At 55.8% G+C, this 55971-nt stretch carries 55 protein-coding genes (2 of these 55 cut by a window edge); 27 read left to right on the plus strand and 28 right to left on the minus strand.

Annotation, left to right across the window (positions count from 1 at the left end; genetic code table 11):
- Positions 1-724, minus strand: the 5' portion of a protein-coding gene (gene frsA / locus P9J57_RS16120) for an esterase FrsA (protein ID WP_014593013.1). It extends 530 nt beyond the left edge of the window; 724 of the gene's 1254 nt are visible here — the first part of the coding sequence; it begins with the start codon at positions 722-724; the stop codon falls past the left edge of the window.
- A gap of 115 nt (positions 725-839) precedes the next feature.
- Complete coding sequence (gene gpt, locus P9J57_RS16125; protein ID WP_014606498.1) at positions 840-1298, minus strand: xanthine phosphoribosyltransferase; 459 nt, start codon at positions 1296-1298, stop codon at positions 840-842.
- 252 nt (positions 1299-1550) lie between these two features.
- Between gpt and pepD the strand changes: the two genes are divergently transcribed.
- The 6 genes from pepD (at position 1551) to P9J57_RS16155 (ending at position 9188) form a co-directional block, all read left to right on the plus strand.
- The gene (gene pepD / locus P9J57_RS16130) at positions 1551-3008 is read left to right on the plus strand and encodes a beta-Ala-His dipeptidase (RefSeq protein ID WP_483279292.1); all 1458 of its coding nucleotides are present in this window, start codon (positions 1551-1553) and stop codon (positions 3006-3008) included.
- Between the two features lie 273 nt (positions 3009-3281).
- Positions 3282-4274, plus strand: coding sequence for an ornithine cyclodeaminase family protein (locus tag P9J57_RS16135; protein WP_014606500.1), 993 nt, complete (start codon positions 3282-3284; stop codon positions 4272-4274).
- 27 nt (positions 4275-4301) lie between these two features.
- Positions 4302-5273, plus strand: a complete 972-nt coding sequence (locus P9J57_RS16140) for a threonine ammonia-lyase (RefSeq protein ID WP_483279293.1) — start codon at positions 4302-4304, stop codon at positions 5271-5273.
- A gap of 313 nt (positions 5274-5586) precedes the next feature.
- The gene (locus tag P9J57_RS16145; RefSeq protein WP_015700891.1) at positions 5587-7092 is read left to right on the plus strand and encodes a sugar ABC transporter ATP-binding protein; all 1506 of its coding nucleotides are present in this window, start codon (positions 5587-5589) and stop codon (positions 7090-7092) included.
- On the plus strand, positions 7089-8090 hold the full coding sequence (locus P9J57_RS16150; RefSeq protein ID WP_028714852.1) for an ABC transporter permease: 1002 nt from the start codon (positions 7089-7091) through the stop codon (positions 8088-8090). The genes P9J57_RS16145 and P9J57_RS16150 overlap by 4 nt, the downstream gene beginning before the upstream one ends.
- Positions 8091-8120: 30 nt before the next feature.
- On the plus strand, positions 8121-9188 hold the full coding sequence (locus P9J57_RS16155) for a sugar ABC transporter substrate-binding protein (RefSeq protein ID WP_014593006.1): 1068 nt from the start codon (positions 8121-8123) through the stop codon (positions 9186-9188).
- A gap of 1497 nt (positions 9189-10685) precedes the next feature.
- Here P9J57_RS16155 and dinB read toward each other — a convergent pair.
- The gene (gene dinB / locus P9J57_RS16160; protein WP_014593005.1) at positions 10686-11741 is read right to left on the minus strand and encodes a DNA polymerase IV; all 1056 of its coding nucleotides are present in this window, start codon (positions 11739-11741) and stop codon (positions 10686-10688) included.
- A gap of 246 nt (positions 11742-11987) precedes the next feature.
- Here dinB and dpaA point away from each other — a divergent pair, with 246 nt between their 5' ends.
- The gene (gene dpaA / locus P9J57_RS16165; RefSeq protein ID WP_014606503.1) at positions 11988-12728 is read left to right on the plus strand and encodes a peptidoglycan meso-diaminopimelic acid protein amidase; all 741 of its coding nucleotides are present in this window, start codon (positions 11988-11990) and stop codon (positions 12726-12728) included.
- Here the strand turns inward: dpaA and P9J57_RS16170 are convergent.
- Together P9J57_RS16170 and lpcA are read right to left on the minus strand one after the other, a co-directional pair.
- The gene (locus P9J57_RS16170) at positions 12693-13466 is read right to left on the minus strand and encodes a class II glutamine amidotransferase (protein WP_013024770.1); all 774 of its coding nucleotides are present in this window, start codon (positions 13464-13466) and stop codon (positions 12693-12695) included. The genes dpaA and P9J57_RS16170 overlap by 36 nt on opposite strands.
- Positions 13467-13520: 54 nt before the next feature.
- Complete coding sequence (gene lpcA / locus P9J57_RS16175) at positions 13521-14099, minus strand: D-sedoheptulose 7-phosphate isomerase (RefSeq protein WP_014593004.1); 579 nt, start codon at positions 14097-14099, stop codon at positions 13521-13523.
- Between the two features lie 256 nt (positions 14100-14355).
- On the opposite strand from lpcA, the gene fadE reads away from it, so the two are divergent.
- Complete coding sequence (gene fadE / locus P9J57_RS16180; protein WP_072137832.1) at positions 14356-16803, plus strand: acyl-CoA dehydrogenase FadE; 2448 nt, start codon at positions 14356-14358, stop codon at positions 16801-16803.
- Positions 16804-16834: 31 nt separating this feature from the next.
- Here fadE and mtnK read toward each other — a convergent pair whose 3' ends face one another.
- Complete coding sequence (gene mtnK, locus P9J57_RS16185) at positions 16835-18034, minus strand: S-methyl-5-thioribose kinase (RefSeq protein WP_014606506.1); 1200 nt, start codon at positions 18032-18034, stop codon at positions 16835-16837.
- A 137-nt stretch (positions 18035-18171) separates the two neighbouring features.
- Between mtnK and mtnA the strand changes: the two genes are divergently transcribed.
- Positions 18172-19194: an S-methyl-5-thioribose-1-phosphate isomerase gene (gene mtnA / locus P9J57_RS16190; protein ID WP_019106335.1), complete on the plus strand. Its 1023-nt coding sequence runs from the start codon at positions 18172-18174 to the stop codon at positions 19192-19194.
- A 47-nt stretch (positions 19195-19241) separates the two neighbouring features.
- Here the strand turns inward: mtnA and P9J57_RS16195 are convergent, their stop codons facing one another.
- Genes P9J57_RS16195 through P9J57_RS16205 form a run of 3 tightly spaced genes read right to left on the minus strand, consistent with a single transcriptional unit; the run spans position 19242 to position 21080 of the window.
- A complete protein-coding gene (locus P9J57_RS16195; RefSeq protein ID WP_014606507.1) occupies positions 19242-19784 on the minus strand; it encodes a 1,2-dihydroxy-3-keto-5-methylthiopentene dioxygenase in 543 nt (180 codons plus the stop codon).
- A 1-nt stretch (position 19785) separates the two neighbouring features.
- Positions 19786-20469: an acireductone synthase gene (mtnC, locus tag P9J57_RS16200; protein WP_041930710.1), complete on the minus strand. Its 684-nt coding sequence runs from the start codon at positions 20467-20469 to the stop codon at positions 19786-19788.
- Positions 20466-21080, minus strand: a complete 615-nt coding sequence (locus P9J57_RS16205) for a methylthioribulose 1-phosphate dehydratase (RefSeq protein WP_014606509.1) — start codon at positions 21078-21080, stop codon at positions 20466-20468. Before P9J57_RS16205 ends, mtnC begins: the two co-directional genes overlap by 4 nt.
- 115 nt (positions 21081-21195) lie before the next feature.
- Between P9J57_RS16205 and P9J57_RS16210 the strand changes: the two genes are divergently transcribed.
- Entirely contained in the window at positions 21196-22356 is a 1161-nt protein-coding gene (locus tag P9J57_RS16210) for a pyridoxal phosphate-dependent aminotransferase (protein ID WP_014593000.1), read from the plus strand.
- Complete coding sequence (locus tag P9J57_RS16215; RefSeq protein WP_022622713.1) at positions 22344-23117, plus strand: amidohydrolase; 774 nt, start codon at positions 22344-22346, stop codon at positions 23115-23117. Before P9J57_RS16210 ends, P9J57_RS16215 begins: the two co-directional genes overlap by 13 nt.
- A gap of 36 nt (positions 23118-23153) precedes the next feature.
- Here P9J57_RS16215 and katG read toward each other — a convergent pair whose 3' ends face one another.
- From katG to hpxU, 10 genes are all read right to left on the minus strand, one after another.
- A complete protein-coding gene (gene katG, locus P9J57_RS16220; RefSeq protein WP_014592998.1) occupies positions 23154-25352 on the minus strand; it encodes a catalase/peroxidase HPI in 2199 nt (732 codons plus the stop codon).
- A gap of 136 nt (positions 25353-25488) precedes the next feature.
- Positions 25489-25824, minus strand: a complete 336-nt coding sequence (gene uraH / locus P9J57_RS16225; protein WP_013024759.1) for a hydroxyisourate hydrolase — start codon at positions 25822-25824, stop codon at positions 25489-25491.
- Complete coding sequence (gene uraD / locus P9J57_RS16230) at positions 25821-26315, minus strand: 2-oxo-4-hydroxy-4-carboxy-5-ureidoimidazoline decarboxylase (protein WP_483279294.1); 495 nt, start codon at positions 26313-26315, stop codon at positions 25821-25823. Before uraD ends, uraH begins: the two co-directional genes overlap by 4 nt.
- A gap of 1 nt (position 26316) precedes the next feature.
- Positions 26317-27570 carry an allantoate amidohydrolase gene (gene hpxK, locus P9J57_RS16235; RefSeq protein WP_483279295.1) on the minus strand — a complete coding sequence of 418 codons (1254 nt, stop codon included), beginning with the start codon at positions 27568-27570 and terminating at the stop codon, positions 26317-26319.
- Entirely contained in the window at positions 27567-28802 is a 1236-nt protein-coding gene (locus P9J57_RS16240) for a pyridoxal-phosphate-dependent aminotransferase family protein (protein WP_014592995.1), read from the minus strand. The genes hpxK and P9J57_RS16240 overlap by 4 nt, the downstream gene beginning before the upstream one ends.
- A gap of 21 nt (positions 28803-28823) precedes the next feature.
- Entirely contained in the window at positions 28824-29555 is a 732-nt protein-coding gene (locus P9J57_RS16245) for an amino acid ABC transporter ATP-binding protein (RefSeq protein WP_014592994.1), read from the minus strand.
- The gene (locus P9J57_RS16250) at positions 29536-30192 is read right to left on the minus strand and encodes an amino acid ABC transporter permease (RefSeq protein WP_024471625.1); all 657 of its coding nucleotides are present in this window, start codon (positions 30190-30192) and stop codon (positions 29536-29538) included. The genes P9J57_RS16245 and P9J57_RS16250 overlap by 20 nt, the downstream gene beginning before the upstream one ends.
- Positions 30192-30857, minus strand: a complete 666-nt coding sequence (locus P9J57_RS16255) for an amino acid ABC transporter permease (protein ID WP_013024753.1) — start codon at positions 30855-30857, stop codon at positions 30192-30194. Before P9J57_RS16255 ends, P9J57_RS16250 begins: the two co-directional genes overlap by 1 nt.
- 10 nt (positions 30858-30867) lie before the next feature.
- On the minus strand, positions 30868-31653 hold the full coding sequence (locus tag P9J57_RS16260; protein WP_015700899.1) for a transporter substrate-binding domain-containing protein: 786 nt from the start codon (positions 31651-31653) through the stop codon (positions 30868-30870).
- A gap of 192 nt (positions 31654-31845) precedes the next feature.
- A complete protein-coding gene (gene hpxU, locus P9J57_RS16265; RefSeq protein ID WP_013024751.1) occupies positions 31846-32685 on the minus strand; it encodes a MurR/RpiR family transcriptional regulator HpxU in 840 nt (279 codons plus the stop codon).
- Positions 32686-32841: 156 nt separating this feature from the next.
- Between hpxU and P9J57_RS16270 the strand changes: the two genes are divergently transcribed.
- The 4 genes from P9J57_RS16270 to hpxZ are packed head-to-tail and all read left to right on the plus strand — an operon-like array spanning position 32842 to position 36400.
- Complete coding sequence (locus tag P9J57_RS16270; protein WP_014592991.1) at positions 32842-34428, plus strand: gamma-glutamyltransferase family protein; 1587 nt, start codon at positions 32842-32844, stop codon at positions 34426-34428.
- A gap of 12 nt (positions 34429-34440) precedes the next feature.
- On the plus strand, positions 34441-34623 hold the full coding sequence (gene hpxX, locus P9J57_RS16275) for an oxalurate catabolism protein HpxX (RefSeq protein ID WP_015700900.1): 183 nt from the start codon (positions 34441-34443) through the stop codon (positions 34621-34623).
- Positions 34620-36017, plus strand: coding sequence for an AtzE family amidohydrolase (locus P9J57_RS16280; protein WP_015700901.1), 1398 nt, complete (start codon positions 34620-34622; stop codon positions 36015-36017). The genes hpxX and P9J57_RS16280 overlap by 4 nt, the downstream gene beginning before the upstream one ends.
- Complete coding sequence (hpxZ, locus tag P9J57_RS16285; RefSeq protein ID WP_015700902.1) at positions 36017-36400, plus strand: oxalurate catabolism protein HpxZ; 384 nt, start codon at positions 36017-36019, stop codon at positions 36398-36400. The genes P9J57_RS16280 and hpxZ overlap by 1 nt, the downstream gene beginning before the upstream one ends.
- A 79-nt stretch (positions 36401-36479) precedes the next feature.
- On the opposite strand, the gene P9J57_RS16290 is transcribed toward hpxZ, so the two are convergent.
- Positions 36480-37427 carry a LysR substrate-binding domain-containing protein gene (locus tag P9J57_RS16290; protein WP_015700903.1) on the minus strand — a complete coding sequence of 316 codons (948 nt, stop codon included), beginning with the start codon at positions 37425-37427 and terminating at the stop codon, positions 36480-36482.
- Positions 37428-37525: 98 nt separating this feature from the next.
- Between P9J57_RS16290 and P9J57_RS16295 the strand changes: the two genes are divergently transcribed.
- Complete coding sequence (locus tag P9J57_RS16295; protein WP_015700904.1) at positions 37526-38299, plus strand: 2OG-Fe(II) oxygenase family protein; 774 nt, start codon at positions 37526-37528, stop codon at positions 38297-38299.
- A 56-nt stretch (positions 38300-38355) separates the two neighbouring features.
- Here P9J57_RS16295 and argE read toward each other — a convergent pair whose 3' ends face one another.
- From argE to P9J57_RS16320, 5 genes are all read right to left on the minus strand, one after another.
- Positions 38356-39525 (minus strand): acetylornithine deacetylase, encoded by a 1170-nt coding sequence (argE, locus tag P9J57_RS16300; protein WP_483279296.1) that lies wholly within the window; start codon positions 39523-39525, stop codon positions 38356-38358.
- Positions 39503-40177, minus strand: a complete 675-nt coding sequence (locus P9J57_RS16305; RefSeq protein WP_014606524.1) for a DUF1028 domain-containing protein — start codon at positions 40175-40177, stop codon at positions 39503-39505. Before P9J57_RS16305 ends, argE begins: the two co-directional genes overlap by 23 nt.
- Positions 40174-40608 carry a RidA family protein gene (locus P9J57_RS16310; protein WP_013024742.1) on the minus strand — a complete coding sequence of 145 codons (435 nt, stop codon included), beginning with the start codon at positions 40606-40608 and terminating at the stop codon, positions 40174-40176. The genes P9J57_RS16305 and P9J57_RS16310 overlap by 4 nt, the downstream gene beginning before the upstream one ends.
- 17 nt (positions 40609-40625) lie before the next feature.
- On the minus strand, positions 40626-41891 hold the full coding sequence (locus P9J57_RS16315) for a flavin-containing monooxygenase (RefSeq protein ID WP_072136448.1): 1266 nt from the start codon (positions 41889-41891) through the stop codon (positions 40626-40628).
- Between the two features lie 246 nt (positions 41892-42137).
- Positions 42138-43049 carry a LysR substrate-binding domain-containing protein gene (locus P9J57_RS16320; RefSeq protein WP_013024740.1) on the minus strand — a complete coding sequence of 304 codons (912 nt, stop codon included), beginning with the start codon at positions 43047-43049 and terminating at the stop codon, positions 42138-42140.
- A 424-nt stretch (positions 43050-43473) separates the two neighbouring features.
- Here P9J57_RS16320 and P9J57_RS16325 point away from each other — a divergent pair, with 424 nt between their 5' ends.
- From P9J57_RS16325 to P9J57_RS16340, 4 genes are read left to right on the plus strand one after another with little or no spacing between them, the layout of a single operon-like run.
- Positions 43474-44997 carry an amino acid ABC transporter permease/ATP-binding protein gene (locus P9J57_RS16325; RefSeq protein ID WP_019106323.1) on the plus strand — a complete coding sequence of 508 codons (1524 nt, stop codon included), beginning with the start codon at positions 43474-43476 and terminating at the stop codon, positions 44995-44997.
- 27 nt (positions 44998-45024) lie between these two features.
- Entirely contained in the window at positions 45025-45897 is an 873-nt protein-coding gene (locus P9J57_RS16330) for a phytanoyl-CoA dioxygenase family protein (RefSeq protein WP_210508017.1), read from the plus strand.
- A gap of 23 nt (positions 45898-45920) precedes the next feature.
- Positions 45921-46736: an ABC transporter substrate-binding protein gene (locus P9J57_RS16335; RefSeq protein ID WP_013024736.1), complete on the plus strand. Its 816-nt coding sequence runs from the start codon at positions 45921-45923 to the stop codon at positions 46734-46736.
- Positions 46737-46779: 43 nt separating this feature from the next.
- Positions 46780-47511, plus strand: a complete 732-nt coding sequence (locus P9J57_RS16340) for a class II aldolase and adducin N-terminal domain-containing protein (protein WP_483279297.1) — start codon at positions 46780-46782, stop codon at positions 47509-47511.
- Positions 47512-47605: 94 nt separating this feature from the next.
- On the opposite strand, the gene puuE is transcribed toward P9J57_RS16340, so the two are convergent.
- Genes puuE through P9J57_RS16355 form a run of 3 tightly spaced genes read right to left on the minus strand, consistent with a single transcriptional unit; the run spans position 47606 to position 50050 of the window.
- Positions 47606-48565 carry an allantoinase PuuE gene (puuE, locus tag P9J57_RS16345; RefSeq protein WP_014606528.1) on the minus strand — a complete coding sequence of 320 codons (960 nt, stop codon included), beginning with the start codon at positions 48563-48565 and terminating at the stop codon, positions 47606-47608.
- A gap of 34 nt (positions 48566-48599) precedes the next feature.
- Positions 48600-49331, minus strand: coding sequence for an allantoin racemase (hpxA, locus tag P9J57_RS16350; protein ID WP_014606529.1), 732 nt, complete (start codon positions 49329-49331; stop codon positions 48600-48602).
- On the minus strand, positions 49328-50050 hold the full coding sequence (locus P9J57_RS16355) for a GntR family transcriptional regulator (RefSeq protein ID WP_014592984.1): 723 nt from the start codon (positions 50048-50050) through the stop codon (positions 49328-49330). The genes hpxA and P9J57_RS16355 overlap by 4 nt, the downstream gene beginning before the upstream one ends.
- 142 nt (positions 50051-50192) lie before the next feature.
- On the opposite strand from P9J57_RS16355, the gene P9J57_RS16360 reads away from it, so the two are divergent.
- The 7 genes from P9J57_RS16360 to srlR form a co-directional block, all read left to right on the plus strand.
- Complete coding sequence (locus P9J57_RS16360; protein ID WP_015700909.1) at positions 50193-51692, plus strand: NCS1 family nucleobase:cation symporter-1; 1500 nt, start codon at positions 50193-50195, stop codon at positions 51690-51692.
- A gap of 498 nt (positions 51693-52190) precedes the next feature.
- Positions 52191-52739 (plus strand): PTS glucitol/sorbitol transporter subunit IIC, encoded by a 549-nt coding sequence (gene srlA, locus P9J57_RS16365; RefSeq protein ID WP_013024730.1) that lies wholly within the window; start codon positions 52191-52193, stop codon positions 52737-52739.
- A gap of 17 nt (positions 52740-52756) precedes the next feature.
- Positions 52757-53773 (plus strand): PTS glucitol/sorbitol transporter subunit IIB, encoded by a 1017-nt coding sequence (gene srlE, locus P9J57_RS16370; RefSeq protein ID WP_015700910.1) that lies wholly within the window; start codon positions 52757-52759, stop codon positions 53771-53773.
- A 23-nt stretch (positions 53774-53796) separates the two neighbouring features.
- Positions 53797-54156, plus strand: a complete 360-nt coding sequence (locus P9J57_RS16375) for a PTS glucitol/sorbitol transporter subunit IIA (protein ID WP_014606533.1) — start codon at positions 53797-53799, stop codon at positions 54154-54156.
- A gap of 9 nt (positions 54157-54165) precedes the next feature.
- Positions 54166-54945, plus strand: a complete 780-nt coding sequence (srlD, locus tag P9J57_RS16380; RefSeq protein WP_014606534.1) for a sorbitol-6-phosphate dehydrogenase — start codon at positions 54166-54168, stop codon at positions 54943-54945.
- Between the two features lie 54 nt (positions 54946-54999).
- A complete protein-coding gene (locus P9J57_RS16385) occupies positions 55000-55365 on the plus strand; it encodes a transcriptional regulator GutM (protein ID WP_015700912.1) in 366 nt (121 codons plus the stop codon).
- A 79-nt stretch (positions 55366-55444) separates the two neighbouring features.
- Positions 55445-55971, plus strand: partial view of a glucitol operon DNA-binding transcriptional repressor SrlR gene (gene srlR, locus P9J57_RS16390; RefSeq protein WP_014606536.1) — the 5' portion only. It continues 250 nt past the right edge of the window; only the first 527 of its 777 coding nucleotides appear in the window; it begins with the start codon at positions 55445-55447; the stop codon falls past the right edge of the window.

The following is a 55971-nucleotide window of genomic DNA, read 5'->3' on the forward strand; positions in this document are numbered from 1 at the left end:
TCCACTTCATCGAATTGCCCACGGAAGGCATATCCAGCGTGAGCATGGCAATGCCACGCGGTGCCAGATAGTCATGGAACAGACGATAATGATCGGTTTGTAGCGAATCCAGCGCGCCGCAAAACATGACGGTGGGATAAGGCGCGTCCACGCCGGACGGCATATGCAAAAAGCCGCTTACCGGGCTGCCGCCCTGAATCGGAAAGGTGAGCGTTTTAAGCTCTCCGGGTAGCCGTTGGGTTGCCTCTTCATAAGCGCGGCTGGCCAGCGTCTGCGCCTGATCGGCCAGCTCATCGCCTTTTATATAAGGATACGCCGCCACGCTGTAGAGATGCGACGCATGTAACCAGTCGTGACCAGCCCGATCGTGTTCGTCTGTGTTCGCGTCAAGTGCCCGCTGCTGCCAGATGCCCGCCTGCCTGCTCCACTCGTAGTTCCAGTTACCGTTACGGTAACCGATGACCGTATCCAGCAGCGCCGAATTGGTGTGCTCAACATCGCTGATGGCGATTCGCGCCAGCACCTCGCTAATCTCCTGGGAGGGCAAACCACGCCAGGCCCACATCAGCTTATTAAGCATCCGGTACCAGCCACGCTGGCTGTCCCCATCCAGCGCAGAATGCACCTCATGTGTGGCGTGACGACGCAGTCGCACCAGGGTCGAGGTTTCAGGGTGTTTAAAACGAGGCTTGAACAGCTCAACGCTCAGGTTTTTGCCAGGCATATTACCTCTCTGACAGCATTAACAGCGGTAAGTAAGTGTACTGTACCGCAAAACAACTCGCGAGGCGCAGAAAGCACAACGCCCGGAAAACCGGGCGTTGTTTGTGTTACATCAATCAGCTTTTAACAATCGGCGGAATATAGACCACGCCCATGTCCCATGGCTGCTCAATCCAGGTGTTCTGAGGGATATCAACGATATAATCGTCTACCAGCTCACGACCCGCAGGCTTAGCAAAAATGGTGCAGAAACGGGCTTTTGGGTACATTTCGCGAATGGCCTGTGCGGTGCCGCCGGTATCAACCAGGTCGTCAATCACGATAAAGCCTTCGCCATCGCCTTCTGCGCGCTTTAACACTTTCATTTCGCGCTGGTGATCGTGATCGTAGCTGGAAATACAAACGGTATCGACATAGCGAATACCCAGTTCACGTGCCAGCAGCGAAGCCGGTACCAGACCGCCGCGGCTGACTGCAATGATGCCTTTCCACTGTTCAACAGGAAGCAGGCGTTGAGCCAGTTTACGGGCATGAATCTGCAGCATGTCCCAGGTAACGACGTATTTTTCGCTCATAAATAGGTATCCCAGCCAGTCAGTGTGGCTTAAAAAATGTGCAACGGGGAAAAGGTTGCGCGAGATTATAAGGACATGACGCGCTAAAAACCAGCACCTGGCTTCTGGTTGCGGCTTTTTAACGCGTTGAATATCACACCGGGTGAGAAACAGTGATATTCTCGCCCTATCTCGTCGGTATACTGACGGCGATCTTTCACTGGAACTTCGCAATGTCCGGCCTGGCCGGCGCACTGACACAGGAGACTTGTCGTGTCTGAATTGTCTCAACTCTCTCCACAGCCACTGTGGGATTTTTTCACTAAGATCTGCTCTATTCCGCATCCTTCTTTTCATGAAGAAGCACTGGCAAGCTATATCGTTGGCTGGGCTAAAGAACAAGGTTTCTGGTGTGAGCGCGATCAGGTAGGCAATATTCTGATCCGTAAACCAGCCACCCCGGGGATGGAAAAGCGCACCCCGGTGGTGCTGCAGGCTCACCTTGATATGGTGCCGCAGAAAAACAACGATACCGTTCACGACTTCGCCAAAGATCCTATCCAGCCTTATGTTGATGGCGAATGGGTGAAAGCGCGCGGCACGACGCTGGGTGCCGATAACGGCATTGGCATGGCGTCTGCGCTGGCCGTCCTGGCGGACAGCAGCCTGACTCACGGCCCGCTGGAAGTCTTGTTGACCATGACCGAAGAAACCGGCATGGATGGCGCGTTTGGCTTACAGCCAGGCTGGTTGCAGGCCGATATTCTGATCAACACCGATTCGGAAGAAGAAGGTGAGATCTACATGGGTTGCGCAGGCGGTATCGACTTTATCACCACGCTCCCCCTGACTCGTGAAGCCGTTCCGGCGGGTAGCGAAACCCTGAAGCTTACGCTGAAAGGTTTGCGTGGCGGCCACTCCGGCGCAGATATTCATATGGGCCTGGGGAATGCCAACAAGTTACTGGCTCGTTTCCTTGCCGCCCATGCCGCAGAGCTGGATTTACGTCTGGTGACGTTCACCGGGGGAACGCTGCGTAACGCGATTCCACGTGAAGCCTTTGCGACCGTGTCTGTTGACAGCAGCAAAGTGGACAACCTGAAATCGGCAGCCGCCAGCTTCCTGGCCGCGTTGCAAAATGAACACGGCGTGAAAGAGAAAAACATCGCCTTTGTCACCGAGCCGGTTGCCCATCAGGGTGATGCGCTGACGACAGAGAGCCGCGATCGCTTCCTGAATTTGCTGAACAGCACGCCAAACGGCGTGATCCGTAACTCTGACGTTGCCAAAGGCGTGGTTGAAACCTCACTGAACGTCGGCGTGGTCACGATGGAGGCCGATAAAGCAGAAATTAACTGCCTGATTCGTTCGCTGATCGATACCGGCCGCGATTACGTTGTGCAGATGTTAACCTCACTGGGCCAGCTGGCAGGCGCGCAAACGAAGCCGAAAGGCGGCTACCCTGGCTGGCAGCCAGATGCAGATTCGCCCATTATGGCACTGACCCGTGAAACCTACATGGCACTGTTCAACAAGACGCCTAACATTCAGGTTATTCACGCAGGCCTGGAATGTGGTCTGTTCAAAAAGCCTTATCCAGATATGGATATGGTTTCAATTGGCCCAACGATCACCGGTCCCCACTCACCCGATGAGCAGGTGCACATCGAGAGCGTCGGTCTTTACTGGAAACTGCTGACGACGCTGCTGAACGTGGTGCCCGAAAAGTAATTCCAGCGCGATAACGTCTCTGAGGGTTTATGTTCATCATAAACCCTTTTTTATTGCCCCTTTTGGCCCCCTCCCTCGCTACCCGGCACTGACTTAGCATGCGCTTTCGCTATCGCTCGCTAAAACAGCTAAATGCGTTTATTCCACCCGCAAATTGACATTTTCTGTTGTACCGCCGATGCAATAATGCGCATTAGCCAAACTGCCTCCGGCCACGGCATCATGCCTTTTGTGTGACGGAGAGGCCTTCTTCACTGCGCAATGAGAGGGTGCATGAATACGTTATTGCTTACCAAACAGGAAGTCCGTCAGCTCATCAGCACCGACGACGTCATTGAGGCCGTAGAAGAAGCCTATAAAGCGTTCAACAGCAACCTGGTGGAACAGCCGGATTATATTGGCCTGCATCTCCCCGAAGCGGGAGGGGAAATCGACTTTAAAACCAGTTATTACAAAACCAGTGAACTGATTTCGATGAAGGCTTCCTCCGGTCCTTTTCCCCAGAATCCGGTGGAATATGGCCTGCCGGGCGGCATGGGTACGGTAATTTTATTTGATGCCCGTAGCTGTGCGCTGTGCTGCGTCATGGACGGCAGCCTGATTACCGGCCTGCGAACCGGCGCCTCGGGTGCCGTTTCTGTGAAGGCGCTGGCGCGCGCCGGGGCAAAAAAAATTGCGATGATAGGCACCGGCAATCAGGCCAGGATGCAGATCAGCGCCATTGTCAGGGTAATGCAAATTGAGGAGATTCATGCGTGGAGCCGAACGCCAGCAACCCGTATTGCCTTTAAAAAGGATATTGAAAGCGCGTTTGGCATTCCGGTGATTGTGGCTGAGAGCTGTCAGGCCGCGGTGGAGCAAGCCGATATTGTCATTACCACCACCCGAGGCAAAGGGCCGCTGGTCGAAGCCAGCTGGATCAAGCCCGGCACCCATATCATCGCCATCGGCACCGACCAGCGCGGCAAGCAGGAGTTCGATCCGCAGATTTTCAGCCGGGCAAAAATCGTTGTCGATTCCCTGACCCAGTGCACGCAGAAAGGGGAAACCTGGCACGCGCTGGACAGAAACATCATCAGTGAAAACGCGATTCATGCTGAGATAGGTGAAATCTTGCTGGGCAATAAACCGGGCAGAGAGAACGAGGCGGAAATTACCTTTTTTGACTCCACCGGACTGTCCATCCAGGACAACACGACCGCCGGTAAAATTTACCGCAAAGCGATTGAAAAAGGCGTCGGAACCCGTTTTGCGTTTTTTGAATAATTTTTCGTCCAGACGAAGGTAACCGCTATGACGCGTCAGTATCCTACCCTGCAAGATATTCACGAAGCGCAACAGCGCATTGCCGCCCATATTCGCCACACACCCTTGCTGCGCGCTGAGAAAATTGAAAAACAGGTGGGCTGCCAGCTCTATCTCAAACCGGAAACGCTGCAAATTACCGGCGCGTTTAAAATTCGCGGTGCGTTAAATAAAGTGCTTTCCCTGCCCGTTGAAGCCTTTGCCCACGGCATTATTTCAAGTTCATCAGGCAATCATGCGCAGGGCCTGTCGTATGCGGCCAGCATGCTGGGCGTGAAAGTGGTTCTGGTGTTGCCGGTAACGACGCCGAAAATCAAAATCGAGAACACCCGGGCCCTGGGTGCGGAGATTATTCTCTTCGATGGCGACAACGCCTCGCGCTGGAAAAAAGTCTATGAGATTGCCGAGCTAAACAACTATGCGGTGGTGCATGGCTTTGAAGATCCGATGGTTATGGCCGGTCAGGGCACGATCGGCTGCGAAATACTGAATGATTTACCGGATGTGGATACCGTGATCGTGCCGCTGGGCGGTGGCGGGCTTCTTTCCGGTGTCGCCACGGCCATCAAAGAATCTCGCCCCGCTGTCAGGGTCATTGGGGCTGAGCCAGCCCTGACGCCGAAATATTATCAAAGCCGGATCAACCAGCAGCCCACCTCCCTTCCGCTGCTCAACACCATCGCTGACGGCTTAAGAATCAGCGTACCGGGACGTAATCCCTACCCCATTATTGAGAGGTACGCCGACGAGATTATTGTGGTGGATGAAGAACATATTATTCAGGGCATGCGCGTGCTTGCGAGGGATGCAAAATTGATTGCGGAACCGGCCGCCGCAATCGGTCTCGGTGCGCTACTGGCGGGATCGGTTAGCCTGCAACCCGACGAGAAAGTGTGTGTGCTGCTCACTGGGGGAAACTGGGATCTGGCCGACTTAGCCGAGGTTTACGCATTCAAATAACCTGCCCTGCCCCCGTATTAAAGATTAACCGGGTCACGTTGGCCTTCAGCATCCCAGCGCGCGCGCATTCTTTCCTGATGAGTGAAAGCGCGTCACAGCGTTCCTGGTGCCTGCGCAGCATAATCCGCTGGAGTAAGCCCACTTCCTGCCGCTAAATCACCAACTTACTGCGCTTCCCCAGCTTTAGCCGCCATTATGTCCAGATGTCTGGATGGCTAATAAGTTTCTGTGCTAACTTATGCGCTTTCGGCTGTTGCCGTGCCTGATGCTTCAGGAAAAAATGTGGTCAGTGACTTTAATGGAGATCCCTGCAATGCGTGCTTTAAATCGCCTTGAGATGCGTAACATCTCCATCGATTTTGGCGGATTTGCCGCGTTAACGTCGGTGGATTTTCAGAGTGAAGGCCACTCGGTTCATGCTCTGACCGGGGCCAATGGTGCCGGTAAGTCTACGCTGATGGCGGTGCTCTCGGGCGCCCACAGTCACTACAGCGGCGAGATTCTGCTGGACGGTAAACCGGTGTCGATTCGCAGCCCGCGAGACGCAAAGCAGTTGGGCATTCACCTTGTACAGCAGGAGGTGGATGTGGCGCTGGTGCCGCAATTAAGCGTCGCCGAAAATATTCTGCTGGATCAGTTGGCCGAGCCCGGCCACGGCTTTCGCTGGGGCGATATTCGTCGCCAGGCGCGCCAACTGCTGGCCCAACTGGATGCCAGCATAGATGTTAAACGCCCGGTAGAGCGCTGCTCGCTGGCGGAGAAGCAGCAAATTCTGCTGGCGAGAGCCCTGTCGCATCACTGCCGCTTTCTGATCCTCGATGAACCCACTGCGCCGCTAGACCAGCACGAGAGCGAACGCCTGTTCGCCGTGGTCCGTCGCCTCCAGACCAGCGGCATTGGCGTGGTGTTTATTTCTCACCGCATCCACGAGCTGAAAGCCATTTGCGATCGCCTGACGGTGCTGCGCGATGGACGGCTGATCGAAAGCGCCCCGATGGCTTCGCTGAGCGGTGAGCAGATTGTTGAAAAAATGCTGGGGCATCCGTTAACCGATATTTATCCCCCGCGTCGCCCCTTTCAGCCGCAGTCCGTGCTCATGGCGGTGGAGGGCTTGCATGATGAACACCTGCTACAGGATATCTCGCTGCGCCTGCACAAAGGCGAGATTCTGGGCATTGCCGGTCTGGCCGGTGCAGGGAAAACCGAACTCTGCAAGGCGCTGTTCGGTGCCAGTAAGAGCCGTGTTTCAGGCGGTGAACTGCACGGCAAACGCTGGAAACCGCGATCGCCACACGACTCGGTGCAACAGCGCATGGCGCTGGTGCCAGAAGAGCGTCGCAAAGAAGGCATTTTCATTGATGAATCGGTGGCGATGAACCTGAGTATCAGCGCAGACGACAGTTTTTCCCGCTGGAGCCTGTTTGGTCATCGTCAGGCCTGGCGCTGGGCAGAGGAGGTTATCCGTCGTCTCAGCGTACGTACGACAGGCCCGGCGCAGCAGTTGCGTCGTCTCTCAGGCGGTAATCAGCAAAAAGTGGCGATAGGCAAGTGGTTACGCAACAACGCCGACGTACTGATTTTTGATGAACCCACGAAAGGCGTGGACGTTAAAGCCAAAACCGAGCTGTTCACGCTGATCAGCAACCTTGCCCAAGAAGGCAAAGGCATAATTTACGCCTCTGGCGAATTTTCTGAACTGGTCGGCTTATGCGACCGTATTTGTGTGCTCTGGGATGGACGTATTGTGGCGGAGTTAGAGGGACGGCAAGCCACAGAAGAGACACTTTTGCTCTATTCCACCGGAGGAACCCCTGCGTGAGCAGTAAAGACTTATCCCTGAATGCAGCGTCTTCCTCGCTGCGCCATCAACTGTTCGATTTCCTGTACAAGTGGGGCATGCTGCTGACGGTAGTGATATTGATCGCAGCCTTTGGTCTGGCATCCGACAGTTTTCTGGAGCCGAACAATATCATTAATATCCTGCGATCCATCGCCATCGTGACCGTCATTGCGGTGGGCGTTTCCGTGTCGCTCACCGTGGGCGGCTTCGATCTTTCCGTTGGTTCGACCGCCTCACTGGCAAACGCCCTGGTGATTTCGTTATTCGTCTGGTACGGCTTTGATACGACGGCGGCTATCGCAATTACGCTGGCCCTTTGTACGCTGGTCGGCCTGTTCAACGCCTTCCTGATCGTGGTGCTGCGTATTCCCGACATGCTGGCAACACTCGCCACCCTGTTTGTGATTCAGGGCGTGGCAATGACCTACAGCTTTGGTGGCTCGATTACGGAAAATATGGTGTTGCCCAGCGGCGACATGGCTGAGGGCACAATTCCGGCAACCTTTAACCTGCTGGGCCAGGTGCCCACCATCGTCATTATCATGTTGGTTGTCACGGTCGTTGCACAGCTGGCGCTATCCCTGACAAAGCACGGTCGCCGCATGTACGCGTTGGGCGGTAATCCCGAAGCCGCCAGACTTTCGGGTATTCGTACCACGCGTTATCGCGTACTGGCCTATGTTATCGCCTCATTGTTAGCGGGGCTGGGCGGTATTCTGCTGGCCTCACGCATTGGATCGTCGCAGGTGAATGCGGGCAGCGGTTATCTGATGGATGCCGTCGCTGCGGCCTGGATCGGCTTATCCCTTGCCGGTTCAGGTAAACCGAATGCGCTGGGTACGCTACTTGGTGCCGTTATTCTTGGCGTGCTGCAAAACGGTCTGGTTATGTTATCCGTGCCCTATTACGCCATGGACATTATTAAAGGGCTGGTGCTGGCTTTAGCACTGGCTATCACGTACGTTCAGCGCCGCTGAGGCGCGTTCCCCTTACTGGAGTTAAGAATAATGAAAAAGATAACACTCTCGCTGCTGGCATTAAGCCTGCTAAACGCCAGCGCAGCATTTGCCGACACCGTTACGCCCGTTCCTGCCGCTATCGCTAACCATGAAGGGCCGATCCGTATTGCGGTTATCCGTAACCTTGGCTCAGACGACAACACCACGCAGTTTGTTGCGGGGGCGATTCAACAAGGCCGCCAGTTGGGCTTTAAAGTCAGTACGTTTCTCAGCAACGGCGACGATGCGCGCTTTCAGGATTTCGTGAATCAGGCCATCAGCCAGAAATACGACGGTATTGTTCTGTCACATGGCAAAGCGCCATACGCCAGCGCGCTGGTAAAACGCATTGCGGACGCTGGTATTAAAGTCTCGGTATTTGATACACCGGTGGATACTCCGATTCCAGGCGTTACGGTGACAGCTCAGGATGATGCTTCTCTGGCTCAACTGTCTCTGGGACAGTTAATCAAAGATTTCAACGGTAAAGCCAACATCGTTAAATTATGGGTAGCGGGTTTCCCACCGATGGAACGTCGTCAGGTGGTTTATGAAAAATTGCTGAAAGAGAACCCGGGCATTCATCAACTTGAGTCGATTGGCGCGGTATCAACGGATGTTCAGGGCGACACCGCCAATAAAGTGGGCGCTATTCTGGCGAAATACCCCAAAGGCAAGATCGATGCCATCTGGGGCGCGTGGGATGCGTTCAGCCAGGGCGCTTATAAAGCGCTGCAGGAGAATGGCCGTACAGAGATCAAACTGTACAGCATTGATGTCTCCAATCAGGATTTGCAGCTGATGCGTCAGAAAGGCAGCCCGTGGGTACAGACCGTCGCCGTCGACCCTAAAACCATCGGGGCCGTAAATATGCGCCTGGTGGCGAACAAGATTGCCGGTGAAACCACCCCAGCGACGTATGAATTCAAAGCCGCATCGATTTCTCAGCAGGCGCTCAACAGCCATCCTGGTGCGGTGAACGTAGCATCGCTGAACAAGATTATTCCAGGCTGGGGCAGTAATGAGGATTTCGTCCAGCCGTGGTTTGCGACGCTGGAAGCGAAATATAAGAAGTAGGTGTTCGTCGCCGAACAGGGGTGGTTAAGGCTTGCCGCCTGAGCGGCGTCCAGTCACAAAGCGCCGAGAAGGTTTCGCTCGCCAGGCGGCAGGCAGTTTCAGCTCGCCCCGTGCGGGCGACCGACAAGGGGCCGCCAGTCGCCGCGGCCCCTTGACCCCGGGCTCCCGTCCTGCCCACCCGCCGCTGCGCGGTCCCTTCGCTGCTTCAGGATTTCTGCCGGACCGCCAGGACGCGCCATCCCTGGCGCGGCCTGACTTTCGCCGACGTCCTGTCGGCTCATCCGGAAATCCTGCATCCGCTCAGCGAGTGGGAAGGCCGGCCCACTCCACCGCTTTGATACCTGTGCCAAAACTACTTTCCGCGTCGCTTCAGATGCCAGAAAAGCATCACAGCTTATTGCTGTTCATTTTTTCATTTTCGTCAGGCCTTCCTGTCTTCAGTTCTGATTGCGCATGTTAATAACAGGCAAAGCAGGCCTTTGGGAAAAATACACGCCCTCACAGGCGAGGGTTTGCTCGAGGCATCCGCCGCGCTGAGGAGAGAACGAAGGCCAGGACGGCGCGGCACGGAAGGCGCGACGAGGACGGCTGCGCCAGGGACGGCGCATCCGGACGGTCCGTCAGGCCGCAGTGAATGACGAAGGAACAGCGGCGGCTGCCGGACGCCGGGATTGTTAAGGGGCTGGCGCAAGCCCCTTAACCCGGCCGCCTGCACAGACAGGCTGAAACTCCCCGACGCCTGGCGGGCGGAATATTCTCGGAGCAAAACCGTGGATTTACCACCTGGCAGGCCCCAGGCAAAACCACACCAAACAAAGAACAAAATCCCACAGGCGGGGGTTTTCCTGAGGCATCCGCCGCGCTGAGGAGAGAACGAAGGCCAGGACGGCGCGGCACGGAAGCCGCGACGAGGACGGCTGCGCCAGGGATGGCGCATCCGGACGGTCCGTCAGGCCGCAGTGAATGACGAAGGAACAGCGGCGGCTGCCGGACGCCGGGATTGTTAAGGGGCTGGCGCAAGCCCCTTAACCCGACCGCCTGCCTGGACAGGCTGAAACTCCCCACCGCCTGGCGGGCGGAATCTGCACGGAGCAAAACCGTAAATACCCGCAGGCAGGCAAAGTATGCGCCAGCCTTAAGGGCAAACTCATTAAAGAAAAACCCTCCAGGCAAAGCCGCACCAAAAAAAGAACAAAATCCCACAGGCGGGGGTTTTCCGGAGGCATCCGCCGCGCTGAGGAGAGAGCGAAGGCCAGGACGGCGCGGCAGGGAAGCCGCGACGAGGACGGCTGCGCCAGGGAGGGCGCATCCGGACGGTCCGTCAGGCCGCAGCAAACGACGAAGGAACAGCGGCGGCTGCCGGACGCCGGGATTGTTAAGGGGCTGGCGCGAGCCCCTTAACCCGACCGCCTGCACGGGCAGGCTGAAACTCCCTGCCGCCTGGCGGGCGGAACATACTCAGAGCAAACCCCATCCCCGCCAACGGCGGAACTCCCCCTATATGCCCAGCAACAGCTGCCGCTCCAGCTGCGGATCCACCAGCGTCACATGCAATCCCACCAGCCGCACACCGCGACCCGCCCGGCGCTCATCCCAGGTTTTACGCGCCACGGCAATCATGTCTTCTTTATTTAGCACCGGCCAGACATGCTCCTGAGTCGTCTGCTGGAAATCACTGAACTTCAGCTTCACGCCCTGGCGCGCAATATGCTTATCGGGGCGAATCTGCGTCAGGCGCCGATCAAGCTCGGCATAGAGGTAATCAATGATTTCCAGGCAGCGCTCCCAGCTGTCGATATCGTCAGCCAGCGTACGCTCAACGCCTAATGATTTCCGTTCGCGTTCCACCACCACACCGCGTTCATCAATACCGTGGCTGCGCTCCCATAATATCCGGCCAAACTTACCAAAACGTTTTAGCAGCAGTGCCAAATCGGCATTTTGCACGTCGGCGCAGGTGTGCAGGCCCATCTCTTCCAACTTTTTTGCCGAGACTTTCCCCACGCCGGGGATTTTTGCCAAGGGTAACGCCAGCAAAAAGTCAGACATCTGCGCAGGCGTGATGACGTACTGACCATCCGGCTTATTTAAATCAGAGGCGATCTTGGCAAGGAACTTGATCGGTGCGATGCCCGCCGAGGCGGTGAGCTGCGTTTCGCGAAAAATAGTGGCGCGGATCTCCTGGGCGATCAACGTGGCAGAGCCCTGGCAGTGCGTACTGTCGGTAACGTCCAGATAGGCTTCATCCAGCGACAGCGGCTCAATAAGGGAGGTAAAACGGGAAAAGATGGCGCGAATCTGGCTGGAGGCTTCTTTATAGACTTCATAGCGCCCGGGCAATAAACGCAGATGGGGGCAAAGCTTTAATGCCATACCGGTCGGCATCGCACTGCGCACGCCATATTTACGTGCCGGATAGTTAGCGGTACTGATCACGCCGCGGCGATCGCGGCTGCCGCCAATGGCCATGGGAATATCACGTAATGAAGGGTCATCACGCATTTCCACTGCTGCAAAAAAGCAGTCCATATCGACATGAATGATCTTACGCATCGCCCCTCCAGCACTGGATAAGTATACAGTCAGAAGAGACTTGTGCAATATTTCTTGCAGTTGCTAACAAACTTTACAAATTTTCAGCGCTATTCCATCAAAGAAATGGACATTTTGCTCTGCGCTGTATTGCTAAAAAAACACACAATGTTTAATGTTGCGCTGCGGTAGCGGAAAGTTCCGATAATGCAAACAGAGGCGCACTTACCGCGCCATTGTTCTTCTTCACTTCAAGGTATACACAGCATGGGCAAAATCGCACTTCTGTTTGCGATGATTTTACTGCCAGCCCTCAGCATGGCAATGACTCCTGAGCCGGTTCAGCAACTGGCCCCGGTCAGTAAAGAATTAAAGAAACAGCTAATTGGTACACCGGTTTATATTCAGATCTTTAAGGAAGAGCGTACGCTTGAGCTATACGGCAAAATTGGTAATGAGTACCGTTTGCTGGATACCTACCGCATCTGCAACTTTTCTGGCGGCCTTGGCCCTAAACGTCGTGAAGGCGATTTTAAAAGCCCGGAAGGTTTTTACAGCGTAAAAATGAATCAGCTGAAGCCAGACAGCCGTTTTTACCGCGCGATTAATATTGGCTTTCCCAACCAATATGACCGCGATCAGGGCTACAGCGGTAACTACCTGATGATTCATGGCGACTGCAAGTCTATCGGCTGCTATGCCATGACCAATGCTTACATGGATCAGATTTTCACTTATGTGAATGCCGCATTACGCAATGGCCAGCAGGAAGTGAATATTGCCATTTATCCGTTTCGCATGACGGAGAGCAATATGCAGCGTCATCGCTATTCCACCTATGCGGATTTCTGGAAGCAGCTTCAGCCCGGCTATGCCTATTTTGCGCAATATCATCAGCCGCCAACGGTGAATGTTGCCAGCGGCAGATATGTGATGAACAGCAGCCCGGTCATCACACAACCCGAAGCGGCCTCACAGTCGTTCCTGGCGCTCTCCAAGGTAAAATAAAGCCCATTCGCCTGGCACTATCCGGTGCCAGGTTTCATTCCCCGTTAACGGCTGTGTCGCAATGACAGTGACCACATCGTTCGCGCCGGTATGTTTCTGGAAATCAATTTCCACATCCTGATCAAGTAGCTGCGCCCGGCCAAAAGGGGCTCGGCGGGTAATCCAGAACAGATTGGTGGAGCAGAACGCCATTAAGTAGCGACCATCCGACAGCAGCATGTTAAACACGCCCTTCTGCCGCAGTTCACCCGCCAGTTCGCCGATATAGCGAAAGACCGCAGGCCAGTTACCTGGCGTACGCGGATAGCGCGTGGCCAGCTTGTGCAGGATCCAGCAGAATGCCTTTTCACTGTCGGTTTCACCAACCGGACGAAAGGTTCCGGTCTCCAGTTGCCTGTAGCCTTTAAGCTGCCCGTTATGCGCATAGGTCCAGTTTCGTCCCCACAGTTCCCGCGTAAACGGATGGGTGTTTTCCAGAGAGACCGGCCCACGATTCGCCTGGCGAATATGCGCCACGACGGAATGGGACTTGATCGGGTATTCCTGCACCAGACGCGCAATGGGGGAATTAAAACTCGGCAAGGGATCTTTAAAGGTGCGGCAACCTTTATCTTCGTAAAACGTAATACCCCAGCCGTCTTTATGCGGCCCTGTTCCGCCGCCGCGCTGCACTAATCCGGTAAAACTGAAACAAATGTCGGTGGGAACATTGGCGCTCATCCCGAGCAATTCGCACATAGCAACCGCCTTATGTCAAAACGCCTCCTGCCGCTCAGGAGGCCAGTCGTGCTGTTACCTGACCATCTCTTTTTCAATCAGCAGCATCAGGATATGAATCACTTTAATATGGATCTCCTGAATGCGATCGGCATAGCCAAAATGCGGCACACGGATTTCAATGTCCGCGCTGCCAGCCATCTTACCGCCATCTTTACCCGTCAGAGTGATCACTTTCATCCCCTGCGCACGCGCAGCCTCAACGGCCTTGATGATGTTGGCCGAGTTTCCTGACGTCGAGATCCCGAGCAGCACGTCGCCTGAACGCCCTACCGCTTCAACGTAACGGGAAAAGACGTGGTCATAGCCGAAGTCATTGCTCACGCAGGAAAGGTGGCTGACGTCTGAAATGGCAATAGCCGGATATCCAGGACGATTTTCACGGTAGCGGCCCGTGAGTTCTTCAGCAAAGTGCATCGCATCACAGTGAGAACCACCGTTGCCGCAGGAAAGCACTTTGCCGCCCGCTTTGAAGCTGTCAGCCAACATCACCGCCGCCCGTTGGATGGTGTGAATGTTCGCGTCGTCACTCAGAAAGTGATTCAACGTCTCTGCCGCTTCATTGAGCTCTGAACGAATAATGTCCTGATACATAGACTTGTCCTTTGTAGGGGAGGTTAATCGCAGCAAGTTTAACGGAATGGTTGACCTGCGCAAAGCACCACAGGGTCAGATAGCCGTGTGCCCGCCGTTTTTTTCACGTTCGTTATTTTCATTACGGGCGCTGTTTCGCTGATTTTGTGAGTCAGGTTGTAATTGCGATGTAAACAAATTGATAAATGCCAGCAGGTGATTTAAACCTCTCTTTATAACAGGTCAGACCTCTTACTACTTAACGGAGCACTTCATTATGATGGTTGTCTCGATTCTTGCGACAGTGGTGCTAATTGGCGCCCTGTTTTATCACCGCATCTCTCTGTCACTCAGTAGCGCAATCCTGCTGCTGTGGACCGCTGCGATGGCGGTGGCCCACCTGTGGACGCCGTGGCTGCTGTTGCCGCTGGCGATCATCCTGCTGCCGCTGAACCTGACCAGCCTGCGCCGCAAACTGTTTTCCAAACCGGTGCTGCAGCGCTTTCAGCAGGTCATGCCGCCGATGTCTCGTACGGAAAAAGAGGCGATTGACGCGGGCACAACCTGGTGGGAAGGCGATCTGTTTCAGGGCAAACCTGACTGGCAGAAACTGCACAATTACCCGCAACCGCGCCTGACGCCGGAAGAACAGGCCTTTATTGATGGCCCGGTGGAAGAAGCCTGCCGCATGGCGAATGATTTCCAGATCACCCATGAACTGGCGGATATGCCGCCAGAGTTGTGGGCCTATCTGAAAGAGCACCGCTTCTTCGCCATGATCATTAAAAAAGAGTACGGCGGACTGGCATTCTCCGCCTATGCCCAGGCACGCGTGTTGCAAAAACTGTCGGGCGTATCGGGTATTCTGGCGATTACCGTGGGGGTGCCTAACTCACTGGGTCCGGGCGAACTGCTGCAACATTACGGAACGGAAAAACAGAAAGACCATTATTTGCCGCGTCTGGCGCGGGGCGACGAGATTCCCTGTTTCGCCCTTACCAGCCCGGAAGCGGGTTCCGATGCCGGGGCAATCCCCGATACCGGCGTCGTTTGCATGGGCGAATGGCAGGGCCAGCAGGTGCTGGGCATGCGACTGACCTGGAACAAGCGCTATATCACGTTAGCCCCAATCGCCACCGTACTGGGTCTGGCCTTTAAGCTTTCCGACCCCGAGCACCTGCTGGGCGAGAAAGAGGAACTGGGCATTACCTGTGCCCTGATCCCAACCAGCACGCCGGGCGTGGAAATCGGTCATCGCCACTTCCCGCTCAACGTACCGTTCCAGAATGGTCCAACCCGTGGGAAAGACATTTTTGTCCCCATTGATTTCATCATTGGCGGCCCGGAAATGGCCGGTCAGGGCTGGCGGATGCTGGTGGAATGTCTGTCCGTCGGCCGTGGCATCACGCTGCCGTCAAACTCAACCGGTAGCCTGAAAACGGTGGCACTGGCGACCGGCGCCTATGCGCACATCCGTCGTCAGTTCAAGCTGTCTATCGGTAAAATGGAAGGTATTGAAGAGCCGCTGGCGCGCATCGCAGGTAATGCCTATGTAATGGACGCGGCCGCTACGCTAATCACCACCGGGATTATGCAGGGTGAAAAACCCGCGGTGCTGTCAGCCATCGTCAAATATCACTGTACCCATCGCGCTCAACAGTCAATCATCGATGCGATGGATATCGCGGGTGGTAAGGGCATCATGCTGGGTGACAGCAACTTCCTGGCGCGTGCCTATCAGGGTGCGCCCATCGCTATCACCGTGGAAGGCGCGAACATTCTGACCCGCAGCATGATTATCTTTGGTCAGGGGGCAATTCGTTGCCATCCTTATGTCCTGCAGGAAATGGCCGCCGCCGCCAGCAACGATGTTGCCGCCTTCGATAAGGCGCTGTTTAGCCATATTGGTCACGTTGGCAGCAACGCGACGCGCAGCCTGTGGCTGGGCCTGCTGGGCGGTCGCACCAGCGCCGCGCCAACCCGCGATGTAACGCGTCGATATTATCAGCACATGAACCGCATTAGTGCCAACCTGGCCTTGCTGTCAGATGTCTCTATGGCGGTCTTAGGCGGCAGCCTGAAACGTCGCGAACGGATGTCTGCTCGCCTGGGTGATGTGCTGAGTCAGCTCTACCTGGCGTCTGCCACTCTGAAACGCTATGACGATGAAGGACGCCACGAAGCCGATTTACCGCTGGTGCACTGGGGCGTGCAGGATGCACTGAATAAAGCAGAGAAAGCCATGGACGATCTGCTGAGTAACTTCCCGAACCGCCTGGTGGCTGGCGTTATTCGACTGATGGTGTTTGCCGGTGGTCAGCACTGCCCTGCACCGTCCGATCGTCTTGATCACAAACTGGCAAAAATGCTGCAGGTGCCTTCGGCGACGCGTACGCGTTTAGGTCGTGGTCAGTATCTTGCGCCGAGCCAGCATAATCCTGCAGGTCAGTTAGAGCAGGCATTGCAGGACGTGATGGCGGCGGAAGTGATTCACGACCGCCTGTGCAAGCAGCATAAAAAACACTTCTCATTCACCCGACTGGATGCGCTGGCTAAACAGGCGTTGGAACAGGGCTGGATTGACGACAAAGAAGCTGAAGTGCTGAAACGCGCCGAGCAGAGCCGTCTGCGTTCCATTAACGTGGATGAGTTTGAGGCTGATGCGCTGGCCGTGCCGGCAAAGCAGGATGTCTCAAAACCCGCCCGCCCCAGTGAGGCGGCATAAACAATCAGGCCGACATCATGTCGGCCTTTTTTTATCCTGCCTGACGAATGCGGGCAATCAATGCCTCGACATCGTCCACGTGCCCGGCGGCCAGAATCAGGGTGCGGCCTAAGGTAATCGCATTGCGAATACAATCGGTGCGCATTTCATCATCTCGAATCAGCTTCATGTCCGCCACGTGCGACATGCCCACCGTTCGACGGATCAACTCCGTTCCACAAAAGCCAATTGTATCCGCCCAGACTTTGCGCAGAAACGCCTGTGCATAACCCGGATACGCCATGGCCACATCCTGGGTGTGACTTTCTGCCAGCGCCAGGAAGCGCGTCGCAAAGGTATTCCAGACATCACGCACGTCGCTAAGGCGCTGCTCACGGGCATCAACGGCTTCGCGGGGAGGCAACAGGCCCGGTAAACCACAGTAGTTGATCAGCAGGTTACCCAGCGCGGTGCCCACGTCAAAGCCGATGGGTCCAAAATAACCAAACTCGGCATCAATCGCTTTTAAGCTGCCGTCAGCCACAAAAATCGAGCCGCTGTGGATATCCCCATGCAGTAACGCCTCGGCATGGCTGAAGAAAACGTGTTTGAGCCCGGCCACAGCAATACGCAACGCGTCGTCAGTGCGGAGGGATGCGACCAGCGGCTCCAGCGCGTCAGGATAGCTATTGCGCTCGTGGTCAGTGTAGGGATCGTTAAAGAACAGATCTTCGGTGATCTCGCACAGCTCAGGGTTGATAAAGCGCGCCACCTCGGCTTTCTTGTGATGCGGGTGCAGAATAAAGTCTGAGGTGTGAAACAGCGTTTGCGCCAGATATTCGCCGAGCTGACGCGGCGCTTCAGGGTAGTAGGCGCCTTTCACCAGCTCACTGCGCCAGATGCGGTGGCTGGAAAGATCTTCCATCACCATCACCGCCAGATCCGCATCGTAATGCGTAACCTTAACCGTGTGCTGGGGGCAATATTTGTAGTGCTCAACCAGCGTTTGCGCTTCGATACGCGCACGATCCAGGGTTAACGGCCACGATTCGCCGACGCAGCGAACATAGGGCAGCGCCTGTTTGACTACCACGCGGCTTTTACCCTGGTTGTCGTAAATTTTAAAGACCAGATTGAGGTTACCATCGCCAATCTCTTCCGCGCTGCTTAGAACAGAAGGATCATCCATGCCGCCAAACGTTTTGGCATATTCCACAGCATCGGCTGCAGTGAACGTACGGTATTGCGACATTGACCTTTCCTCATCAACAAACGCCGGTGCAAGCCGGACCTGATTAATCTTTCGTAATAAGCCGTTCAGACGTCTATACATCCGTTAAGCATGTTGGCACAATATCCGCTATTAACGCAACATGGATTTCACCAACAATGCAGACATTCCAAACTACCAGCTTACAGGTTCGTAACAACCAGCTCTGGATACTGGATCAGCAGGCCCTGCCCCAGCAAAAGAACTGGCTGCCTGCCCATTCGGTCGCGCAGTTGGTTGAACATATTCATGCGCTGCGGGTGCGCGGTGCGCCGTTAATTGGCCTGTCTGCATCCCTGCTGCTGGCACTGCTGGCGGAACAGGGTGAAACGCGCGAGCAGCTGGCACAGTCGCTGGAAATATTGCGGGCCGCCCGCCCGACCGCGGTCAACCTGATGAATAACCTCGATCGTATGAAACAGGCGCTGGAGCAGCCAGACAGGGTGACGAGCCTGGCAGAAGAAGCCTTGCGGCTGGTGCAGGAGGATAAACAGCTCTGCGATCGCATCGCCGAAGCCGGAAACTCGCTGGTCAAACCCGGCAGCCAGCTGTTAACCCACTGCAATACGGGCGGCCTGGCGACCGCAGGCGTCGGCACAGCCCTGGGCGTTATCGCGCGCGCGCATCAAGAGGGCAAGGTCCGAAATGTTTGGGTCGATGAAACTCGTCCCCTGTTGCAGGGCGGGCGCTTAACCGCCTGGGAACTCGGCGAACTCGGCGTACCTTACCAGTTGATCACCGATTCGATGGCCGCCAGCCTGATGGCTGCGGGCAACGTGGACGCTATCTGGGTGGGTGCGGACCGCATCGCGGCCAATGGTGACGTAGCGAACAAAATCGGCACCTACAGCCTGGCGGTGTTAGCGCACTATCACGGTATTCCGTTCTACGTTGCGGCCCCGCATACCACGCTGGATCGGCTCTGCCCGACGGGCGCGGCCATTCCTATTGAACAGCGTGCCGCCAGTGAAGTCACCGGTGTGTCCGGAAGCTTCGGCAGCGTGCAGTGGGCTCCTGAAGAAGCGCAGGTCTACAATCCCGCCTTTGATGTTACGCCTGCCGCGCTGATCAGCGGTTGGGTGCTGGATACCGGCGTGATCGCACCAGCTCAGGTTGCCGCTGGCATCTTCCAGCCACAGTAAGCGGACGGGCGGCTTACGGAATCAGCCGCCCGCAGAATGCGCCGTGATTACGCAAGGCGCGGATAGGCATCGGCAATCTTGTCGCCGGTGAAATTGGCGATCCAGCCTTCCTGATTATCAAAAATGCGAATCGCGGTGAAGTGCGGGGACGATCCCATATCAAACCAGTGCGGCGTGCCGGCGGGCACCGAGATCAGATCGTTCTTTTCGCACAGGATCTGCAAAATTTCACCGTCCAGATGCAGACAAAACAGCCCCGCACCCTCGACAAAGAAGCGCACTTCATCTTCGCCGTGCGTGTGTTCCGACAGAAACTTCTGGCGCAGAACGTCCTTCTGCGGGTTATCGGCACGCATGCTAATCACGTCCCAGCTCTGATAGCCTTTTTCGGCCACCAGCCGGTCGATGGCATGCTGATAGGCGTTGATGACCGTTTCCGCATCCGGGTTTTCGCCCAGATCGCGGTCGGCCTGCCAGCGTTCAAAACGGACGTCTTTGGCATTCAGCCGCGCGCGAATCGCCTCAGCATCGGTGCTGTGCCATATCGGCTGGCTGGGATCGCTATCGCTAAAAATGGTCAGTGCACTCATCTCAAATCGACTCCGGGTTAATCTGGGAAAAATCGGCGACCTGACGATGATGGCTGTCATCATCTGCCGCGTCACGAATCAGCTGCAGCGTGTGCCAGCCGGCCTGCTCTGCTGCGTCCAGCTCCTGATGAATATCAGAAAGAAACAGCAGTTGTTCGGCGGGCAAGCCCGTTTGCGCAGCGATGTTCTGATACGACGTCTTCTCACGCTTGGCGCCCACGTGGGTATCAAAATAGCCGCTGAACAAACCAGTAATATCACCTTCGTCGCTGTAGCCAAATAACAATTTCTGCGCGGCAACCGAGCCAGAGGAATATATATATAATTTAATGCCTTGCACGTGCCAGGCCGTAAGCGCGGGCAGCACATCAGGATAAAGGTGCCCGGTAAAGCGACCGCTCAGGTAGCCCTCGCGCCAAATCATTCCCTGCAGCGCCTTCAGGCCGGTCGATTTGCGATCCGCATCCATGTAAGAAAACAGAATAGCGATGACCTCGTTTGTATCGGCATCGGGTTGCCCCGCTTCGGTACGCACGGCGTTTAGCGCCTGTTGCACCTCAGTCTGCGTCTGATTCTTGCGAACATAATCAGCCAGATGCGCTCGGGCATAGGGAAACAGAACGTTATGTACAAAGCGGATATCGCTGGTGGTCCCTTCAATATCGGTAACAATGGCCTTTATCATGCTTTCTCCAGCAGGCGACGTTGGCGCTCGCATTCAAATAAAAATTCCAGACCTTCAAGATGACGACGGGCTTCAGCGACATCTTTGCCCCAGCAGGTCAGGCCGTGTCCGCGCAGCAGAAAGCCATAGCGCAGGGGAAAACGGGCGGCATAATCCTCGATCTCTGACGCCAGCGCCGCCACATCCTGACTGTTGTCGAACAGGGGAATCGCCACGGTAGCATCGTGGGTCGTTTGCCCGCTCAGCGACTTTTGCATCTCATAGCCGTAGAGCAGCACGGCGGCGCCCTGCTCGACCCGCGACAGCACCGTGGAATTGACCGTGTGCGTGTGCAGTACCGCGCCCGCCTCCGGGAACAGACGGTAAATCAGCGTGTGCAGCGCGGTTTCTGCCGAAGGCTTGCGGCCCGAGGGGGCCAGATTAGTGGCAATGTGGACCTGAATAAAATCATCCCGCGTCAGGCTGCCTTTGTCTTTGCCCGACTCACTCAGCAGGCAAACATGTGCATCCTGGCGCACCGACATATTGCCACCGGTGGCCGGTGCCCAGCCCTTCGCGCCTATCCAGTGACAGGCTTGCACCAGCTGATCTACTGCAGAAGAATCGGACATCATCGTTCCTTTTAGCCGTCTAAGCGTCTTGATTGCCAAATACTAGCATCCTGTTTATAGTGGCATCAACTAAGGGTTTTTCCGCTACCGTTTTTGCGCGTAAGGCTACCTAATCATGACGCAGTCCAACCTGACGCCCGAGAGCAAACTGCCTGCACTCGGCACCACCATATTCACGCAAATGAGCACGCTGGCACAGCAGCATAATGCGATTAATCTTTCTCAGGGATTTCCGGATTTTGATGGTCCGTCTTACCTGCAGGAAAGGCTGGCTTACCACGTCAGTCAGGGCGCGAATCAGTACGCACCCATGACCGGCGCACAGCCGCTTCGCGAAGCCATTGCGGATAAAACCGCCGCGATCTATGGCTATCGGCCCGATGTGAACAGCGATATCACCGTGACGGCAGGGGCTACTGAAGCCCTGTATGCCGCCATCACCGCCCTGGTGCGGCCCGGTGACGAGGTCATCTGTTTCGATCCCAGTTACGACAGCTATGCGCCTGCGGTACAGCTGGCGGGCGGCACACTGAAACGCCTCACCTTGCAGCCACCGTTGTTCACGGTTGACTGGCCTGCGTTCTCCGCGCTGCTAAGCGACAAAACCCGCCTGGTCATCTTAAACACGCCGCATAATCCCTCGGCCAGCGTCTGGCATCACGCGGACTATGCCGCGTTATGGCAGGCTGTCGCCGACCGGGAAATCTACGTGCTGAGCGATGAAGTCTATGAACACATCTGCTTTGCACAGGACGGTCATGCCAGCGTGCTGGCGCACCCTGAGCTGCGTCAACGTGCGGTGGCGGTGTCATCCTTTGGCAAAACCTTTCATATGACGGGCTGGAAAGTCGGTTACTGCGTAGCACCGGCGGCCATTAGCGCCGAGATCCGTAAGATCCATCAGTACCTGACGTTTTCAGTCAACACGCCTGCGCAACTGGCGATTGCCGATATGCTGCGCCAGCATCCCGAACACTATCGTGAACTGCCCGAGTTTTATCGCGCGCGCCGTGACCGACTGATACAGGCCTTGCGCAGCAGTCGTTTTCACCTGTTGCCCTGTGAAGGCACCTACTTCCTGCTGGCGGACTACAGTGCCATTTCGGACCTGGACGATGTCAGTTTTTGCCAGTGGCTGACGCGTGAAGTTGGCGTAGCCGCCATTCCGCTGTCGGTATTCTGCGAGGCGCCTTTCCCGCACAAACTGATTCGGCTGTGCTTTGCAAAACAGGAAGCCACACTTGATGCGGCAGCGGAGCGGTTATGTCGACTTTAGCGATAACGCTGCTACAGGAGCCACTGACGTGGATGGATGGTGAGGCCAACCTGCGCCATTTCGATCGGATCTTAGCCGACCTCACGCAACGGGATGTCATTATTCTGCCCGAAATGTTCACCACCGGTTTTGCCATGGAGGCCGCCCAGTCGGCGCTACCGCAGGCGCAGGTCGTGGAATGGTTACAGCACCATGCTAAGCGCACCAATGCGCTGGTGGGCGGGAGCGCCGCCGTTCATACCGCTGAGGGCGCCATGAACCGTTTTCTGCTGGTTGAGCCGGACGGCACGCTGCACCAGTATGACAAACGTCATCTGTTTCGCATGGCCGATGAACAGCAGCATTATGTTGCGGGCAAGGCGCGTACGGTGATTCCGTGGCGCGGCTGGCGTATTCTGCCGCAAATCTGTTACGACCTGCGCTTTCCGGTGTTCTCACGCAATCAAAATGACTACGATCTGGCGCTGTATGTCGCCAACTGGCCTGCAGCGCGCGCCCTTCACTGGCAGGCCCTGCTGCTGGCTCGCGCTATCGAAAATCAGGCATATGTAGCAGGCTGCAACCGTGTGGGCAGCGATGGTAATCAGCATCAGTACAGTGGGGACAGTCGAATTATTTCTCCGCAGGGGGAGATTCTGGCGGCGGGCGAGCCGTTCAAAGCCGGTCAGGTTGAGGCGTCGCTGTCGCTAGCCGAGTTGCAGGCTTATCGCGAGCGGTTTCCGGCATGGCGCGATGCGGATGGCTTTACGTTGGCAGAATAAAATCGCCCCTGGCCAGGCCGGGGGCGATTCAGGCGTTTACTGCAGGTCGAAACGGTCCAGGTTCATCACTTTCGTCCAGGCCGCCACGAAGTCGGTAACAAACTTCTGTTTTGCATCGCTGCTGGCATAAACTTCGGCCAGAGCGCGCAGGATGGCGTTGGAACCGAACACCAGATCGGCGCGCGTCGCGCTGTACTTCACTTCTCCGCTCTGGCGATCGCGGCCTTCGAAGATCTCTTCACTGCCGTCGGTCGCACGCCATGCGGTGCGCATATCCAGCAGATTCACAAAGAAATCATTACTCAGCACGCCCACGCGGTCGGTGAACACGCCGTGATGGCTGCCGTCAAAGTTGGTGCCCAGCACACGCAGGCCACCCAGCAGGACGGTGAGCTCTGGGGCACTCAGCGTCAGTTGCTGCGCCTTATCCAGCAACAGGGTTTCAGTGGATGATCCCCCCTGTACGCGACGATAGTTACGGAAACCATCTGCCAGCGGTTGGAGTACGTTAAAGGATTCTACATCAGTTTGATCCTGACGAGCATCCACGCGGCCAGGGGTAAAAGGCACCTGTGCACTGACGCCGGCTGCGGCTGCGGCCATTTCGATGCCGACGCTGCCCGCCAGGACAATGACGTCAGCTAATGAAGCTTTACCGGATTCCTGCTGGATCTGCTGCAGTTTCGGTAACACATCGTTAATGACGCTGGCGTTCACCGCCCAGCTGTTCTGGGGCGCCAGCGCCAGACGGGCACCGTTTGCGCCGCCGCGTTTGTCGCCACCACGGAAGGTTGAAGCCGAAGCCCAGGCCGCCGAAACCAGCTGGCTTACCGTCAAACCTGATGCAGCGATTTTCGCCTTCAGTTCGCTGATATCATCGGCCGTCGGCTGATGCGTTGGCTGCGGTAACGGATCCTGCCACAGTAAATCTTCCTTTGGCACTTCCGGACCGATGTAACGCGCTTTTGGCCCCATATCGCGGTGGGTCAGCTTAAACCAGGCGCGGGCAAAGGCTTCGTTAAAGGACTGCGGATCGTTCAGGAAGCGGCGAGAAATCTTCTCGAACTCGGGGTCGAAACGTAACGTCAGATCCGTCACCAGCATGGTCGGTTTGCGCTTTTTCGCAGGATCGAACGGATCCGGAATAATGTCGTCAGCGTTGACCGCTTCATACTGAATCGCACCCGCCGGGCTGTGCGTTTTTACCCACTCATATTTGAACAGGTTCTCAAAGAAGTAGTTGCTCCACTGGGTTGGCGTTTGCGTCCAGACGACTTCAAGGCCGGAGGTAATCGCATCTGCACCCACACCGCTGCCGTGGCTGTTGTTCCAGCCAAAGCCCTGTGCTTCGATAGGTGAGGCTTCAGGATCGACGCCCACGTGACTCGCGGCGGCGGCACCATGGGTTTTGCCCAGGGTATGTCCACCCGCAATCAGCGCCACGATCTCTTCGTCGTTCATGCCCATGTTGCCGAATGTCGCGCGAATCGCTGGCGCGGCAGAAGCCGGATCGCCGCTGGCTTCAGGCCCCTCTGGGTTCACGTAGATCAGCCCCATTTCGGTCGCGCCCAGCGGTGCGTTAGCCAGGCTTTCCGGATGGCGATGGGCCAGCCACTCGGTTTCGTTGCCCCAATCCACGTCCATATCCGGTTCCCAGACGTCTTCACGACCGGCACCAAAACCAAAGGTACGGAAACCTGAATTTTCCAGCGAAACGTTGCCGGCGAGGATGTAGAGATCGGCCCAGGAAATTTTCTGACCGTATTTTTGTTTTACCGGCCACAGCAGGCGGCGGGCTTTATCAAGGCTGACGTTATCTGGCCAGGAGTTCAGTGGGGCGAAACGCTGTTGACCCCGGCCTGAGCCACCGCGCCCGTCGACGGTGCGGTACGTACCGGCACTGTGCCACGCCATACGAATAAACAGGCCAATGTAGGTGCCCCAGTCGGCTGGCCACCAGGATTGGGAGTCGGTGAGCAACGCCCGGATGTCGGCTTTCAGTGCGGAGTAGTCCAGCGTGCTGAACGCTTCGCGGTAGTTGAAGTTTTCGCCGAGGGGATTAGAACGGTTGGAGTGCTGGTTTAGCAGATCCACGCGCAACATGTTTGGCCACCAGTCGCGATTGCTGGTACCACTGCCGGCTCCACGAGCCAGAACGCTTTCTTCTTCCGATTTACCGTGATGAAAGGGACATTTACCTGAAGCGGCTACATCATTATCTTTTGGCGTGCTCATTATCGGCTCCGTTGCCTTCACATTATTGACCTTAAGATAACCCTGGCGTTAGCAGGAATATAGTCGGATGGGCCGAAGGTATTGATAGCCGATAGCTCTCAAGCGCAGCGGAAAAACGCTGCGCCTGATGCACCTGTTAACTGCCGCGATAGGTAGACCAGCTCCAGGGCGAGATTAAAAATGGCAGATGATAATGGCTGGCGCTTTCCGTCAGCACAAAATCAATTTGCGCACTGACGTACAACGTTTCTCGTCCGCCTGCGCGGAAGTATTCGCCAATCGCGGCCGTCAGGCGGTACTGTCCCGGCGCAAGCGGCTCGGGTGTCAGATCCTTCAGGCGACCATCGTTATCCGTGATGCCCCGGGCACAGGTTACCCACCCTTGTGCCCCGTGCTGTTCCAGCAACATGGCTACGCCTGGCGCGGGTTTACCCAGCGCGGTATCCAGAATATGGGTGCTGATAGTGCTCATGAAAAACTCTCCTTAAGGCGCAGCAGGGTGATTTCCCGCAGTTGTTCCAGAGATTCCTGGCGCTCGCTTTCCGGGCTGTTGTCCAGCCGCCGTGTAAGTTCATCAAGCATATTCTGTGCGCTGCGCCCTTTCGCCCGGATCAAAAAGACCCGGTTAAAGCGCGCCTCATAAGCCTCGTTGCCCTGCACCATCGCCTGCTGTAACGCATCGTCTGCCTGTTGCATGGCCGCTTGTTCGCTGCGTGATAACCGTTTTTCCTTCTCGTCGCCCTGTGCCTTTTCCCCGATGCGCGGATGAGCTGAAAGCGCCTGATTCAGATCGTCTTCCTGCCAGGCCTGGGCCAGCCGTTGTGCCTCAGCCAGCAGGGCCTCAACGCTGTGAAACGGGCGGGCCGCCACCAGCGCCTGCTGCCAGCGAGGAATCGCGACGCAGTGCGTGAGCGCAAGCTGAGCGACGGCTTGCGGTAGCTGGTTAAAGGTGCCTAAATCCATCTTAATGCTGCTCCGCAAGGTGACATATCGTCTGCAAATAGGCCTGAACCGCCGGGGCGACATCGGCTTCATTGACCGATTCGGCCGGATGGTGGCTGATACCGCGATGGTTACGCACAAACAGCATGCCTACCGGCCAGCGTTCTGCGATTGCGATAGCATCATGGCCTGCGCCACTGGGCAGGGCCAGGCTGCGCCCCTGTACGGTTTCAACCGCGTGGCTCAACGCCTGTTGCAATCCGGCATCGCAGGCCGTCGCCGCAATGCGGTAATACTCATGAGATTCGAAGGTTAATCCCCGACGCAGCGCAATGGCTTCCGCCTGGGTCAGCAAGGCGGACAGCAGCGCTTCAAGCGGTGCGTCCTCGGGTCCGCGCACATCCAGCGACAGATTCACCTCGCCCGGAATAACGTTGACCGCGCCCGGTGCGCAGTTGAGCGTGCCTACCGTTGCCACTAACTGCCCCGGCTGTTCGCGCGTCGTGTGTTCAATAAACACCATCCATTCCGCCGCCGCCGCCAGGGCATCTTTACGATGCTTCATCGGCACCGTACCGGCATGGCCCGCCTCGCCCGTAAAGCAGCAGTTCAGGCGACGGGCACCGTTGATCGCCGTGACCACCCCGAGCGCGAGATCTTCCTGCTCCAGGCAAGGTCCCTGCTCAATGTGCAGCTCCAGATAGGCCACGATATCGCTGACGTTGCGCGCGGCACGCTGGATCTGACTGGCATCCAGCCCCACGTCGCTCATCGCCTGGGAAACCGTAATGCCGTTGCCGTCAGGATGTGTCGGCCAGCTGTCAGGCCAGGTGCCGGTAATGCCGCGACTGCCCAGCAACGTGATGCCAAAGCGCGTGCCCTCTTCATCCCCGAAGCCGATGACTTCAATGGCCAGCGGCAATCGACGCTGGCGATCGTGCAGCCACTGGACGGTTTCAATGGCGCTCAGCACGCCCAGCATCCCGTCATAGCGGCCGGCGTTGCGTACCGTGTCCAGATGCGAACCCAATAACAGTGCGGGAGCGCCGGGCTGCGCGGCCTCATAGCGACCGCAGATATTGCCCACCTCATCCTGCCAGACCGTCATACCGGCAGCCTGCATCCATTCGCCCACGCGCGCATTGGCCCGCAGGTGCTCTGGCGACAGGTAAACCCGTGTCAGGCCCTGATCGCTTTCACTGATCTCAGCCAGCACGTCACAGCGCGCCATCACGCGCCGAGCGGCAATCTGAGCCTCGCTGGCATTCATCATCATGCATGGCTCCCATAGTGGTTCCATGCCGCCTGCGAACCGGCCCCCTGTGGCGTACGATAACCGACATGGGACAGGACCATTTCCAGCGCCGCCAGCGTTTGCATCACGCAGTCTTTACGCGCGTTATAACCCATGGTGCCGATGCGCCACACTTTGCCATGCAGCGGGCCAAAGGACGTGCCGATCTCAATGCCAAAATCCTCCAGCATGAGCTTACGCACTTCATCGCCATTGACGCCCTGGGGAATCACCACGCCCAGGACATTGCTCATCTTGTTACTGAGATCGCCAAAGGTTTCCAGCCCCATTCCCTGAATGCCTTTCAGCATCGCCTCGCCGTGAAGCTGGTGGCGGGCAATGCCGTTGTCCAGCCCTTCCTGCAGAATCAGACGCGCACACTCACGCGCGCCGAACAGGGCGCTGGTGGCTTCAGTATGGTGATTGAGCCGTTCCGGGCCCCAGTAGTCCATGATCATGCCGAGATCGAAATAGTTGGAGTAGATCATCTCGTCGTCACCATCCTGATGCGCGTCGGTGCGGATCCCCTGCTCCACGCATTTGCGCTTGCGGACTATCGCCGCCATCTCATCGCTTAACGTGATCGGGGAGGTTCCGGACGGGCCGCCCAGGCATTTCTGCATGCCCGCGGAGACCGCATCCAGTCCCCATGCATCGGTTTCCAGCGCATTGCCCGCCAGCGACGCCGTCGCATCGGTATAGAACAGCACGCCATATTTTTTGCAGATGGCACCCAACTCAGCCAGCGGCTGCAGCATGGTGGTCGAGGTATCGCCCTGCACGGTCAGCAACAGGCGCGGTTTGACTTTTTTGATGGCGTCTTCAATCTGGTCTGGCGTAAAGACCTCGCCCCATGGCACGTCAATCGTGTGCACATCGGCACGGCAGCGGCGGGCAATTTCACACAGCAGATGACCAAAACGGCCAAAGACCGGCACCAGCACTTTATCGCCGGGGCGAATCGCCGACAGCAGAATTGCCTCAATACCGGCGCGTGAGGTGCCGTCAATCAGTAACGTCCAGCGGTTTTCCGTGCGAAACACGCCACGATACAGCGCCATCACCTCATTCATATAGTGCGTCATGGCCGGATCGTATTGCCCGAGCAGCTGGCTCGACATCGCACGCAGCACGCGCGGATCGGCATTGATAGGGCCAGGCCCCATTAACAGACGCTGAGGAGGATTAATTTGCGGAAATTGAGAGATATCCATAGTGAATTCCTTGTTAAGCACTCAAAGACGCACAGAGGAAATAAACTGCTTTAGCTCCGCCGTCTGTGGAGAAGCGAACAGCGTTTTACTGTCGCCCTGCTCCCAGACGCGCCCCTGATGCATAAAGACCACACGATCGCCCACGTCGCGGGCGAAGTTCATTTCATGGGTGACGAGAATCAACGTCATGCCCTCGGCGGCAAGCTGTTCCAGCACTTTTAGCACTTCACCGACCAGCTCAGGATCCAGTGCAGAGGTAATCTCATCACACAGTAAGACGCGGGGTTCCATCGCCAGCGCGCGGGCAATGGCAACGCGCTGCTGCTGACCACCAGACAGGCTGGAAGGGTAATAATCCAGCCGCTCGCCCAGCCCCACTTTTTCCAGCATGCGCGCCGCCAGTTCGCGGCACTCGGCCTGGCTTTTTTTCAGTACCCGACGCGGCGCCAGCATGACGTTTTCCAGCGCCGTCATATGCGGGAACAGATTGAAGTTCTGAAACACCATGCCGACTGAGCGGCTGATTTCCCGCGCCTGGGAATCACGGTCGGTAATCGTCATACCGCCGAGTTTAATGCTGCCATCCTGATAGCCTTCCAGCCCGTTCATGCAGCGCAACAGCGTACTTTTGCCTGAACCGCTGCGCCCGATAATGGAGATCACTTCTCCCATATCGATATCCAGATCCACGCCTTTGAGAACGTGGTTGGTGCCGTAATACTTCTGCACCTGATTAATGGTGATGAGCGGCATTAAATTTTTTCTCCAGATACTGGCTGTAACGCGACAGCGGATAACACAGCAGGAAATAGCCCAGTGCCACCAGCCCAAAGACTTTAAAGGGCTGATAGGTCACGTTATTCAGAATGGTGCCGGCCTTGGTCAGCTCGACGAACCCGATAATGGATGCCAGCGCCGTGCCTTTGATCACCTGCACCGCAAATCCCACCGTGGGGGCAATCGCAATGCGAATCGCCTGGGGTGCGATGACCCGCGTCAGCGTCTGACCAAAATCAAGCCCGAGGCAGCGTGATGCTTCCCACTGGCCCTTGGGCAGGGCCTGAATACTGCCATGCCAGATATCCAGCAGAAACGCGCTGGTATAAAAGGTCAGCGCCAGCGAGGCGGCGGTCCAGGGCGCGACGTCGATACCGAACAGTCCGACGCCAAAGAAAGCCAGAAACAGCTGCATCAGCAGCGGCGTGCCCTGGAACAGTTCGGTATAGGCACGGATCACGCGCGTCAGCCATTTACGCTTTAACAGGCGTAAAAACAGCAGCGGCAGCGTGACCAGCGTGCCGCCTAAAAAGGCCACCAGCGACAGCGCGATGGTCCAGCGAGCCGCCAGCAGCAGATTGCGCAGGATGTCCCAGTCAGTAAAGGTTGTCATCATGCCTGCACCCCCAGCCATTTGCGGCCAATCGCCAGCAGCAGCTGACGCATCACAATCGACAACGCCAGGTAAATCAGCGTGGTCACCGAGTAGACTTCAAAACTCAAAAAGGTGCGCGACTGAATCAGGTTGGCGGCGAAGGTCAGTTCCTCGTAGGAGACCTGCGAAACCACCGACGATCCCAGCATGACAATGATGCACTGGCTCACCAGCGCCGGATAAATCCGCTGCAGCGACGGCGGCAAAACCACGCGTAAAAACGTCTGGCTGCGCGTCAACCCCAGAACCCGACCGGCTTCCCACTGCCCTTTTGGCGTGACCTGAATACCGGCACGGATAATTTCCGTACTGTAAGCCCCCAGGTTAACCAGCATGGCCAGCAGCGCGGCTTCACCCGCCGTGAGTTTCAGCCCCAGGTTCGGCAAGCCGAACACAATAAAGAACAGCTGCACCACAAACGGCGTGTTGCGTATCAGTTCAACATAGAGGCCCCACAGGCGGCTTAACCAACTGGGTTTACCACTGCGCAGCGCCGCGCCGATGATACCGATACTGACGCCCCCGACCGTTGCCAGCACGGTTAACTGGATCGTTACCCACAGGCCGGAGAGCAACTCCGGCCAGTACGGCCACAATGCAGGGAAATTAAGTTGCCCGGTCATTGCTCCGTCCTTATGCGCCCAGGTTGGCTGGCAGCGGCGCTTTCAGCCACTCTTCGGACATTTTATTCAGCGTGCCGTCTTTAATGCCCTGCTCGATCAGCGTATTCACTTTGTCTTTCAGCGCCGGCTCGTCTTTCTTCAATCCGATATAGCACGGAGAGTCTTTCAGCATAAATTGCGCAACAGGGGCTTTTGCCGGGTTCTGACGCGTAATGGCCGCGACCACAAGGTTACCCGTTGCCACGTACTGCACCTGGCCGGAGAGGTAAGCGGATAAGGTGGTGTTGTTATCTTCATAACGTTTCACCTGCGCATCCTTAGGGGCTACCTCACTCAGTACCATGTCCTCTACCGCACCGCGGGTGACGCCAACAGATTTACCGCTCAGTGCTGCGGCATCCTTCAGATGATCGCCTTTAGGACCGAAAACGCCCAGGAAGAACGGCGCATAGGCCCGGCTAAAGTCGATCACCTTTTCGCGTTCCGGGTTTTTCCCCATGCTGGAGATCACCAGGTCAACTTTGTCCGTTTGCAAGTAAGGTACGCGGTTCGCGCTGGTGACCGGCACCAGCTGCAACTTAAGTTTCATCTGCTTAGCCAGATACTTCGCCATGTCGATGTCATAGCCCTGGGGTTGCAGATCGGTTCCCACTGAGCCAAACGGCGGGAAATCCTGCGGTACCGCAACCCGCAGCACGCCGCGTTTCTGGATATCCTGCAGTTGATCGGCCAACACGTTGCCCGCCTGCACCATCAATATTGCCGCTGCTGCGACCGCCATCAGAACTTTTTTCATTATGCACCCCGGTGAGATTATGTGAAACAAAAGATTCTTATTGATGGCATTCTGCAACTAATGTGCCAACGCGGACGCACGCTGAAAAATGCGGCTTAATGGCTGTTGAGCGGTATTTATAGCGATACAGAGGCATCAGACGTTGCCCCGCAGGACGTTCCAAAACGGGGCAAAGCACCAAAACGGTGCCTGTTAACGGTGCTCCAGCTCGTCAAGCTGGTGATAAAGATCGGCAATATGGTGAATGCGCTGGCGTCCGTCTGACAGCAGTTCATGCAGCAAGGCATTGGCAAGCAGGTTGATAAGGCTCATGGCCGACGCGTAACTGTCAAACGCTGACACGCTGTCCAGTGGTGCGCAAAACTGCCAGCGCGCCAGGGCGATAACGCTCTGCGCCTGAGGCTCGCACAGCGCCAGCACGGGAATAGCGGCGCTTTGCAACTGCTGCATCAGCGGCTGGATAATGCGGGTGCGCCGCCGGAAGGCGATAACCACGACCATATCCTCAGGCGTTATATCCACCAGGTCCTCGGCCAGCGTCTGTCCCGGCTGGGGCAGGATATGCACCTGCGAACGCGTCTGTATCAGCTGTTGGCGCAGGTGCAGCGCCACCGGATAGGCATTGCGCATGCCGACAATGTAGATACGTTTCGCCTGAGCCAGTTGAGCGATCACCTCAGTAAACTGCCGGGCATCAATGCTGTTTACCCACTGTGTCAGGTTGGCCATCTCCTGCTTGTAATGGCGCGACAGTAAGGTATTGCCCTGTACGGCATCGCGGTTATCCGTTAGCGGCATCCCGCTCTGGCGCAGGGTACGCAGCTCATCGCGCATATCTTTGTATTTGTCATAACCGAGCCGTTTAAACAGCCGGCTGACGGTCGCTTTTGACACGCCGCTCAGGCGCGCCAGCTCGGCGCTGTTATAGCTAATCAGATCGTCGAAGTGGTCAAAGATAAAGTCGGCAATGCGCTGCTCCTGCGGCGAAAGCTGTGGGTAATGGGTTTTGAGCCGTTCATCAAGCTGTTTCATTCAGGTCCTGTAACTTTTGTTTCAACCGCGGGGTTTAACAGAAGCTAGCATAATTTGGGCCAGATAAACCGGTTCCGATCCTTAGCGGCGATAAAAACTGGAACGGCTCTTGCTTAGTTATTGGTTCTGTACCCTGAATAACACAATGAGAAGAGCATGATTCAGAGCAATATGGCCCCGCTGGGCATGGCGGTAACGCCTCATCATCTGGCCAGTGAAAGTGCCCTGGCGGTGCTGCGTGAAGGCGGCAATGCGATTGAGGCCATGGTGGCCGCTGCTGCGACTATTGCCGTCGTCTATCCGCATATGAACGGCCTGGGCGGGGACGGTTTCTGGCTGATAATGCCGGGTAAGGGCGACCCCATTGCTATCGACGCCAGCGGCAGAGCGGGTTCTCTTGCAAATATCGACTTCTATCAGGGTGAAACGCAAATTCCACATCGCGGGCCAAAAGCCGCATTAACGGTGGCGGGCACGGTGAGCGGCTGGCATGAGGCATTGGCGCTGTCAGCCGAGCTGGGCGGCACGCCCCTGCCCCTGGCACGATTACTGCGTGACGCGGTGCGTTACGCAGCAGACGGCATTCCGGTCACGGCCTCGCAGGCCGCGGCCACCCGTAGCAAGCGCGAAGAGCTCCAGCATCAGCCCGGCTTTTCCGCCCTGTTTTTGCCGGACGGGGATGTTCCGGCGGAAGGCAGTCGTTTCACCCAACCCGATCTGGCGCGCACGCTCAGCCTGTTAAGTGAAGAAGGGCTGGAAAGCTTTTATCGCGGCACGCTGGCGCACCATCTGGCAGGCGAGATGGTCAACCTGGGCATTCCCGTTACCCTGGCCGATTTACAGCAGCAGCGGGCCAGTCGGGTCAAGCCGTTGCATGTCAGACATAGCGAAGGCGATATCTGGAATATCACACCGCCGACGCAGGGGCTGGTTTCTCTGGCGATCCTGGGCATTACCGATCATCTGGATATGGCGAATGCCGATGAAGCACAAACCATTCACCGCATCGTTGAGGCGACAAAAAAAGCGTTTGCTTTACGCGATCGGCACATCACCGATCCCCGTCATGTGGTGGACGATCTTCAGGCGCTGCTCGACAGCGATCTGCTCACAACGATCGCCAGCCAGATTGATGATAACCGCGCCGCGCCATGGGGAACCGGACGAGGCCCCGGCGATACGGTCTGGATGGGCGTCATGGACAGCAGCGGCCTTTCCGTCTCTTTTATCCAGAGCATTTATCATGAATTTGGCAGTGGCGTGGTGATGCCCGGCACCGGGATCGTCTGGCAAAACCGCGGGGCGGCTTTCAGCCTCGATCCCGATCACCTGCTGGCACTCGCCCCGGGTAAACAACCTTTCCACACGCTGAACCCTGCCGCGGCGCGCCTGAAAGACGGCCGGACGATGGTATATGGATCCATGGGCGGTGACGGACAGCCCCAGACCCAGGCTGCCATTTTTACCCGCCATGTGATCCAGCGCCTGCCGCTGCAACAGGCGGTCAGCGCACCCCGCTGGCTGTTGGGCCGAACGTGGGGACAGACCTCGGATTCCCTCAAGCTGGAGAGTCGCTTCGCGCCAGAAACGCTGGAGCGGTTACGTCAGTTAGGCCATGAGGTGGAGTCACTTCCGCCATTCAGTGAAGTCGTCGGCCATGCAGGTGCGATTGTTCGTCACAACAACGGTATGTTCGAAGGCGCAAGCGATCCGCGTAGCAACGGCAGCGCCGCCGGTTTTTGACAGGAGTACGTTATGAATCACATTGAGTGGGCAACCTATATCGCCCAAATGGAACACATTCTTCATCTGGAGCTGGACGACGCACGCCGTGCAGCCCTGCTGGTCCAGATGACGCGCATTGCCGATATGGCGGCCCCGCTGATGGCTTATCCGCTGGACGATCGTCTTGAAGTTGCAGGAGTGTACAAGGCATGAGGCTGAGCGAGGTTTCCATTCAGGCACTTCAGCAGAAGATTCAGCAGGGAGAGATCAGTGCGCGTGAAGTGGCGGAGCAGACGCTGACCGCGATTGAGAAACAGAATCCGCAGCTTAATGCCTGGACGGATATCACTTCAACGCGAATGTTGCAGGAAGCGGATGCGATTGATAAACAGCGCCTGCGCGGTGAGATGTTACCGCCGCTGGCGGGCATTCCCTATGCGGTAAAAAACCTGTTTGATGTGCAGGGTTACTCAACCCTGGCTGGGGCTGAATTATTTCGTCAGCGCCCGGCAGCCAACCGTGACGCCTTTGCCATCGCCCAACTGCAGCAGGCCGGCGCCCTGCTTTCTGGCATGGTGAATATGGATGCCTATGCCTACGGTTTTACCACTGAAAACAGCCACTATGGCGCCACGCGCAACCCGCATGATCTGGCGCGGATCGCCGGGGGATCCTCCGGCGGTTCAGCGGCAGCCGTGGCGGCCGGACTGGTGCCTTTCTCGCTGGGCACGGATACCAATGGATCGATACGCGTGCCGGCTTCCCTGTGCGGCATCTTTGGCCTGAAGCCAACCTTTGGTCGCCTGTCCCGCAGCGGTAGCCATCCGTTTGTCGCCAGTCTGGATCACATTGGTCCCTTTGCCCGCCGCGTTGACGATCTGGCGCAAGTTTACGATCTCCTGCAGGGTAAAGACAGCATGGATGCCTTTCAGGCCGATCGGCCTCAGGCACCCACGCGGCCTCAGTTGGAACGGGGGGCACAGGATTTGCGCTGTGCGGTTCTGGGCGGCTTCTTTTCGACGTGGTGTGATCATGATGCCCGTGCCGCGCAGATTCAAATCGCGACCGCGTTGCAGGCTAGTGAGGAAGTGATTATGGCGGAAGCCGAACTGGCCCGCTCAGCCGCCTTTATTATGACCGCGTCAGAAGGCGGCAATCACTATCTGCCGGCGCTGCGTCAGCAACCTGAACGGTTCGAACCTCATTCCCGTGAGCGCCTGCTGGCGGGCGCGATGCTGCCGGGTGCGTGGTATGTGCAGGCGCAACGCTTCCGTCGTCATTTCCAACAGCAAATACTGCCGTTGTTTGAGCGGTTTGATGTCCTGATCGCCCCCGCCACCCCTTGCAGCGCGCCGCTGATAGGTCAGGAAACTATCGCCATCAACGGGCAGAACTTGCCGACCAAGGCCAGCATGGGCATGTTAACCCAACCGATCTCTTTTCTCGGCCTGCCCGTCTGTACTGTTCCACTGGCCACGGCAAGCGGCTTGCCGATTGGCGTACAGCTTATCGGTGCGCCGTTTAACGAACAGGCGGTATTACGAGCCGCCTTTGCCCTTGAACAACAAGGTCTGACATTTTCGCCTACCTGTATGGCTGGAGCCTGATGAATACTGAAGAGATTAACCGCCCCGACGTGCTGGATGCCGTAACCGCCGCCTTTTACCGTTACGAACAGGCGCTGACGGGCAACGATATTGTCGTTCTGGATGCGCTGTTCTGGCACGATGCCAGAACGGTGCGGCTGGGTGCCGGAGAGAACCTGTACGGCATTGATGAGATTCGCGCTTTCCGTGCCGCCCGCCCTTCGGCGGGGCTGGATCGCACCTTACAGAATACGGTGATCACCACCTTTGGCGATGCCTTTGCCGTGTGCAGTACCGAATTCACCCGTGCAGGCACGGAGAAAATTGGCCGTCAGCAACAAACCTGGGTGAAATTCCCCTCAGGCTGGCGCATCGTCGCGGCCCAGGTCAGTCTGATGAGTTAAACCGAACCATTGCGCCAGAGGCAAGGATGCCTCACCTTCATGCTGGTCGATCATCGTCCCGGTGACCAGTGCAGGCCCCTCAGGAAAGGGAGGCGGCATCCCCGGCTGGCTTTCCGGCGGGACCGCGCTCTGCCGCGCGTTCCCGCAGCCAGGCAATCATCTCCTCACTTCCCTCCTGGCTGGCTGTCCGCGCAGGCCAGGCAAGATAATAGGGTTTACTGAGCGGCAGACATAAGGAATCGATCGCCACCAACTCGCCCCGGGCCAGTTCCCCGGCAATCATGTGACGTTGCCCTAACAGCATCCCCGCGCCTGCCACCGCCGCATCAATCGCCAGTGAGGTCAGATTAAACGTCAGGCCGGGCTGCGCCACGGGCTCAGGGAGTCCTTTTGCCTCAAACCACGCAGGCCAGTCCGGCAGAAAACGTCCCTCTTTCCCCCAGTCGAGATGAATCAACGGAGCCTGGTTTAATCTGTCTGCGGCAGCAAAGGTATTGATCAGCGCGGGACTGGCGACCGGAAAAACCTCATCATGGAACAGATACTGTTTGTTCAGCCTGGGATAGGCCTCTTCTCCAAAGCAAATAACAAAATCAGCCGGGGTTTTACTGAAGTCCACGTCGGCGTGCGTGCCATGAAGAGAGAGGCCGACATGCGGGCAGCGCGCTCGCCAGTCAGACAAATGCGGCAGGACCCATTTTGATGCCAGTGCGGGAAGCGCATACAGCGTAAGCTGAGCGGCGGTATCTTTTCGTCCGATATTCCGTTGACCAAGCTGCAGTATATCGAAGGCTTCCGACACGTAGCGGAGATACTGCCTGCCCATCTCAGTCAGCATGACGCCATGCTGAGTCCGTAAAAACAGGACGCAGCCAAGGTGATCTTCCAGCTGACGAATCTGCTGGCTCACCGCGGCTGGCGTCAAGGCCAACTGCGCCGCCGCCTTTGTCAGGCTGCCGGTTTCCGCAGCGACCTTAAATGACTGAATAACGTTAATTTTAGGCAGGCGCAACGACGGCGTGGGCATTAAGGCTTCCTTATCAGGGTCTTAAATATTTATTGGTATTCAGTACAATCGGGCGTCGTTACAGTGATGACTAAATAATCACGCGTAGGAAATAAACGATGTCTGAATCTCTGGTACGCACTGACTTACATCCTCTGTCCAGTCACGCCTGGCGTCAACAGTGTCGGACGCAACTTCATCAGCAGGGCGCGCTGGTGCTGCGCAATTTTTTACAGCCCGCCGCCTTAGCGGCCATCGTCGCAGAAGGCGATGCGCAACGCCACCGTGCTTACCATACCCAAAGTAAGCATAACGTCTACCTGATGAAAACGGACCCTGCGTTTAGCGATACGCATCCCCGGAACCGCGAAGTCAGTAGCACTAAGGGCTGTATTACTGATGACGTCATCGCGCCGGATTCTCCGCTGCGTCAGCTCTATGACGATGCACTTTTTCAGTCTTTTTTGTGTGAGGTGCTTGATGAAGAGGCGTTGTATCCCTACGCCGATCCTTTGTCGTCCATTAACCTTCACTATGCCTCGCACGGGAAAGAGCTGGGATGGCATTTCGATAACTCGTCGTTTGCCATCACGTTACTGGTGCAGAAACCAACCGGCGGCGGGCGGTTTCAGTATGTGAAAGATCTGCGGGATGCCGATGCGGGCGAGATGAATTATCCGGGCGTGGCCGACGTGCTGGATGAACAGCAGCCCGTCGAAGAGCTGGCAATTGAAGCCGGTGACCTGGTACTGTTTCGCGGACGTAATTCCCTGCATCGCGTGACGCCTACCGAAGGCGACGTGACCCGGATGCTGGCGGTGCTGGCTTACAATACCGCGCCCGGCATCGCCTTGTCTGAGACGGCCCGGATGACATTTTACGGTCGGTTGTAAACGGCACCGGCGAGCGGATAGGCTCAGGCCACACGGGGCGTTCCGCCCTGCGTGGCTTAACCGGCCGCGTGCATCCACTGGCGCAGATTTTTTAACATCGTCATACAGCGTTCAAGCTGTTCAACACTGACAAACTCATCTGCTTTGTGTCCCTGTTCCATACTTCCCGGCCCACAAACCAGGGTCGCTATTCCCATCTCGTTAAATAACCCGCCTTCGGTGCCAAAGGCCACCGTGGTGAAGTCGTCTTGCCCACTCCACTGCGCCAGCCAGCGGGCAAAGTCGGTCTGCGGATCCGTCAGCAAGCCGGGATAGTCGCTCAGCGGCTGAAAGGCAATGTGACATACCGGATCAATGCGCTGCATTTCAGGCATCAGCTCAGCTTCGGCGAAGTGGCGCACACTGTCATACAGGTTCTGTATATCCGTATCGGGCAGCGTTCGCCACTCCACATCAAACTGGCAGGTTTCAGGCACAATATTGAGTGCTGTTCCGCCCTGAATCGTGCCCACCTGCAGCGTGCTGTAGGGCGGTTCGAACCGTTCATCACGTTGCTGCCTGAGCGCCGCTTCCTGATGCAACAGATGCGCAATTAGCCGCCCGGCATAGTGAATCGCGTTGACGCCCTGGTGCGTATAGGCGGAATGGCAGGCAAGGCCCTGTACCCGGCAGCGCACCGCCCGCTTTCCCTTATGTCCGTAAACCGGCTGCATGCCGGTCGGCTCACCCACGATACACATCGCGGGCTTTGCCGCTGAGGCATTGAGCATCGCCACCAGCGAGCGCACGCCCAGGCAGCCGACCTCTTCGTCATAGGAAAAAGCAAGATGTAAGGGCATGCGGAGGGGCTGTTGCAGAAAGTCATCCAGCGACGCCAGCACGCAGGCAATAAAGCCTTTCATGTCGGCACTTCCCCGCCCATAACATCGCCCGTCACGCTCCGTCAGGGCGAAAGGCGGAACGGACCAGTTTTGTCCCTCAACCGGCACCACGTCCGTGTGCCCCGACAGCATGACCCCGCCCTCGCCGTCCGGCCCCAGACGCGCATACAGATTGGCTTTTTTACCGCTGTCGTCATGCAGCCACTGCGTCGTCACGCCCCTGTCAGTCAGGTAGTCGTCAATAAACTGAATCAGGGCCAGATTTGACGCCCGACTGGTTGTGTCAACGGCCAGCAGTGAGGCCAGAATCGCCCTTAAACGATCATTCATCGCCGGGCACGCCATAGGAGGGAGCCTCACGCGGATCCAACGCGCGCGTGACATAGGCTTCCATCTGCGGTTCATAGGCAAGCCACAGTTGCGTCAGTTGTCCAACAGGATCGCCCTCTGTCCAGTCGATGCGCAGATCCACCAATGGCCAGGTGTAGTCATCCACCAGTTTGAGCGCGGCAGAATGTAACGGTCCGGCTTCTCCGCCCGCCGCTACACCGGCCTGAAGGGCCGCAAGCAGCCTGCTGGCCAGTTCACCGGAGGCCGCAGCAAAAGCCGCACACATTGCTGCCGTCACGCCTTTGTCCGCCAACATATTACCTGCGGCGATACAGTTTTTTCCTTCAGCCACGCTCCAGATCCCCAGGGTTTGGCTGCCACTGAAAAACGCCGTATTCCCCTGGATATCGATTGCGGCGACCTGACGGTAGTCACTGAATCTGTCTTCAGCCAGCGCCAGCTTGAGCGCCACATCGAGCGCGCGGCCCTGATCCAGATACACCAGAATCTGCTGCCCCAGAGAAGGCAACGTAATGTTCTGGCTGGATACGGCCCCCACGCCAGCCTGCAGCCAGGGGCAACGCGCGCCCACGGCGATGCTGGATGAACTGATGGCGATGCCAAGTTGACCGGTTTCTTCACAACGTGCCGTTACCGATAAGGTCATTGGGTCGCTCCACCTTTCCAGTCATCCGGAATCACCGCAATGACATCTATTTCCATCAGCCACTGCGGCTGCGCCAGGGCTGAAATCACCAGACCAGTCGAGACGGGGAAAACGCCTTTGAGCCATTTTCCCACTTCACGGTACACCGGCTCGCGATAGCGCGGATCGATAATATAGGTGGTGGTTTTGACGATATGCGACAAGTCGCTTCCTGCCTCTTCCAGCAGTTGCTTCACATTTTTCATCGCCTGCGCCGCCTGCGCAGCCGGATCGCCCAGGCCAATCAGATTGCCGTCGAAGTCAGTGCCGACCTGGCCCCGCAGATACACCGTGTTACCTGCACGCACGGCCTGACAGAGATCGTTGTCCAGCGTTTGATTGGGATAGGTTTCTTTGGTGTTAAACATCCGAATACGTGTATGGGTTGGCATAAAGACAGTCTCCTGGTTCAGTTTTCTGAAGCGGCACGGTAATCCTGATACTGGCGCTGGATAGCAATATGGTCGGCGACATATTTTGCGTCATGCCACACGCCCCAGATAAACGAGGACCCCCGGCGCGACTGCCAGGGAAGCCCGAGAAAATAGAGCCCGGACTCGGTGGAAACGCCGCGTTGATGAACGGGTCTGCGCTTCTCATCAAAGGCGTTAACCTTCAGCCAGCTGTAATCGGTGGCATAGCCCGTTGCCCAGATGAGGGTGGTGATCCCTGCGCGGACGAGATTGAGCGACTGCACAGGATGCGAGACGCTTTCCGGATCGGGCAGAAACGCGCGCGCGGCCGGATCCTCGGGCAAATCGAGGCCATGCCGTTTTACCCAGGCATCTGCCGCGTCAAGCAGGGATAAATAGTTTTCATCACCCGAGGCGATGTTTTGCGCCAGATCGGGCTTAAAGGTCACGACATCACCGGAAAAGCGCTCCGTTAACCCGACCAGGTTGATGCCCTGTTCCGCCAGCCTGCGAAAGTCAACGGTGTGGCCGCCTCGCGCGCCGCTGACCGCAATGGTGACGTGCTCTTTACCCGGTTGACTGGCAGCAGCATCCCACAGGCCGAGCACACCTAACCACCAGCAAAAATCCCGGTTGCGATAACGGCGCGGCGGCCGATCGTGCGGCCCAACAGAGAGCCAGACGTCTTTTCCTGCACGCTGCAGCTCATCGGCAATCTGCACCCCTGACGAGCCCGCGCCGATCACCAGCACGCCGCCTTCAGGCAGTTGTTGCGGGTTGCGATAGTCTGCTGAATGCAATTGAGTGAATCGCGCATCCGTGGGCGCAATCGCGGGGATAATGGGCTTCTGAAAGGGGCCTGTGGCAACGACCACGCGTTGAGCGACGAGCGGGCCTTCAGAGGTGAGGACATCGAACCCGCTGCGCCCGGCACGGGGCGCCACGCTGATGACCTCGACGCCGGTCTTGACAGGGGCTTTAATGTGTTGCGCATAGGCTTCAAAATAGTCCGCGATCTGTTCTTTAGGCACAAAGCTGTCGGGATCCTGCCCCGAAAACGTCATGCCGGGAAACCGGTCGTGCCAGGCCGGGCCGTTGGCGACCAGCGAATCCCAGCGGCGGGTCCGCCATGCCTCAGCAATACGTTTTTTTTCCAGCACGCAATGCGGAATGCCGAGCCGCCCCAGATGCTCGCTCATGGCGATACCGGCCTGTCCTGCCCCAATCACCAGGGTGTCTGTTTCTTGCTCTGTTATTGTCATTCCACCATCCTCAAGCCCGCCGTTTCAATGACGTGTTCCTGACACGCGATAGCGCCAAGACTATTTGAGGCAAGTGAATGGGTAAAATATTATAAAGCTAATATCTGAATAAGAAATTAATAAGCAAAGGATGCGCAGTCGATTATTATGGCCATCCGACGATTACAACGCGGAATGACTCAACACCGTTGGTCAAAAATACTTTTCCTTTTCTTACCGAACTGCACGATAAATGCGCCCTGCTTTTCACGCCGTCGGCCCTAATGCACTATTCTGGCAATAGTCCATAAAAAGTTTTGTTGGGCGCGTCGGTTCATTATGACTTAACCAGGCCATGATTAACGTCGAGGCTTCCATCTCATCTTCAATATCAATCTGCGCAAGTTTTTCACCGTCATAAGTCATATCCGTGTAAGGCCGGGTGACCAGCACGGAAAAGCCTAATCCCTGCCCCACCATGCACCGTACCATTTCGATGGAGGGCGAACTGTAGGCAACCTGCGGGTGATAACCTTTGCTTTTGAAAATATTGATGAAGTAATTCCTGCTGGGTACAGCATCCAGTAAAATCATGGGTTCCTGACTCAGCTCACGCAACGTGACGAGGGATTTTTGCGCCAGCGGATGCTTTACTGGCAAGAGCGCATAGGGTTTATGCGGCGCGTTCAACGCCGCTTTTTGTATCGTGTTATCCAGCTCAAGATCGTACAGGAAAGCCAGGTCGAAACGTCCGCGATGGAGCCCGTGCATCAGTTCATGCTGCTCGCCATCGTAAAGTTCAATGGTGATGTCGGGATAACGCTTTTTGAAGCCCGCAATCAGTTTTGGCATGTACAGCGGTGCCGCAGATTCGAAGCAACCTATTGCAATCGTTCCTGAAATCAGCGTGTTATCTGCACGTGAATTTTGCTCAAACTCATGTGTCAGGCGTAACAGCTCCTGGGCTTTTTCATAAAAACGGCGGCCACCGGGCGTCAGAGAAACCCCTTGAGCATGATGACGGATCAACAGCTGCTGATCGAAGGCGTCTTCCAGATTTTTAATGGAGACAGAGATAGAGGGCTGTGCGATATGCAGCTGGCGCGAAGCTTCAGCAATGCTTTCTGTCTCTACGACGGCGACAAAATACCTGAGCTGTTTAAGTGTAAAGCGACTCATAGCGTTACCTCTGTTTTTTATGGCTACCCGGAAGCTTTGCTTCGTTTTCGACTAAGTAGCGCTGCAAATGCTATGCCACATCACGTTCAGTTAGCCTGCGTGCCCTTTATTCAAAAATACCGCCCGCCTGTTTTTTTAGCCGCAACCGATCGCGACGCTCAAAAAAAGAAATTGCACCAATAACTCTCACGTTGCGTCTTAATGATCAGCGCCCTGCCCTAAATAAGCGCAAAAAGGGAAGCAATACGCTAATTATTCCCCTGTGATATTAAAAACACGTCATTTAAAAAGGCAGATAGCCATTGGATAGTTTTTTTAAAATCAGAACCAAAGAAATTACTAATTGCTATCGTTCCCGTCATGCCGCCATAGTGAATTACAGAATTAAATGACTAACCCTCTTCTGTTTAATGTGAGCAAGCCCATGACATTTAACTGGAACTATATGTTCAGTCTGTTTAGCGACGCTAACTTTTGGCTGGCGACCTGGACCGTCATCAAACTGAGCCTGCTGACCTGGGGAATGAGCATTATCGCGGGATTTATTCTGGCGCTGGCCAAGCAGTCGCGCCATCCCTTGTTGACGCTGCCTGCCCGATTTTATATCTGGCTCTTTCGCAGCCTGCCCTTACTGGTTCTGCTGATCTTTGTTTACAACCTGCCTCAGGCAGTGCCCGCCACGTCGGCGATATTGAGCGATCCGTTTTGGGCCGGGTTTATCGCGCTGACCATTTGTGAGAGCGCCTACATCGCGGAGATTCACCGCGGTGGGCTGCTGTCAATTCCCAGGGGCCAGAGCGAGGCTGCCCGGGCACTGGGACTACGCTATGCCGGTATTCAGTGGCGCATTATTATTCCGCAGGCTCTGCGTGTGGCCTTGCCCGCGCTGGCGAACGAATACATCGCAATCGTGAAGCTGACGTCGCTGGTCTCTGTTATCTCACTTACCGAAATTTTGATGGTCGGCCAGCGGCTTTACTCGCAGAACTTTCTGGTCATGGAAACCATGGCTGCCGTGGCCTTCTATTACGTGCTGATCGTCACCGTCTTTGATTTCCTGTTAAAGCAGCTGGAGCGCTATCTTGACGTCACGCAGCGTCAGCCTTCCGGCAAACCCGATGCGCAACTGTTCGACCTCGCACAACGCACGGCGGTGAACCCGGTTCGTCAGGCAGTGCACGACAGCGGGCCAGCGTTGCAGGCCCTGCGTCTTCACAAGGCTTACAACAATGTTGAAGTACTGGGCGCAGTGAACCTGCAGATCCACGCTGGTGAGGTGGTCTCGGTGATCGGGCCTTCAGGCTCGGGAAAAACCACGCTGATTCGCCTGCTCAATGGCCTGGAGCAGATCGATAACGGTGAGATTCGTATTAACGGAAAACCTTTTATTCACCTTCGTCAGCAGGGAGAACAACGTAAGCCACGCTTCATTGAGCATACCGAGCACCGCCTCAACATTGGGATGGTTTTTCAGAGCTTCAACTTGTTCAGCCACCTCAACGTTATGGATAACCTGATGCTGGCACCGCGCTATCACAAGCTCGCGCCCACCCAGGCCTTAAAGCAGCAGGCCGCCGCGCTGCTTTTCAAAGTCGGCATGCTCGAACATGCGTGGAAATACCCTCATCAGCTCTCCGGTGGTCAGCAGCAACGCGTGGCTATCGCACGCGCCTTAATGATGCGCCCCCAAATCATGCTGTTCGACGAACCCACGTCAGCGCTGGATCCTGAAAAAGTGAATGAAGTCCTTCAGGTGATTGAAGCCCTGGCAAGCGAGGGCATCACCATGGTGATCGTGACCCATGAGATGAACTTTGCCTTCAAAGTTTCTGACCGAATTGTCTTTATGGAAAAAGGACGCGTGGTCTGTGACGACGCACCCCAGGCGCTGCGCGATGGCCAGCATCCGCGCGTGGAAGCATTTCTGAAGGATGTCTCGCTGGCGTAACGATGTATTCAACACGAGGGCACGACCATGATTGAACAGTGGCAGGTAGATCAGTATCACCAGCAGGGATTTCTGGTAGTTGAACATGTCCTGACAAGCGAGGAAATCGCCGCGCTGCAGCACGATTTTGACCAATGGGTTGAGGAAAGCCGCAGCCAGAGTGCCCCCTGGGGCAATACTCAGGATGGCCGTTCGCGTTTCGACATTGAGAGCGATCACAGTGCCGAACATCCTTCTTTGCGTCGCGTGAGCTCACCAAACGACATCTCTGCCGCCTATCGCCATGCGGCACTGCAGTCACGAATGGCGCAGATTGCCGGGCAGTTAATTGGTGGCAGCGGCGCACGCTATCATCACAGCAAGATCAACTCGAAGCTGCCCCATACCGCAACGAAAGTGGAATGGCATCAGGATTTCCTGTTCACCCCGCACAGCAACGACGATATCGTGACCGCGCTGCTGATGGTCAGTGAGGTCACGCCGGAAAATGGCCCGCTGAACGTGGTGCCGGGCAGCCATCGGGGACCACTGTATTCGCACTGGCAGGACGGGCGTTTTACTGGGGCCGTCGAGCCTGCGGTGGTGAAAGAACAGTGTCAGCAGCCCAGCGCCTGCTTTGGTCCCTCCGGGTCCGTGTGCTTTATGCACACAAGGCTGCTGCACGCCTCCAGCCCCAATGAAACCGAGTGGCCGCGCACGCTGTTTATCGCCGTGTACGCGGCGGAAGACGCGCTGCCGTTCGGTGAAAACCCCTTGCCCAGCCCGGATGCCGGAACGCTGGTTTATGGTGACGAAAGCGGCATGGTCCGCAGCACCCCAAATGAACTTCGCCTGCCGCAGAAACCACGCGGAGCCTCGTTCTTTGTTCAGCAGGCAGGTCAAGATCTTGCCAACGTCTGATTGCGCCTAACAGAGAGATAATAATGATGAAAACATGTGTATTAAGTCTGCTTGCCGCAGGCGCTGTCCTGGCGTCATTTAACGCCTCAGCCTTTTTACAACCAGGTAAAATCATCGCCGGATCGGATATGACCTTCTTTCCGTATGAATACATGAAGGATAATAAACCTGCCGGCTTTGACATTGAGTTTCTTGATGGCCTGGCAAAAGTGATGGGCCGTCAGGCCGTGAATATTGATACCCGTTTTCCTAACCTGATCACCGGTTTACAGAGTAACCGGTTCGATATCACTAACTCGTCGATGTATATCACCGCCGATCGCATGAAAGTGATCGACATGATTCCCTACCTGAAAAGCGGCGAGGCTATCCTGTCGCTGAAGGGAAGTGATTATCAACCCAAGACGCCTGAAGAATTCTGCGGCCATAAAATTGGCTCGATGGGCGCCACCTCCTGGCTACAGCAGTTGCATAAACTGTCTGACGATTACTGTGTGAAAAACGGTAAGCCCCCTATCGCGATCAGCGAATATGCGACCGATCCTCAGACGACTCAGGCGATGCTTTCCCATGCGGTGGAAGCGCAGATCACCGATGCCGCGGTGGCGCGTGGCGTTGTCCAGAAGCTGGGCGACCGCATCCAGATATCTTCCACGACGCTCATCTATCCCGTATTAAACGGTTTCGGCGTGAAGAAGGACAATACGGAGGTGAAACAGGCCCTGGTTGCGGCGCTGGAAGCCTACAGTAAAACGCCAGAGTATGCCGCACTGCTCAAAAAATACCATTTTGAAGCGCCGACGGCGGACGATCTCAAGACCTTGATGCCTAAGCCTTAATCTCAAACGCGTGCCGGGCACGCGTTCATTTTCAGGAGGTAATATGGCGCTTTCTTTCGAAGAACAAACGCGTATCGATCTGGCGGCAGCCTTCCGCATTATTGCCCACCTGGGCATGCATGAGGCGGTAGCGAATCATTTCAGTGCCGCTGTCTCACCGGATGGTAAGCAGTTTCTGATGAACCCAAAGTGGAAACACTTTTCACGCCTTCGCGCCAGCGATTTACTGCTGCTCAATGCTGAAGATGCATCCTGTGCAGAGTGGGATGATGTTGATGCCACCGCCTGGTCCATTCATGGGCAAATTCATCAGCGGCTGCCAGAAACCCGGGTCGTGATGCATCTGCATCCGGTTTACACCACCAGCGTTGCCTGCCTGGCGCAGCCGCACATTCCGCCTGTCGATCAAAACAGCGCGCGCTACTTCAACCGCATCGCGGTAGATACGTTATACGGTGGCATGGCCGATACGAAAGAGGAAGGCGCACGTCTGGCCAGCCTGCTGACCGATAAGCGTCGTCTGTTAATGGGCAATCACGGCGTCATGGTTACCGCCCAGACCATTGGCGAGGCCTTTGATGACATCTGGACGCTAGAGCGCGCCTGCCAGATTTTGGTTACCGCCTGGTCTACCGGGCAACCCTTGAAAGTCCTGAGCGATGAGGTCGCGGAAAAAACGGCCCGCGACTGGGAAGGTATTCCCGACTTCTCTATGCGGCATTTCGAGGAGATGAAGCAGTTGATGATTGAGGCCGATCCCGCCCTGTGCGACTGAGCGCTTCCACGCACGGCTGTCACGCAGGTGACAGCAACAGAGACAGCACGTGGCGACAGCCTTTTGCCGCCACGCGCTTGCCGCCCGGAAGCGATTACGCTTCTGAAGCGGGATGCGTTTTTATCCAGTGCTCGGCAATCTGCTGCCGGGTACAGATCCACACATCCTTATGCTGCTGAATGTGGTCAAGGAAGTTTTGTAGCGCGCGGAATTTTCCCGGGCGCCCTAACAGGCGGCAGTGCATCCCCACCGACATCATTTTGGGCGCGGTCTCGCCCTCTTCATACAGCACGTCGAACGTATCGCGCAAATATGTGAAGAACTGCTCTGCGGTGTTAAAGCCCTGGGGCGATGCAAAGCGCATATCGTTACATTCGAGCGTATAGGGAATGATCAGATGCGGTTTTACCGTACCATCCTGACAGGTAACCTGCGTCCAGAAGGGCAGATCGTCGCCATAATAATCGCTGTCGTAACTGAATCCGCCCTGTTCGACCACCAGACGACGCGTATTCGGGCTGTCGCGTCCGGTGTACCAGCCCGTCGGCGCCTGACCAAACAGATCCGTTAACACATCCACCGCCTGCTGCATGTGCTGACGCTCGGTTTTAGCATCGATGCCCTGATAGTGGATCCAGCGCCAGCCGTGACTGACCACGTCGTACTTCGCCTGTTTAATGGCGTCTACGATTTCAGGATGACGCGCCAGGGCCATCGCCACACCGAACACGGTGAGGGGCAATCCCCGTTTCTGAAACTCGTTATGAATGCGCCAGAAACCGGCTCGGGAACCGTATTCATACAGCGATTCCATCGACATGTGACGATCGGGATAGCTGGCGGCACCAATGATGTCAGACAGGAACTGCTCTGAACCCGTGTCGCCATGTAATACGCTGTTCTCGGCCCCCTCCTCGTAGTTGAGCACAAACTGCACCGCCACCCGCGCTTTTTTGGGCCACGCCGCATGAGGAGGATTCGCGCCGTAACCGATTAGATCGCGCGGGTAATTTTTATTGAAGCTGTAGGTTTTCTTATCCTGGCTTTCAGTCATAACTTGCATCCTGTCGGTGAACGGGAACATCTGCTTAGTTTAGGTGCTGAAAGGCACCCGAGAGGGGTTTATGTAAAGGATAAGCCAAATCGCCCTGTTTGCTGGTGCCAAATCCCAGCGCCACCAGCGATTCCACCATTTTTACCGCCGCACTGACGCCATCAATCACCGGCATCTCCAGCTCCTGTGTGAGCGACGCCGCCAACGTTGCCATGCCGCCGCAGCCTAAAACAATCGCCCCACAGCCATCTTCCCGTTTTGCCTGTATACAGCGCTGGCGCACTTTCTCCTGTGCCAGTCCGCTGCCATCCTCCAGCGCCAGCACGGGTAAATCGATAGCATGTAAGGCCGCACAATGGTGGGTAAAGCCATACTGCTGAAGTAAATGTCGTGCGATGACCAGCGTGCGCGGCAACGTGGTGACGATCGAGAAACGCGTTGCCACCAGTGTGGCCGTATGCATGGCCGCTTCTGCGATGCCGATGACCGGACCGCTGGCCAGTTCACGTGCCGCCAGCAGTCCCGGATCGCCAAAACAGGCAATTACGTGGCCACTGACGCCCTGTGCTCTGCCAAGTTTCACCTGCTCCAGTACGCCTATCGCCGCAATCGCCTCATCGAAATGCCCTTCAATGGAGGGCACGCCCTGCGAAGGGCACACGGCGAGGATGTCCGTACCGGGCGCGGCAACGGCGCGGGCGGCCTGACCGATGGTTTCCGTCATCGCCTGGCTGGTATTGGGATTAATAACCTGAATCAGGCTCATGATACGGCTCCTTTGTGACCCGAAAATAACCGGGTGAAATCGGGCAAGGTTTCGCCGCCGCGTTCGAAATGCAGGCTGGAAACAATGTGTTCAAAGTGGTGCTGCAGTGAGTCAGTGAGCGGCACCAAGGCCTTTTCACGTAGCAGCTGTAACAAACGATCGTGATCATCACAGCGACAACCGCGTTGCCACGGCGCGCCCCACGCGGCAATCACCAGAGACGATCGCTGCGCCAGGCGCGTAACAAGATCGGTTAACACCTGATTGCCGGAAATCGCCTGCAGCTGAATATGAAATGCCGCCGAGAGACGAATCGCCGCAGGGCCATCGTGATGTTCGATGGCCGCCTTTTCCTGGGCGACCAGCGCAGCCAGCCCGGCAAGGTGAGGCGGCTGCATATGTTCCAGCACAGCGGGAAGGTTGGCGCACTCGAGTAAACTGCGGGTACGAAAAATATCACGGGCTTCATCAACGCCGGGCGTAGCAACATGTGCACCACGTTTGGGCGTAAGCGTAACCATTTGCACCGCAGCAAGGCGCTGCAACACTTTACGGATGCCCGTGCGGCTGACGCCAAAGACCTCTGAAAGCGCCTCTTCCGGCAATTTGCTGCCGGGCGGCAGTTGGTGTTCAACAATGGCGTTCATTAACGCCTGATAGATAGGTTCATCTTTATCATGCAGATCGGCCGCCGTTCTCTGGCCCTTTTCACTCTTCATTACCTGCTCCGGTAAACAGCGTTGCGTCACTTATCGTATACGTTAAAAATAAATTTTGTATACAAAAAACAAATTTGGCCTGGATCCTGCAAAGTCATTTCACAAGGTTATTTTATTCATGTCTTTGAGAGGAGCAGGTTTCATGCCAAATCATTCAACGGTGAGTAGCACATCGGCCTCTGAAGCCGGGAAAGCATACAGTCCAAAGCTATGTAATGAAGACCTGGCGCCTACGCGCCATCAAAACTGGTCCTGGTACAACATCTTTTCTTTCTGGATGTCGGACGTACACAGCATGGGCGGCTATGTGGTAGCGGCGAGCTTCTTCACGTTGGGCCTGGCGAGCTGGCAGGTGCTGCTCTGCCTGTTGGCGGGGATCTGCATTGTTCAGCTCTGCGCCAACCTGGTCGCTAAACCGAGCCAGATGGCCGGTGTGCCTTATGCGGTTATTTGTCGTCAGGCATTCGGTGTTTTCGGGGCTAATATTCCGGCGGTAATCCGCGGCCTGATTGCATTTGCCTGGTACGGTATTCAGACCTGGCTGGCGGCAAACGCGCTGATGCTGGTGCTGCTGAAGTTTTACCCGTCGCTTGAAAGCCTGACCCACAGCCACTGGCTTGGTTTATCGCAGCTGGGCTGGTACTGCTTTGGCGTGATGTGGGTTCTGCAGGCAATGGTGTTCTGGCATGGCATGAGTGCGATTAAGCGCTTTATCGATATCGCAGGCCCCGCAGTGTATGTGGTGATGCTGGCACTGGCGGGCTGGATTGTATACAAAACCGGTTTCGACGGTATCTCCTTTACGCTGGCCAGCAAGTCGCTGTCGGCAGGCGAACAAACCTGGCAGATGATTACGGCAACGGCATTAGTGGTGTCTTACTTCTCAGGCCCGCTGCTGAACTTTGGTGACTTTTCCCGCTATGGCAAAAGCATGGGCGAGATCCGCCGGGGTAACCGCTGGGGACTGCCGTTCAACTTTCTGCTGTTCTCCATCGTGACCGTTGTCATTGTATCGGGCACTCAATCCCTGTTTGGCAAAATGATTACCGATCCTATTGAAACCGTCAGCATGGTCGGCAGCGATTTAGCCGTGGCGATTGGCTTACTGACTATGATCACCGCAACGATCGGTATCAACATCGTGGCGAACTTTGTCTCGCCTGCTTTCGATTTTTCAAACTGTTCGCCGCAGAAAATCAGTTTCCGCACCGGTGGCATGATTGCGGCAGTCGGATCGGTCCTGCTCACACCGTGGAATCTGTTTCAGTCTCCTGAACTGATTCACTACACGCTCGACGTACTGGGTTCGTTTATCGGGCCGCTGTTTGGCATTCTGTTAGCCGATTTTTATCTGATTAAGGGCGGCCGTATTTCAGTAGACGATCTGTTTGATGCCACACCGCAGGGGCGCTACTGGTATCGCGGTGGATTTAACCCGAAGGCCATTATCGCTTTGCTGCCCTCAGTCGCTATCTGTCTGGTGATCAGTTTTATCCCTTCCCTGCATCAGGTGGCCAACTTTAGCTGGTTTATCGGCGTGGCGCTGGCGGCAAGCTGCTACTGGTTAGTGGCGCGAGAAAAGCAGACTGAGCAGAAAGACCTCACTATGCCTTCCGGCACGGTGGTCATGCAGAAGGAATAACGCCCTGTTCAGACGCAGTATGACTGTACAATAACCATATAAACGACTCTGACTGGAGTCGTTTTTTTTAATAGCCGAACACCGGATCGCCTTGATGGCGAATACTGCTAACTGTTTGGCGCGCCAGCCCTTACCGCCCCAGATAATGTTCGCGTGTGAATACGCGCTCATCCTGTTTGCCCCTCTCCCTTTCGTGCAAAAGCGCCGTGTGCCCGTTACCCCCTGTCTTGACCTGCTAGAAATTTGCAGTGACAAGGCATTTAAAATCAGCGAGATAAGTCATTAAACCCTCTGCGTATCCCGGCGTCGCGGTAACGAAAGAACGCGGGATTCCCGCACCCGATAACATTCATTTCAAAATAAAAAAGATTCAAAATGAAAGTTAAATGATTTATTTGTGATCTATATAAAATATTTATGCCTTTTAAACGACTATATTTTCTGCGTGTTAAGACCTAACCAACGTGAAAATCCGGGCAACCTTAAAAGGAGCGGCACATGATTGATGCAATCACCTTTGGTGCGGAATGGTTTATTGGACTGTTCCAGAAAGGAGGTGAAGTTTTTGTCGGCATGGTGACAGGAATTTTACCTTTGTTAATTAGTTTATTAGTCGTAATGAACGCGTTAATACGATTCGTAGGGCAACATCGAATTGAACGACTGGCACAGAAATGTGCGGGCAATCCTGTATCACGCTATTTGCTTTTACCGCTTATTGGCACCTTTGTTTTTTGTAACCCGATGACACTCAGCCTGGGGCGATTTATGCCCGAGAAATATAAGCCAGGATATTACGCGGCCTCGTCATACAGTTGCCATTCAATGAATGGGTTATTTCCGCACGTGAATCCGGGTGAACTCTTCGTTTATTTAGGGGTTGCCAGTGGCCTGACAACCCTGGGCTTACCCCTGGGCCCTCTTGCTGTCAGCTATTTTCTGGTTGGGCTTTTTACTAACTTTTTTCGCGGCTGGATTACCGATCTCACCACCAGCCTGTTTGAAAAAAAGATGGGCATCAAACTCGATAAAAACGTTCAGCTCTAATAAAGGCGGAAAATAAAATGACGACACAAATCCGTATCGAAAAAGGAAGCAGCGGTTGGGGCGGCCCTTTACAACTTGATATAACACCCGGGAAAAAAATTGTTTACATCACCGCCGGCGCCCGACCGTCAATCGTGGACAGGATCAGTGAAATCACCCATTGGGAAGCCGTAGATGGTTTCAAACAAGGGGAACCGCCAGCCGATGAAATTGGTCTGGCCATCATCGATTGTGGTGGCACGCTGCGTTGTGGTCTTTATCCCAAACGCGGTATCCCCACCGTGAATATCCATGCGACAGGAAAGTCCGGACCGCTGGCACAATATATCCTGGAAGACATTTATGTCTCTGGCGTTAAGCCTGAGAATATCAGCATCGTCAATCGCGAGGATCACGGCAGTAAAGACGTCATTCACACCCATGACGAAAAACGTGCTGCCCCCGCGCCCCGTGGCGCTGGCGCGGGGAAAGATTATGACTCGAGTAAAAAAATTACCGAGCAAAGCGACGGTTTACTGGCAAAAATTGGCACAGGCATGGGGACCGTCGTTGCCGAATTTTTCCAGGCCGGGCGGGATACCATTGATACCGTACTCAAGACCATCCTCCCTTTTATGGCATTTGTGGCGGCCATCATTGGCATCATCATGGCCTCAGGTTTGGGCGACATGATTGCCCACGGGCTGACGCCACTCGCCACCAATCCTCTTGGCTTAATCACGCTGGCCTTAATCTGTTCCTTTCCGCTCCTGTCGCCGTTCTTGGGGCCGGGCGCCGTGATAGCCCAGGTTATTGGTGTACTCATTGGCGTTCAAATCGGACTGGGTCATATTCCGCCCCATCTTGCCCTGCCAGCCCTGTTTGCCATCAATGCACAAGCCGCTGCAGATTTTATTCCTGTGGGTTTATCGCTGGCGGAGGCGAAACAGGACACCGTGCGCGTGGGGGTTCCTTCCGTTCTGGTCGGCCGCTTCCTGACCGGTGCCCCTACCGTGCTGATTGCCTGGGCAGTCTCTGCCTTTATTTATCACTAAACGCCCCCTTCTGGAGAAAAGTCATGACGCACTTTGAAACCGAAATAATCAAAGTGGGCATAAACGCCCACGATGCGCTGCTTGAAAACATGATGATTTTATTTCGGGAAGGCGCACCCGCCGATATTCAGGATTATTGCTTTATCCACCAGCATGGCACGCTGACGGGGCATCCTGTCACGGGTTCAACCCTGCAGCTGGGAGAACGGTGTTATGCCGTGACGGCCATCGGTGAGGTCGCGATCGAAAACTTGCGCGAACTGGGCCATATCACCGTTGTTTTCGACGGGCAGCCAACCGCGCAACTGCCTGGTTCAATCCATGTTAGTGGAAAAGCGCCCGACAGAATTACGACTGAAACATCCGTAAAACTCTTTGCATAGGAGCGAGTTATGTCTGAAGTTGCTGTGGTTATCGGTGGTGGGCAAACGCTGGGGGCATTTCTGGCAAAAGGGCTGGCCGAAGCAGGTTACCGCGTTGCCGTCGCGGATTTGAAAGGGGAAAACGCCCGAAAGGTCGCCTCAGAAATTAACGCCGAATATGGCGCCGATCGGGCCGTGGGTTTTGAGGTTGATGCAACAGATGAGGCGAGTGTTATTGCGCTTGCTGGCAATATCGATAAGGTCTTTAAACAGGTCAATGTGATGATTTACAGTGCCGGCATGGCAAAAGCGTCCTTTGTCACTGATTTCGCCTTAAAAGATTTTGAAATATCTTTGCAGGTCAATCTGGTTGGGTATTTTCTCTGTGCACGTGAATTTTCCCGACTGATGATTCGCGATAATATTCCGGGCCGCATTATTCAGATCAATTCGAAGTCGGGCAAAACAGGCAGTAAACATAATTCGGGCTACAGCGCGGCTAAATTTGGCGGCGTGGGATTAACACAGTCACTGGCCCTCGATTTAGCGGATTATGGCATCAGAGTACATTCGCTGATGCTGGGTAATTTGCTCAAATCGCCGATGTTTCAGTCTCTGCTTCCTCAGTATGCAAAAAAACTGGGCATCTCGCCCGAGGAAGTTGAAGCCAGCTATATTGCAAAAGTGCCACTCAAGCGCGGTTGTGAATACCAGGATGTGCTGAACGTCTTGTTGTTTTATGCAAGTGACAAGGCCTCATATTGCACCGGGCAGTCTATCAATATCACGGGCGGCCAGGTGATGTTCTGATTGCCCCCTTCAATATCGCTGGCCTGGTATGTTGGCCTTGCTCAGGAGACGAAGATGAGTAGCGGGATAATTGCTGTAGCACTGTTGGCATGGCTGGCCCATTCGTTGTTTGGCTGGTATCAGTTACGACGCTTTAACCATATGCTGGAGGGGTTATTTCAGCAAGGTCGGGTTGGCATCGGGCGATCGGCTTCAAACCGCTTCAACGTTAAACCCCGCGTAATTATCGCAGTCGCGGTCAATCCCGAAGGACGAATCCTGGCGGCTGTCATTATGAAAGGCTTCACCGTTTTTGCGCGTCCACATGCTTTGCCTTTGTTAACCGACTGTTATCTTGATGATATCGATGCGAAAAAAATTTTTCCCGAACGTGAAACGTGTCAAAAAGCCTTACTTTCCGCCATATCAATGAAAGAGTGATGTGTTAAATTGAAAGCAGGATGAAAATTTTAGCGCTGCTTTAATTTTGACAAAACCCCTTTCAGATAAGGCGTTACTGATGAAACCGCAACAAAGACAGGAAGCTATCCTTGCCTATCTCCAAAAAAATGGCAAAACCACCATTGGCGATCTGATCGACTATTTCAAAGCAACAGGCACGACGATTCGCAAAGATCTGACCGAAATGGAAAAGCGCAGCGAGGTGATTCGTATTCACGGTGGCGTCATTCTGAGCCATGAAGAAGGCGATCAACCTATCGACCATAAAACGCATATCAACAGTGACAGAAAAAGGCACATTGCTGAATCGGCCATACAACTGGTTAACGATGGTGATTCGCTAATCCTGGATACTGGCAGCACTGTGCTTCAAATGGTCAGGCATCTCAAACCCTTCAATAACATTACCGTCATGACAAACAGCCTGCACATTGTGAATGCGTTAATGGAATTAGATGGCGATCAGACCATTTTAATGCCCGGCGGAACGTTACGAAAAAAGTCCGCCTCATTTCATGGCGGACTTGCCGAGTCAGCCTTTCGCTCTTTTAACTTCGATAAGTTATTTATTGGCGCCGATGGTAT

This window comes from Pantoea sp. nfd-35 (assembly GCF_056892255.1).

Excerpts from the sequence above, each read along its gene's own strand:
- P9J57_RS16355 (WP_014592984.1), bottom strand. The coding sequence starts at position 50,050 with ATGAAGAGTGAAAAGGGCCAGAGAACGGCGGCCGATCTGCATGATAAA.
- P9J57_RS16320 (WP_013024740.1), bottom strand. The coding sequence starts at position 43,049 with ATGAGTCGCTTTACACTTAAACAGCTCAGGTATTTTGTCGCCGTCGTA.
- dinB (WP_014593005.1), bottom strand. The coding sequence starts at position 11,741 with ATGCGTAAGATCATTCATGTCGATATGGACTGCTTTTTTGCAGCAGTG.
- srlE (WP_015700910.1), top strand. The coding sequence starts at position 52,757 with ATGACGACACAAATCCGTATCGAAAAAGGAAGCAGCGGTTGGGGCGGC.
- argE (WP_483279296.1), bottom strand. The coding sequence starts at position 39,525 with ATGGCGTGCCCGGCGATGAATGATCGTTTAAGGGCGATTCTGGCCTCA.
- P9J57_RS16170 (WP_013024770.1), bottom strand. The coding sequence starts at position 13,466 with ATGTGCGAATTGCTCGGGATGAGCGCCAATGTTCCCACCGACATTTGT.
- mtnC (WP_041930710.1), bottom strand. The coding sequence starts at position 20,469 with ATGATAAAGGCCATTGTTACCGATATTGAAGGGACCACCAGCGATATC.
- gpt (WP_014606498.1), bottom strand. The coding sequence starts at position 1,298 with ATGAGCGAAAAATACGTCGTTACCTGGGACATGCTGCAGATTCATGCC.
- P9J57_RS16255 (WP_013024753.1), bottom strand. The coding sequence starts at position 30,857 with ATGACCGGGCAACTTAATTTCCCTGCATTGTGGCCGTACTGGCCGGAG.
- mtnK (WP_014606506.1), bottom strand. The coding sequence starts at position 18,034 with ATGTCGCAATACCGTACGTTCACTGCAGCCGATGCTGTGGAATATGCC.
- P9J57_RS16315 (WP_072136448.1), bottom strand. The coding sequence starts at position 41,891 with ATGACAATAACAGAGCAAGAAACAGACACCCTGGTGATTGGGGCAGGA.
- fadE (WP_072137832.1), top strand. The coding sequence starts at position 14,356 with ATGATGGTTGTCTCGATTCTTGCGACAGTGGTGCTAATTGGCGCCCTG.
- uraD (WP_483279294.1), bottom strand. The coding sequence starts at position 26,315 with ATGGATTTAGGCACCTTTAACCAGCTACCGCAAGCCGTCGCTCAGCTT.
- P9J57_RS16205 (WP_014606509.1), bottom strand. The coding sequence starts at position 21,080 with ATGTCCGATTCTTCTGCAGTAGATCAGCTGGTGCAAGCCTGTCACTGG.
- P9J57_RS16250 (WP_024471625.1), bottom strand. The coding sequence starts at position 30,192 with ATGACAACCTTTACTGACTGGGACATCCTGCGCAATCTGCTGCTGGCG.
- P9J57_RS16270 (WP_014592991.1), top strand. The coding sequence starts at position 32,842 with ATGATTCAGAGCAATATGGCCCCGCTGGGCATGGCGGTAACGCCTCAT.
- P9J57_RS16340 (WP_483279297.1), top strand. The coding sequence starts at position 46,780 with ATGGCGCTTTCTTTCGAAGAACAAACGCGTATCGATCTGGCGGCAGCC.
- P9J57_RS16240 (WP_014592995.1), bottom strand. The coding sequence starts at position 28,802 with ATGGATATCTCTCAATTTCCGCAAATTAATCCTCCTCAGCGTCTGTTA.
- P9J57_RS16335 (WP_013024736.1), top strand. The coding sequence starts at position 45,921 with ATGATGAAAACATGTGTATTAAGTCTGCTTGCCGCAGGCGCTGTCCTG.
- P9J57_RS16325 (WP_019106323.1), top strand. The coding sequence starts at position 43,474 with ATGACATTTAACTGGAACTATATGTTCAGTCTGTTTAGCGACGCTAAC.
- P9J57_RS16360 (WP_015700909.1), top strand. The coding sequence starts at position 50,193 with ATGCCAAATCATTCAACGGTGAGTAGCACATCGGCCTCTGAAGCCGGG.
- P9J57_RS16245 (WP_014592994.1), bottom strand. The coding sequence starts at position 29,555 with ATGCCGCTCATCACCATTAATCAGGTGCAGAAGTATTACGGCACCAAC.
- srlD (WP_014606534.1), top strand. The coding sequence starts at position 54,166 with ATGTCTGAAGTTGCTGTGGTTATCGGTGGTGGGCAAACGCTGGGGGCA.
- P9J57_RS16215 (WP_022622713.1), top strand. The coding sequence starts at position 22,344 with ATGTCGACTTTAGCGATAACGCTGCTACAGGAGCCACTGACGTGGATG.
- P9J57_RS16145 (WP_015700891.1), top strand. The coding sequence starts at position 5,587 with ATGCGTGCTTTAAATCGCCTTGAGATGCGTAACATCTCCATCGATTTT.
- P9J57_RS16330 (WP_210508017.1), top strand. The coding sequence starts at position 45,025 with ATGATTGAACAGTGGCAGGTAGATCAGTATCACCAGCAGGGATTTCTG.
- P9J57_RS16210 (WP_014593000.1), top strand. The coding sequence starts at position 21,196 with ATGACGCAGTCCAACCTGACGCCCGAGAGCAAACTGCCTGCACTCGGC.
- P9J57_RS16290 (WP_015700903.1), bottom strand. The coding sequence starts at position 37,427 with ATGCCCACGCCGTCGTTGCGCCTGCCTAAAATTAACGTTATTCAGTCA.
- hpxA (WP_014606529.1), bottom strand. The coding sequence starts at position 49,331 with ATGAGCCTGATTCAGGTTATTAATCCCAATACCAGCCAGGCGATGACG.
- P9J57_RS16295 (WP_015700904.1), top strand. The coding sequence starts at position 37,526 with ATGTCTGAATCTCTGGTACGCACTGACTTACATCCTCTGTCCAGTCAC.
- puuE (WP_014606528.1), bottom strand. The coding sequence starts at position 48,565 with ATGACTGAAAGCCAGGATAAGAAAACCTACAGCTTCAATAAAAATTAC.
- P9J57_RS16305 (WP_014606524.1), bottom strand. The coding sequence starts at position 40,177 with ATGACCTTATCGGTAACGGCACGTTGTGAAGAAACCGGTCAACTTGGC.
- P9J57_RS16385 (WP_015700912.1), top strand. The coding sequence starts at position 55,000 with ATGAGTAGCGGGATAATTGCTGTAGCACTGTTGGCATGGCTGGCCCAT.
- srlA (WP_013024730.1), top strand. The coding sequence starts at position 52,191 with ATGATTGATGCAATCACCTTTGGTGCGGAATGGTTTATTGGACTGTTC.
- P9J57_RS16280 (WP_015700901.1), top strand. The coding sequence starts at position 34,620 with ATGAGGCTGAGCGAGGTTTCCATTCAGGCACTTCAGCAGAAGATTCAG.
- hpxX (WP_015700900.1), top strand. The coding sequence starts at position 34,441 with ATGAATCACATTGAGTGGGCAACCTATATCGCCCAAATGGAACACATT.
- hpxU (WP_013024751.1), bottom strand. The coding sequence starts at position 32,685 with ATGAAACAGCTTGATGAACGGCTCAAAACCCATTACCCACAGCTTTCG.
- katG (WP_014592998.1), bottom strand. The coding sequence starts at position 25,352 with ATGAGCACGCCAAAAGATAATGATGTAGCCGCTTCAGGTAAATGTCCC.
- hpxK (WP_483279295.1), bottom strand. The coding sequence starts at position 27,570 with ATGATGATGAATGCCAGCGAGGCTCAGATTGCCGCTCGGCGCGTGATG.
- P9J57_RS16135 (WP_014606500.1), top strand. The coding sequence starts at position 3,282 with ATGAATACGTTATTGCTTACCAAACAGGAAGTCCGTCAGCTCATCAGC.
- P9J57_RS16195 (WP_014606507.1), bottom strand. The coding sequence starts at position 19,784 with ATGAGTGCACTGACCATTTTTAGCGATAGCGATCCCAGCCAGCCGATA.
- P9J57_RS16155 (WP_014593006.1), top strand. The coding sequence starts at position 8,121 with ATGAAAAAGATAACACTCTCGCTGCTGGCATTAAGCCTGCTAAACGCC.
- dpaA (WP_014606503.1), top strand. The coding sequence starts at position 11,988 with ATGGGCAAAATCGCACTTCTGTTTGCGATGATTTTACTGCCAGCCCTC.
- P9J57_RS16375 (WP_014606533.1), top strand. The coding sequence starts at position 53,797 with ATGACGCACTTTGAAACCGAAATAATCAAAGTGGGCATAAACGCCCAC.
- P9J57_RS16310 (WP_013024742.1), bottom strand. The coding sequence starts at position 40,608 with ATGCCAACCCATACACGTATTCGGATGTTTAACACCAAAGAAACCTAT.
- P9J57_RS16260 (WP_015700899.1), bottom strand. The coding sequence starts at position 31,653 with ATGAAAAAAGTTCTGATGGCGGTCGCAGCAGCGGCAATATTGATGGTG.
- mtnA (WP_019106335.1), top strand. The coding sequence starts at position 18,172 with ATGCAGACATTCCAAACTACCAGCTTACAGGTTCGTAACAACCAGCTC.
- P9J57_RS16140 (WP_483279293.1), top strand. The coding sequence starts at position 4,302 with ATGACGCGTCAGTATCCTACCCTGCAAGATATTCACGAAGCGCAACAG.
- lpcA (WP_014593004.1), bottom strand. The coding sequence starts at position 14,099 with ATGTATCAGGACATTATTCGTTCAGAGCTCAATGAAGCGGCAGAGACG.
- uraH (WP_013024759.1), bottom strand. The coding sequence starts at position 25,824 with ATGAGCACTATCAGCACCCATATTCTGGATACCGCGCTGGGTAAACCC.
- hpxZ (WP_015700902.1), top strand. The coding sequence starts at position 36,017 with ATGAATACTGAAGAGATTAACCGCCCCGACGTGCTGGATGCCGTAACC.